This window comes from Pontibacter pamirensis (genome assembly GCF_010015475.1).
Lineage (GTDB): Bacteria > Bacteroidota > Bacteroidia > Cytophagales > Hymenobacteraceae > Pontibacter > Pontibacter pamirensis.
In genome coordinates this window covers 115,343-173,013 of record NZ_SSNI01000007.1, presented here as the reverse complement: position 1 = coordinate 173,013, position 57,671 = coordinate 115,343, and the positions used below count along the sequence as shown (strand labels likewise).

Here is a 57,671-nt window from a genome sequence, read left to right as displayed (position 1 = left end):
CCGGTGCTGAAAGCAAGAAAAACAACCTTGCTTATTGTTGCCTTTGTGGTGTTGCCAATCATGACGGCCAGGTATGCTACGGACATTTGGGTGGCTGTAGGTATCATAAGCCTTGCGGCGGCGGCACACCAAGCCTGGAGCACCAACATCTTTACTATCGTATCGGATATCGTACCTAAAAGAGCCGTCAGTTCTGTGGTAGGTATCGGGGGTATGTCCGGTTCAGTAGCCTCTACTTTCTTTCCTTTGTTCGTAGGGTGGCTCCTGAATTACTATGACTTGCTTGGGAACATTGGGGCAGGGTATAATATCCTGTTCATCATCTGTGGTTTCGCTTACCTGCTGGCCTGGCTAATTATACACCTGCTTACCAAGCGCATGAAACCAATGGTACTGTAGCAGTGCTCTGACAGCAAACTTAAAGGAGGTTGTTGTGTTTTTAACGAGTACTGGTGAATGCTTTACTGAATGCCATTTTTGCTTATATGCTGAAACTGGTGTCGCTTTACAAGCTAAACTGAATTTAATTATTCAAAAATGAAAAAAAATCTTTATTTGTTTCTTCTACTGGTCATGACGTGTTTTTTAATGTACTGCCAGAGCAGTAAAACAAAAAATACACAACAGGCTGTAGCTACTCCGGAGGAAGGAAGCAAACCTGAAGCTGCCATGTTTACGCTGGACTCATCTCCTGTTCTCTCTCCGGAAGCGTCGCTCAACCTGATGCAGGTGGCCGATGGCTTTGAAGTGAAAATAGTGGCCGCAGAGCCACTCGTTACTGCCCCCGTTGCTTTGACATTTGATAATGAGGGGCGCATCTGGGTAGTTGAAATGGAGGGCTACATGCCGGATACGGTAGGAACCGGAGAGGATATCCCGAGCGGTAAAATTGCTATTCTGGAAGATACGAACAAGGATGGCGTAGCAGATAAGCGGACAGTGTTTCTGGATTCGCTGGTGTTGCCGAGAGCCATCACTCTGATTGATGATGGCATACTGGTGGCTGAGCCGCCATACCTTTGGTATTACGAAATAAACAACGGCAAGCCAGGCAAAAAGACATTGGTAGATGATGCCTATGCGGTAGGAGGCAACGTGGAGCACCAGCCCAATGGGCTGTACCGGGCAATGGACAACTGGATCTACAATGCTAAATCAACAAAGCGCTACCGCAAAGTGGGGGATAAGTGGGTAATAGAACCAACACATTTCCGGGGCCAGTGGGGTATTACCCAGGATAATTACGGACGACTTTACTATAATACCAACCCCTCTAACGTGTTGGGAGACTACTTTGCGCCGGGTTTCGGGGCTGCAAATAAAAACCAGCGCAGAGTTGCCGGGTACAACGAAAGAATAGTGCCCAATAATAGAGTTTACCCCATCCGGCCGACTCCCGGTGTGAACCGGGGCTATATGGAAGGAGTTCTGGATGACAGCCTGCGCCTGGTCAACTTTACTGCTGCCAACGGACCTGTGGTGTATCGGGGAGATTTGTTCGGGGAAGCATATGATTGGAATGCCTTTGTGGCAGAACCAGCCGGAAACCTTATCAAACGCAATATCCTGAGCGAAAACGGGTATGTGACTGGCGGTGAGCAGGCGTATCAGGGGAAAGAATTTATCGCGAGTGTGGATGAGCGTTTCCGGCCAGTGAACCTGTACAACGGCCCGGATGGTGCACTATACATCGTTGACATGTATCGAGGTATCATTCAGCACAAAACCTACCTGACAACTTATCTTAAGAATGAAATTGGGCTCCGGAACCTGACACAGCCTTTAGGGTATGGGCGTATTTACAAGGTCGTGCCAAAAAACAAAACGGCACAAATGGTGACACTGCCGGATGCCCCGGAGCAACTGGTGAAAATGCTGGGCCATGCAAACGGCTGGGTGCGCGACAATGCACAGCAAAAGATCATAGACCGCAATTTTACCCAGGCTATTCCAGCTTTGCGGCAAGCGGTAAAAGAAACAGATAAACCTTTGCAGGTGATGCACGCGCTCTGGACACTGGAAGGATTGGGAGCCCTGAAAACAGAAGATGTTGTTGCTCTATTAAAGCAGCCCGCCTGGCCTGTCCGGATGCAGGCATTAAGTGTGATACCCTCTGTTCTGAACAAGGCAAACTATAAGCAGTATGTGCCGGTGCTGGAGCAATTGGTGGCCAGTAACGATACCCTGGCAGCGCCCTACGTGGCTTTTCTTGCCAATTCGATCCAGCCCCACGATGAGGTGGCGGCAAACAGTCTGTTACAGCAGCTGGTAAAAACCTATCCTACAAACGAGTATGTGGCAGACGCCGTAATAAGCAACCTGCAGGGGCGTGAAGAGGCTTTTCAGAAAGAAGTGCTGGCTTTTGCTCCTGACACTTCCTATGCCATCAACAAACAGCTGCAGCAGGTGGTCACCAACATGCGCAATGCCCAGGCAAGCCGGAACCCGGAAGCACTGGCAAAGGCGTTTCCGATAGGGGCGGCAATGTATGCCAGGTCCTGCCAGACGTGCCATGGTGCAGACGGCAATGGCGTAACAGCCTTAGCACCTCCTTTAAACAAGTCGGAGTGGGTAACAGGCGACAAAGACAAGCTTATATCTATTGTATTGTATGGCCTGACAGGCCCGGTAACAGTGAACGGTCACCTGTATAAAGCTCCTGAAATAAATGGCGATATGCCGGGTATCGGTTACGACAAGACCCTGCCCAACGAAGAGGTGGCGCAACTGCTTAGCTTCATCCGGAAGTCGTGGCAAAATGACGCGAGCGGGGTTACTGCCGGGGAGGTGACAAAAGTAAGGCAGCGTTTAAGTGACCGGCAAAAGGCTTTCACCGTAGAGGAATTAGATAAAATACAATAAGATTAGTATTTTAACTTTCCAAAGCCCTTTGGAGCATGAACTTGCTCTCAGATACCCGACACACGTTTGGCGGCAGTTCAGGAGCATAACCCTGAAATGCGTTGCGAGCGCCGTTTTGTCGGTGTCTTAGCTTTGCTTGAGTAAAGATAAGCATGATGCAACTCACCCGACTGTCGTTTCTACTAGTGCTGCTGTGCTCCTGCGCCACACAACGCGGGGCCGAGAAGTTTTTCGACAGAAACCCGGACAAGCTGGCTGAGTATGTGGAGGAGAATACAGAGTTCAGGAAGAATTACGGGGAAGCTTACGCTGCCAGGCATTTTCCGGCAAAGGTGTCGCCGCAGCTTGTTCCTCCTGCCATAGAAAGAGAGAGAACGATTGTGCCCGGCAGGCTAGTACCCTGGCCGATGCCTGAAAGCGAACTGGCTGTTTCGCAACCCGCACGCACTTTAAGTTGCCCAGAATGCAAACCCATTTACACCACTGATACCGTTTACCAGGAGGATACAGACAGGCTGGATGCGCTACTTGAAGAACTGAACAGTGAATTTGTAGCGCACAGCCAGACAAGGCAGCGGCTGACTACAACTGAGGCGGAGCGGGACTTCTGGCAGGAAAAGAACCGGAAGAAGTTCTGGACTTTGATAGCGATGGTCTTTTTCGCTGTGCTATATATGATTTTCAGGTTGCTGGCGTCCCGGGTTCGGGAGACGTAGCGTGTGTACATTGAGCTATATTTAAAACAAAAATGCAGCACCCATTCTGGATGGGTGCTGCATTTTTGTTTTAGCGGATTGTTTGCCAGGTAGCAGACACCAGTTGCATAAGTTAGAGGAGAGAATGTTGCTTAAATATACAATATAATATATATTTAAATAAAGTTTAACAATCTCTGCTTCACATGTCCCGGCTATGGCGATAGTTATTATTTTAATTGGTACAATACTGTTGTTAGGTGTTCTAATCGGCGGCCTTGCCCTGACAATGCGTTTTGAAGAAGAGCCGGAAAAGAAAGAAAACGAAGCAGTACAGCTTCAGCCTGTCCCTTGCAAATTCCCTGCTCCTGCCCTGGAAGCAGTGCCAGAAAATGATATGGTGATAGAACCCTTAGCCTATCCTCAACCGTCAGTGCCTGAACTGAACATTAATATTCAACGCTTCGGGCAAACATCATCAGCAGGTAGTGTATGACGAATATCAATATAGGAGATGATATTTTTGATTTACAACAAACAGTAAGTCATGTACTTTCGTTAATGTAATTAAACGATAAAAAATATTAACCTAATTGTTTTCACACTAAACCGATATAAATATGAATACGCTACTTGTTCCAGTTGATTTCTCTGAAAACTCTCTCCGTGCCCTGCATTATGCCGTTGACCTGGCTGCACAATCAGATACCGAGGTCGTGGTGATGCACAGTTTTGAAAAGAAATCAATAGTGCCCGGCTTTAACAGCGGCAAACCGCTTGAAAGCAAAACAGTGGCGCAACAGAAATTAGATTCACTTCTGGCAAACATGGATACCAGGCAGGTTCCTGTTCAGGCTATCATCAGAGAAGGAGACGCAGTAGGAGAGATCAATAACGCAATAGAAGAGTTTGCGGTGACACTGGTCGTAATGGGGACAGGTGGCGCCAAGAACTTCAAAGAGAAGGTTTTCGGCACTACCACAGAGGCTATCGCAAAACTTGGCCTGTGCCCGGTGCTGGCAATACCTGAGGGGGCCACTATAGGGGACATACAAAACATTGTGTACGCAGCAGACTTCGAGAATGGAGACCAGGTAACTGCCATGCAGCTGTTACAGCTGAAGGAACTGATGAATGCTTCGTTAACCTTCCTGCATGTTAAGAGCGAAAGTCAGCCAGATTATATAGACGATGAATACATCAAGGAAAGCCTGGTGAGGCAGTTTCCGGATGCTGAGCTTAACTTTGTGGAGCTCCAGAACAAAGATATAGCCGAAGGAATTACGAACTATGTACGGGAAAACAAGGCCAGCCTGCTTGCCTTTACTGTTCTGCACAGGGAGTTCTGGGATAAGCTGTTCCACAGCAGCGTTACTTCCAAGTTGCTCCAGAACCTGAAGCTCCCGATGCTGGCGCTGCCGGAAAACGGTAACCTGCTCAATCTGCGAAAGCAAACCAAGTCAGAAACAGGTAGAGCTTAACAAAACTGCCTGTGCAGGCATGAGCACTGGGCAATACATTATGAAAAAGCCCTGATCAGCATCGCTGGCCAGGGCTTTTTTTGTTGGGCTTAAGTGGTAAGCTGCGTGGAGGGGACAGGCATGAACTGCCAATTCTCACCAGCGCCGCTGCCTGCAGGAACAACTTTCATGTGTGGAGAAAATAATTGTAGTAAATTACCCGAATTATAAGAGCCCTTACACCAAAGCTAAACCCTCTCCCTTCCGTGCTGAAATACTTCGGGGCAAGTGCTCTAAGGGAGGCAAACAAATTTGTGTCTCAGCGGTTATAATCGTTGTCTTTTCTTTATACATGTCGCCATCAAAAAAACTTAAAAACGTAACGGTAGGCCAGGTTTTCAAAACCATTATATGGCCCAGGAGAAAGTATCTTTCCATCGGGCTGGTCCTGATCGTCATAAGCCGCCTGGCAGGCTTGGTTTTGCCGGGCGCCAGCAAGTACCTGATCGATGATGTTATCCCGAACGGAGACATGACCCTACTGAAGTGGTTGATACTGGCAGTGGCGGTAGCTATTGTTATTCAGTCCGTCACGTCCTTTGCCCTGACACAAATACTGAGCGTAGAAGCACAGCACCTTATCTCGCAGCTAAGGGCGAAGGTGCAGCGGCATATTATCCAGCTTCCTATCCGTTTCTTCGATAATTCAAAAACCGGGGAGCTGGTTTCACGGATTATGACGGATGTGGAAGGGGTGAGAAACCTCGTTGGGACAGGATTTGCTCAAATGATAGGCGGGGTGCTTACCTCTCTTATCTGCCTGGTCCTGCTCATCGTGATCAGTCCGCTGATGACGGGTTTTGTTTTGATTCCGGTCGCAGTTTTTGGTGTCATCTCCCTGAAAGCTTTCGGAAAAATAAGGCCGATTTTTAGAGATCGCGGTGTGATTAATGCCGAGGTAACGGGCAGACTGACTGAGACGTTGGGCGGCGTGCGGGTTATAAAAGGCTTTAATGCGGAGGCGCAGGAGATTAAAATATTTGAGGCTGGCGTCACCCGGCTTTTCCTGAATGTGAAGGAAAGCCTGGTTACCACCAGTTTTGTTACCAGTGCGGCTACTTTGTTGCTGGGTCTTGCTTCAGCAGGAATTATGGGGATAGGCGGTTACCTGATCATGAACGGGGATCTTACTTTCGGGGATTTTCTTGCCTTTACCCTTTACCTGGGCTTTATGATTGCGCCTATCGTGCAGATGAGCAACATCGGGAGCCAATTTACAGAAGCCTTTGCCGGGCTCGACCGTACCGAAGAAATTCTGAATACGCCGCTGGAAAGCGAGGACGGAAAAAGGACGCTGGAGCTGGAGCATATTCATGGCAATATCATTTTTGACAAAGTGTCTTTTGCCTATGAAACAGGGAAAGATGTGGTGAAAGGCATCAGCTTTAAAGCTCCTGCCGGTTCGGTCACCGCTTTGGTAGGTACATCCGGCTCAGGAAAAACCACCATTGCCGGACTGGCCGCCTCTTTCCTGAACCCGGATAGCGGCACCATTACAGTAGATGGCCACGATCTGCAAGCGATAAGCCTTCAGAGCTACAGAAGCCAGCTGGGGGTGGTGCTGCAGGACGACTTCCTGTTTGAAGGTACTATCAGAGACAACATCCTTTTCCCCCGCCCGCATGCCACAGAAGAGCAGCTGATGCAAGCCGTGAAAGCAGCCCATGTGCAGGAGTTCACAGACCGTTTTGAGGATGGGCTAAACACCTTGATTGGGGAGCGCGGAGTCAAGCTGTCGGGTGGCCAGAGGCAGCGCATCGCCATTGCCAGGGCCGTGCTGGCCGACCCGCGTGTGCTGATCTTGGATGAGGCGACCTCTAACCTGGATACGGAGAGCGAGAGCCTGATACAGGCCAGCCTGAAAACGCTGATGCAGGGGCGCACCACCTTCGTGATAGCCCACCGCCTCAGCACCATCCGCCAGGCCGACCAGATACTGGTGATAGAACAGGGACGCATAGCAGAGCAAGGCATGCACGAGGCGCTTCTGGAAAAGAAGGGCAGGTACTATGAGTTGTATACTTACCAGGCGCGAATTTAAATTTCTGGCCAGTTTTATATCAGTGCCAGCGGGGGAAGCTGGTTGTAAGTAGTAAAACCGGAAATGTGGGTAATCGTTTATATAGGAAAGCATTTTGTAACAAAACCGAATGAAAAACTATGGACAGACGAGACAGAAACCGCTATGATCGCGACGACTACGGACATGATTACAGCGGGTACAAAGACTACGACAGGAATGATGGACATTACCACAGCGCCAAGAACTTAACAGATACCTTCGAGCAGGATTATCAGCGCCATAGAGGCCGTCAGGGCGACAACGGGTACCGGATGGATCACACATACCACGAAGGCAATATGGGAGATTCCTACGAGAGACGCAGGGGACAAGGCCGCGGCTACGGAGACTATTCCGGTAGCCAGTGGAGTGACCAGGGCCGAAGCCGGAATGACATCGGTAATTTCAACCGCGACAGATACAGCAACAACCCGAATGATTTCAGAGAAGACCAGGACGGGTACAGGGGAGACCGGGACAGAAGCCGGGACTACAGCAACAGGCGCTCTGACCATTATGGCACGTACGATACGAGTGACTACGGAAGGGCAGGGAATGACCGGGACGATTATTTCGGGGCAGGAGACTACAACAGAAACTCCCGCTACGAAGGTCGAAACTTCGGTGGCGACAGCAATCAAACAGACGACGACGAAAGAAAGAGCAGGTTTGGCAGTGACCGGCGCAACTCCGGAGACAGCAGGCTCAATTCAAATAGAAGAAGCTATCTGCAGGATAGATACTATTAATACCTGATGGTTTAAATAAAACAGCCGTTGCCTTTAAGCAGCGGCTGTTTTATTTACCAGAAGAGTGTTTGTAAGCGCCTTCAACTCACGCTTAGCCGCGGCAACGATAGATAATATAGCGCTACGCCCTTCAATCATTCTTCAGCTGGAACATGATGTTTTGGTTTATTTTGATAATGCCTCTTTTGGGCCTGTCGAGGTCGATGATGATGAAGACCACCAGGCAAATCAGGAACGTCATCATCATGGCAGGGATAAAGGTTCTTCTTCTTCCCAGGCCGCTGCCATAGCCCATCAAGGCCCCGGACATGATAAAAACGATAAACAGCAGAAACAGAATCACCTCCGGCACATGCAACTGGAGCATGGCGTTACGCTCCCCCTGCGCATCAATCATGTTGTTCAGCGAGGTGATAAAAAAGCCTGTGGTCACGGGCCGCGGATCAATGCGCGCCGCCTTTACTGCGTTTATCCAGATGTCGCCTTGAAGTTTCTTTGTCTCATCATCCAGGTGTGGTTTCTCTATAACCGAGACATCATCTGTGTTGCTCACATCCAGGCGCAGGTTAATGTAGCGCTGTAGCAGGGCATGGGTCACGGTATCATAGGGCTGTGGCAGGAGCTGGGTTCTGAGCAGGGTAGTGCCGATGGCGTTTGCCTCGTGTATAACGGACTGGCTCCTGTTGTTGTAACGTTGCAGCGACATGTTAAAGGTAAAGCCAAGTATAAGCGCTAACAAACCCAGGGTACCCGCCTGTATGGTATTGGTCTGCGTTTTTACATCCCTATCCGTTTTGCTCTGGTAATAGTGGCCCAACCGGTAACCTGCTTCATGCGCCAGCAGGATCAGGAAAAACAGGATAGTGACAATAACAATACTGTTCTGGTTATACATGATTTCTTTTGGTGTATCCATGTTACATCATCCAGTCAAGATGTAATCCGTCACAGCTGTATCAGCTGCGGCTAAGCTGTATACGGATAATCCTACAGGGTGAAGCAGGTGTGGGAAATGCGCCTGAGGTAGTGCCGGCGGCTTCTGCCTGCCAGCCTCGTCTTTTAAGAATTTTCAAACCCGCGCAGGTTGAAAATCTACCTCCTTTGTGCTCCGGGTAAATAACCTGATGCGTGAGAACCGTGTGTCCGGGTAATAACCTTGGAGGGGGTGAGGGTAGGTACAGTCTGATTCAGTTCAATTAAGTGCAACTAATACTATTTGAATTAATTCTATGGTATTATTTATGTTAATATCTAATTCCATCGTATAAGGCTGTGTATCAATAGGAATCAAAGTGCTAACCTTAATCAAGTTTTCTATGGTTTTAAACATGTTTCACCTGCAAACGCTACGGTATTCCTTGTTTTCGCTGGTGCTGGGGGCGGCGCTTGCCTCCTGTAGCCAGGGAACAACCCCAACGGTATCCAACACCGATACTGCCACTGCTACTTCTGAAACGCCTGCGCCTGCTACAGCTTCAGATAATGCCGTTACGGGTTTTGAAGTGCCTGTAGAATACTACAAGCTGGACAATGGGTTAAAAGTAGTCTTGTCGCCTGACAAAACAGCGCCTATTGTAACGGTGGCTGTTTACTACAACATTGGCTTCCGGGTAGAGCCAAAGGACCGCACCGGCTTTGCTCACTTATTTGAGCACATGATGTTCCAGGGATCTGATAACCTGGGCAAGATGGAGTTTATACAGCTGGTGCAGAAAAACGGAGGTGTGCTGAATGGCAGCACCCGGTTTGACTTCACAAACTATTTTGAAATTGTGCCGGCGCATAAACTGGAGACCATGCTCTGGGCAGAAGCAGACCGGATGAGGGGACTCAATATCACGCAGGAGAACCTGGTCAACCAACAGGGCGTGGTGAAAAACGAGGTGAAGGTAAACGTGCTGAACCAACCTTACGGCGGCTTTCCCTGGCTCGATATGCCCCAGTACGCCAACAAGAACTGGTATAATGCCCACAACTTTTACGGCGACCTGGAAGACCTGGATGCAGCCAGTTTGGAGGATGTGAAATCCTTCTTCGACACGTATTATGCTCCTAATAATGCCGTAGTGGTAGTGGTAGGCGATTTTGATACGCAACAGGCGAAAAGCTGGGTTCAGCAGTATTTCGGAGATATAGAGTCGGCCGAGGTGCCCCCTATACCCAACCTGGAAGAGCCACGGCAGGAAGAAGAGCAGCGCTTTACAAAAGACGATAAGCTGGCGAACCGCCCGGCCCTGGCTTTTGCGTACCATATGCCGGAAAAGAACACGCCGGAGTATTATGCCATGGGCCTGCTGGATCAGATCCTGTTGCAGGGCAACGACAGCCGCCTGTACCAGGCGCTGGTGCAGGAGCGTGGCTACGCAGGCTCCGTAGATGGCGGCATCAATGCCTTTCTGGGGAACATGTTTAACTATAACGGACCGATGCTTTGGATGGGCAGCCTGATACATGATGAAAACGTGGCAGCAGACTCCATCGTCAGTGTGCTGGACCAGGAAATACAGCGGCTGCAGGAGAACGGCGTCAGCCAGGAGGAGCTGGATTTGGCTATCGTAAAAATGCGCTCCTCGCTCTATGACCAGATGGGCGGCATGTATGGTTTCGGGAAAGCGGACCTACTGGCAACTTTTGCGCTGTTCGATGATGATCCGGAACGCATAAACGAGCTGGAGGCGGAGTTCAGGAAGGTAACGCCGGAGATCATGCAGCGAACACTGCAGGAGTATCTCCGCCCAACCAACCGAACCGTTTTAATTGTTAATCCACAGGCACAGAGTTAAAGGTATCAGACTATGAATAAATTACTTTCTTTCGCTATAGCTGTGCTGGTGGCATGCAGTACCACCACTGCCACAGCACAAAAACAGACACCGCCGGAGGGAGGAGCTCCGCGCAACTTTACCTTGCCGGAAAAGCAGGAGTTCACCTTACCCAATGGCGTATCGGCTACGCTGGTTCCTTTTGGTGACATACCCAAGGTAACGGTAAATATGGTGGTAGAGGCAGGCAACGTACACGAAGATGAGAATGAAAACGGCCTTGCAGATATTGTAGGCAAGCTGATGGAGGAAGGGACCGCCACCCGCAACGGGAAGCAAATTGCCGAAGAGGTGGCCAGAATGGGAGGTGCCTTAAGTATCAGCATTGGGCCCAACCAGACTTTTATATATGGTGATGCGCTTTCAGAGTATGGGCCTGAACTGGTGCGGTTGATGGCAGACATCCTGCAGCAGCCTGCTTTCCCGGATTCGGAGCTGGAGCGTATAAAAAATGACTTTAAGCGGCAGATGAACCTGGCGCGTGCACAGCCGGGTACGCAAGCGCAGAGCAAGTTCAGGGGTGCGCTGTATCCTAACCATCCCTATGGCCGCGACCTGCCTACTGACGAAGAGATTGATGCCTTCACCCTGGAAGAGGTGCGCAATTTTTACAAGGAGCAGTTTGGGGCTGCACGCACAGATGTGTATGTGGCCGGAAAGTTTGATGCCGGTGCCATGCAGGAAGCTATTACCTCCTCACTCAGCCAGATGCAAAGAGGACCGGAACCCGAAATACCCGTTGCGGACCCGGTTGCAAAATCAGACATGATTGTGATTGACCGCCCCGATGCGCCGCAGTCCACTATTGTTTTAGGCTTGCCGGTCGTGGACCCTTCGCATCCTGATTATATCCCCCTTCGCATCACGAACTCCCTTTTGGGCGGCTCTTTTGGCTCGCGTATTACCCGCAACATCCGGGAAGACAAAGGCTACACGTACTCTCCTTCCAGTAGTATCGCGACACGTTACAAGGTGGGGGACTGGTCGCAGGTGGCCGATGTGACCACGGAGCATACCGGTAATTCCCTGAAGGAGATCATGTATGAAATCAACAGGCTCCGCAGAGAACCACCGTCAGAAGAAGAGCTGCAAGGCATTAAGAACTATGAAGCCGGCCTTTTTGTGCTGCGCAATTCCACACCAGGTGGCATTATCGGTCAGCTTAACTTCCTGGACCTGCACGACCTGCCTGACTCTTTCCTTACAAACCAGGTCGAGAATATACATGCCGTTACCCCACAGCAGGTGCAGGAAACCACCGCAAAATACATCCGGCCAAGCGACATGACGCTGGTGGTAGTAGGTGACAAAAAGCAGATAGACAAGCAACTGCAGAAGTTTCAGGAAGACTTAAAAAGCAACCCGGCGACGCAGTAGTTCGGATTTTTAAATTTGGCTAATACCTATATTTTGCCGTTGCTTGGCACAAGCTATAGCGTTTTGTTGTTGGTGAAACACCAACAACGGCTCCACATAAATCTTTCAACAGTTTTATAGCAACTGTACAACTGGAAGTGCAGATTAAAACAAAAACATCCCGCTGCCGGCGCAGGTCAGTTCCTGGTCAGCAGCGGGATGCTTTTATTAGAATATTCTTTTCAGATTAGCGCTTATCGAGTTGCTTTTTTAACTTCTCTTCCACGCTTTTCAGTAACTCATACCAGTTGTCACCTTTGTCTTCTGCAAAAACATCATTGCCGGGTATACCCACACGCATGCCTACTTTTCTGGAGTCAGTAGCGTGGTTTGTTTCTTCCTTTAAGTATACGTCCACCGAGTCTATTTTCGTGCCGTGGCGCTTTAGCTTAGAAATGGAATCGCGTATAAACTGTTGCACGTCATCTGATATAGATATGTCTACTGCCTGTACATCTACCTTAATACCTTCAAAATTCTCTGTATAATTCATAAATTCGTTTATTTTTAGGATTAACGGAGGGTGTAATGCTTTACACGGTCTCCTTTTTACTACAGCTTTATTAAACGGGGAGAACCCGCTGAAGTTAGCCAATTTGCTGGTGCGCGTTTGCAATTCGCGCCAGTTGGGGCAGAAGAAGGGCTAAAAAATGGAATAGCCTGTTAGCGTCGTCAGTCTTTCCAGGGCGGCCATACCCAGTTCGGAATTGCCTTTGGGATTTAGCGGCGGGCTCCACACAGCTACGGCATAATGGCCGGGGTGCACGGCTACAATACCGCCGCCAACGCCGCTTTTGCCGGGTAAACCTACCTCAAAACTGAACTCGCCTGCTTCATCGTAGAAGCCGCAGGTGAGCATGAGCGCGTTGATGCGTTTTACCTGTTGCCCGGTAAGAAACTGCCGGTCTGAATGCAGTAGCTTCCCCTTGTTGGCGAACACGATAAATGCCTGGGCCAGCTCCTTGCAGGACATGGCGATGGAGCACTGGTGAAAGTAAAAGTCCAATACTTCTTCTACATCGTTCTCTAAGTTTCCGAAAGACTTCAGGTAATTGGCCATGGCAAAATTTCGGTACCCTTCCGACTTTTCAGAGGCAGCCACTACCTCATCGTATGCAATGCTATCGTCGCCGGTTAATTCGTGCAGGAAGGTAAGAAAGGCCGTTTTCGGATTACTAAAGTTAGAAACCAGTACATCGGCCACCACCAGCGCTCCGGCGTTGATAAAAGGATTCCGGGGGATACCGAAATTATCTTCCAGCAGCGACAGCGAATTGAATTTAGCTCCGGATGGCTCCACCCCAACGCGCTTCCACAAATCATCGTCTATCGTTTTCATGGCCAGTGCCAGGGAGAGTACTTTGGAAATACTTTGAGTGGAAAAACGCGCATCACTGTCGCCAAAGCAAAAGCTTTCGCCCTCCAGGTTATACAGGTGCATCCCGAACCTATCTGCCGGCACCTTGGCCAGTTCAGGTATATAGGACGCTACCTTCCCGGTAACTTTTACTTCAGAGAGCTCGCTCTGAATCTGGTTCAGAATCTTTTGATAATCGGTTACGTCTACTTTCATTCCTAATCGGGAGATAGCTTTTCTGGCTTAAAGCTCCTGGTGTTTTTACTCCTTTCAGCGAAGTAGTGTTTTGGTTGATTGGATGAGACGCTGGAGGTCCAGAAACTGGAATGTCTTATTCTTATATTTATTCGTCGGCGCAAGCTTTTAAATGGTGCTGTTATTTACGCTAGAGTTGTGGCTGTGTAGAAGAAACGCAAGCTCGTGCCGGCGGGGCAATAAATAGATTCAACTGCCTTCATTGGGCGGTGTAGATTTGGAAAGCTCCTCAATTTTATCGTGAAGGCTTTCAATTCTACTAGGTAGTATGAAGAGGTACTCGATCAAGTAATCAAGTAAATCCACCATAAGTTGTGATATTTCTTCATTCGGCTCTTTTTCTAAATCGAAATGGGCTCCTAAGTTACCTCCTTTCCTTATTGCGTCAGCAAGGGTAAGTATAGGTTTGCTAAAATCCATATGATCTGGTAGAGCTTTTAACTGATTAGCTAGAGGTTTATTATTCTTATCATTTGGCAATTTGGATTTGGTTATGCCTTCCAAAACACGCCTACACAGGACTGAAGTTGCAGTCCATTCTTGAGCATTTAGAACATTAATGGTAGAAAAATATGCTCTTGCCAAACCATCTGTCATATAAGTATCAGCATCTTCAAGAGGGTGTCTTAGCTCTGCACCTGGATGTATATAAAGCTCCCCGCTAAGTATAGTAGTATCCGCAGCCTTGTCAATTATCTGTACAAATCTCACTTGCCCTTGGCAAGCTGGGCAATGAGAATTAGCATGATTAACTGCCGTATTTAATTGAGTATTCCATTCAATATGATAGTTGACTTTTCTTCTACAATGTGGACAAGTTGTATCAACAGAAGTAGGTAATTTAAAAGTGACTCTAGTCAGAGCTTTTTGAATGTTTGCGACAATGTACTGCTGTGGAATTTGTCTTATCATGGTTAGAATTTAATAATCAAGTTCTTCAGTACCTTCACATTGCAAAACAGGTGCTTTATAGAATTTTTCTTATTCTTTAAATAATTTTATTTATTGCTGTGGTGGTTTTCTATTTATCTATTAATATATACTTGCGGCCAATACCGTTACTTATGCGGAATATGAAGCTGTGCAATGGTACAAAAGGCACGAGCTCATAGCTCGTGCCAAATTGAATTAGCTGTTTAGAGGGTGTTTGCCTCCATATTTGCATTCCTCGACCTTTTTACCACATGTGGGACAGTATAAGCCGTCTTTTCTCAATTGAGCTAACTTAAAGTTTGTGTATTTGATTTTCATGAATTTTGTTTATAAATAGTTTGTGGTAAAAATACAAAAAAAAGCAACAGTATAATTATTTTTGATGCTAAAGCTGCATTATGTGAGGGCATGAGGTCTTGAACTGCTGCGGTATTGGTTGTAATCTATATTAGAGCTAAATTATACTTTTGTATTGATATATTAAATTGGATGTATAAAACCGATAGATTTCGTAGTAGAGAGGATGAGCTAGTTAAAGCCTTCGATAAAAAGGTAATGAAGGAACTCTGGAAGGGTTATATTAGGTATAATCTTAGAGATCAACCAATAAGGGACCTTCATGATAATTATGATTTCCATCTTAATATTGATAACAGAATAGATACGATTATCACTTCAGTGAGGCTGGGAATCTATCAGCCTACTAGATCATTAAGATTAAGAAGTGAAAAGAATTTAGGTGTTTCCAGACATTTAGTGTTTGTTAACCCTACTGATTCACTAGTTCTTGAAACTATTGGAACATATCTAGAGAAGGCGATCCGTAGTGCTCAGCCTAGCAGTAATGCGTTTTATAGCCGGAAACACTCCCAACCCAAATCGCCTACAGATGTAGATGAAACTTTTGGTTACGCGTGGTGGATTCTATGGCCTGAGTTCCAAAGGAGAATATTAGAGTTTTCACAAGAAAAACTATATACTGTTGTTACTGATGTTTCTTCTTATTATGATAATATTGATTTCTCACACTTAAGAAACTTTTTAGCAAGTATTGGCCATTTCTCTGAGATATTCTTAGACTTTCTTTTTTTTCTATTAGAACGTTTTGCTTGGCGACCCGATTATCTCCCATTCTTAGGCAAAGGACTTCCTCAGATAAACCTGAATACACCTAGACTTATTGCTCATGCTTTTCTATTTGAAATTGATGAATATTTAAAATTCGAAACAGGCAACAATTTTGTCAGATGGCTTGATGATATTGATTTTGGATGTGATAGTAAGGAAGAAGGGAAAAAATTATTAAGAAATATTGATGAGCTTTTACTTAGTAGAGGGTTGCATTTAAATAGCTCAAAAACTAAAATTTTAACTGCTAATCAAGCCTTTGAACATTTTCAATTGGGTGAAAATAGGTTCCTTACGATTTTAAGTAATGGTTTAAATTTTAAGATCAACAATAAAAGAGATTTTAGTCAAGATAAAAAGTTCCTTAAAAGACGATTTTACAAATTCAGGCAAAAAGAAATAAATGGGCAATGGTCAAAAGTAATAAAGAGATACTATACCCTTGCAATATTAATTAAAGATCCTTTTCTGGAGGGTTTGTCTTATAAAATATTTTATGATTGTCCAGAATTAAGAGCCTCTATATTACGATATTTTTTTAAACTAGGATGGTCAGTTAAAAGGGAGAACTTCCTGCATAAATATGCAGTTGAGGCCTTAGATGATGAAAGTTTTTTTGGTGTAGTAGAGGTGCTACTAAACTGGAAAGCAGATTCAACTATCAACTTTGTAATGCGTCAAAGGAGTCTTGCCTTTTCACTTGCCAAAGATGGTCCAATACGATTCATAGGTTCTCTTTGGCTTTTAGGTAAATATGGGTCTGCTAAATGTATCGATGAACTAATTTACAGTAACACTGATATTTGGAAAGCAGATGATTGGATAGGTAGGCAAGTTGCTGCATTATGGCCTAGGATGCTCGATGTGACCAAAAAAAGCGTTATCAATGTTGTGCATTCCTTTGGTCTAACATCTGCAAAATTAGTAATTGAAAATTATACATATATTTCGGAGAGCGCAGGTGCCCCTGCAAAAGTGGCTCCATATGTTACCGTTCCTGGTAAAGATAATGTTTTCCCCTTACCAAAAATATTGATAGGGATTGCGATACTTCAATCAAGCTCTACATTAATTAATAAAGTGAACCTCAAAAGAGACATACTAGCGAAACTTTATGATCCTGTTTACAGAAATCATATAAAAAATGCTTAAGTTCTCAAAAGGAAAGTATTTATACTCGTTTGAAATTTGTTATTCCCCCTAATTCGAGCTCTAACTACTGCATATTCAAGAGGAGAAGCTGCGTGAATAAGAAAAGAGTTTTAAGTTCACAATAGCGAGAGTAATCTCTTTTCAAACCGCTATACCAAGTTTATGTCTTTTTTCCAAACGGCATTGTCGGTAGCATTCTCTTCCCGCATATCCTCCAGATACAGCGCTAGCGCATCCTGTAGGTTCTCCTGTGCCTCCTCAATGCTGCGGCCTTGCGTTAGAACAGCAGGTATCTCCTGTATCTTGCCAATAAAGAACCCATTGGCACCCTCACTCACAACCATGGTAAGCTTCATCTTTCTTTCTCCTTTCTGTTAGAACTATAACGTTATCGCCCTTGGTTAGATTCAGCCCTTCGCTTGCCTGCCGCCGCCTCCGTTGTTCCAGGTATAACGAAGGGCGTACATTAAACTTATGGACTTATATACGATTTTCCAATAGCCGAATCCAGTTCATTGGCAAATGCCACAACTGTAAAATACCCCCCGCTGGTGCGCGCTTGCAGCTCTTACTGGGAGTATTGAGACGGTGACGAATAACATAAGCTGCAAGTACTGGCTGGCGGTGCCAAGCCATGGCAGTAGTATGAATTCGTTTTTCCGTTGTAATTATGCAGGCACACTAAATTAAAGATTTAAATTACAGCCGAATACTTAAACCTGATGCTTAAATTGCAGTCAAATCGTCAGTAATGAAACAGGAATTTAGAAATGCATTTGGGAAGGTGTTCCTTACTGTTACCGTAGACAAGGAGAACAGGTGGGTGCACACCAACTGGAACGGGTACCTGACAGAAGAGAATATAAGGGTAGGTGCACTGGCTTACACCGAGGCTGTGAAAGAAGCAGGGGTTAACTGTGTGCTAAACGACACCAGACAGATAATTGGTAGTTGGGATCATTCGCTTGACTGGGTGGTAAACCAGTGGGGGCCACAGGCTGCCAGAGCAGGTATAAAACACTTCGCCCTCATCACCAACCCGGCATCCTTTGCAGAAGTCACTGCCACCTCCTTCTACTCTAACCTGAAGGCGTTTGAAGTAAAGATTTTTGATGATAAAGCCGAGGCGGAGGCCTGGCTGCGTCAATTTACTTTAGCCGGGAAATAGCCTATTCGCTCCGTTCAGCGTATCTGCCATTAGAATTAAAGAAATTATCTTTAAATGGAAGAGCAGGTTACGTTGAAAAAAGTATTCGGGGATATGTTTTTTACCGCCGAAAGAATGGAAGGCAACGCCTTTATCTATTCCCAGTGGTATGGCGTGCAGTCGGTGGAGACGGTGAAGGAGGGTGGCTATAAACTACTGGAGATGCTAAAGGAACAGCCTTGCTCTAAACTGCTCAACAGTAACAAACAAGTAATTGGCTCCTGGGACATGGCGCTGGAATGGGCAGAAACTGAATGGGCTCCCCTAATGAGAGCCGCGGGCTTAAAGTACCTGGCGCAGGTAGTGCCCTCTAGTATCTACGCAACACTCACCATAGAAAAACTAATCCAACAGATAGACGACGAGTTCGAGATCAGGACGTTCCAGGAAGATGCTGACGCAGAAACCTGGCTCTTATCGCTGGTTAACTAACAAGGGTGTCCCTGGCTGTTGCCATCACTACGATTCATGACAGGTTGCTCTCTCAGAACAGCGTAAATACGGCAGGAGTAAATCCCGGGCCAGCGGTATCGTAGAGCTTTTCATCCAGCTTCACCTGGTTAAGAGCCATCCGTGGCTCAAGAGCGGGGCTGCCCCGCTCTTATGTTATATACTGGTGTTATATATTGGCCTTAAAGCTGCTGCGCCACGTTACCCAACCTTTAGGTTAGCATGTGGTTTGTCTGCTGCCTCTGCGGCTTCTAACTGCTGCCTTTCGTAATCGCCTTTGTACTTTTCGTGAAGCTTTTTATAAGAGCTGGCGGCGTGGTTGATGTACTCTTTGCCGTCTGCGTCTGCTTTGTTGGCCGCGTTGAGCAGTTTCTCGTAGCACTTCTGAAGGGCGTTTATGACCATTTCTGATTCAATGTCACTGGTGGAGTAGTTGTATACTTTCATTTGGCTAAGAGTTAAAACGGTTTTTAATTTATCAGTTATCAGCGTATGAACAGCAGGCATCAGGAACTCGGAACGCTTTAAGTTTAGCCGTGGTCAGTTTTATCAGCTTGCCACGCCTGTCTACATTCCCAAATTATTTTAGTATAGCAAAAGGTTGTTCTGGATTATAATTTATCATTGATATACTATGGGTTTAGCCTTTTATAGGGTTGTATCCTGACGTTTAACAATTCAGCTATACTGTATTTTAATCCTGTACAGCCCAATGTTATGTATTATATATGTAAATATAGGTATTAATATGTAAAAACAAAGAACTGTATATTATAAAGAAATCGCCCCGTATACTCTCACAGGTATAAATCTTCAATCTTATCGTGTTGTGTCATTTTCGGGTGCGAGAGCGGATGCCGGATACATGCCAGAAGAAGAAAAGTTTTAAAACAAGAGACACAACCGCTGCAGGCAGGGGCAACGAAGCACGAGTCACATTATCCACAAAAGCTCCGGGAAAAATAAATCCAGAAAAACCTCAACCAGCCAAAATGTTATACCTGTTTTTGCAGACCACCCGAAAGTACAAAAGCACGTATACAAATATAGGCGTATTTGATACCGGCAAAAGCACCCTTTATTGCTTTCCATAGAATCCCACTGGCGCAAATTTTCAGCGTAGCCACTTGTGCCTGCTTCTGCAGTAAATTTTCTAGCTTGATGTGTACCGCTTTCTCAAGGATCCCGGCAGGGGTATGTGTTGGGTATCAACCGCTGACAGCGGAAACAGGTGCTTTGCATGAACCAAGGAGAAGTGCAAATTTCTGCCTTCGGAAACGCTAAGGTGAGATATATAAGCATGGGAAACAGAAGATTACAAAAAGCATGTATCCGGATATAGATTTTTTCAGAACATTTCCCGCTGAACCCTGTTCACATTGCACAGGTGAACATACTAAGCCCGTTTCAAATCGCCTCTGTGCGTCCTAACTCACCTGAGCTTCTTGCTACCTTTTTGTTACACTAATACCTAACCGATGAAAAAAATCTACACATTTTTCCTTTTGTTCTTATGCAGTTACCCGCTTTTCGCCCAGTACGAGACAGTGGTCTTCAACTACGACAGAACCTACTTTAACGAAGGCCAGCCCCTGCCAGCCGAAAGCAATCTGATGCTGACCGGCGATGTGGGAAGCAATATTGGTATGGTAGAAGTCGCTATTTACGACTCTCCCGATACAAACAAAGATCCGCTCTACAAAAATGCCTGGAAGAAGGGTGCATCCAGCTCCGACAGCAGGTTTACACTGCCCGTTAATTACCCCTTGCGCGGAAATGAGGAGTATACGCTTGTCCTTAATTACTATGAGCCAGCTTCGGCCCAGCAGCAACGGCTACTTTTAAGCCAGCTTAGTTCAGCCCTGGATTCTTATATCGACCAATCGTTTGTAGTGAGTAAAAACAGCATAGAACTGCGGAAGCACCCCAAAAACATGCGCAGCGACATGAACGCTATCGTAAACCAGGGACTGCAACTCTACAAAAACCAGATCAACTACGAGTTTCAGGGCTTCTCTGATATCGTGCTTAACAAACTGGAGCAGATAAATGATCTGCGACTCAGAAAAGCCAGGCTGAACATTCTGGCACGGGAAGAAGACGACAAAAGGACTCTCCGTTTAAAATATGCGCAGGAGCAGATAGAGGCCCTTAAGGTGATGGTGAACCAGGAAGTGGCACAATACGCCAACACACAGCTGCTCGCTTTAACAGACAGTAAAAAAATAACTGATTACGCCACCGAGAAAACCAGGAACATCATCGCTATAAACTTAGGCTATGGCGGGGTATACTACTCCGGCGATTTTGATAACTTCGTTTCGGCCAGCGCACCCTATGCCGGTGTCTCTATTCCGTTTGGCAGGGCAGCCTTTTCCTCCGATTTCTGGTCTAAATCCAGTATCTCGGCAGGCGTGTTTTTGCAGAACCTGGAGTTCGGGGAAGACAATGTGGCCACCGGTCCCATTGTAAAGCGGCCTGTTTACGTAGCCTTGGGGTATAGAGCACTTCCTTTTGTACGCATCAATGCAGGAGCTACCGTGCTGCAAAGCGATCAGGGCGGCAATAGCATCTCCGACTTTAACGTGGACCGGGTGTATGTCAGGCCGTTTATAGGCTTAAGCCTGGAGCTGAATTTTTGGGCTGACCTAAACCGATAGCCATGAAAAATTTTCTAACGATTTGCCTGCTCCTGGTCAGTTGCCAGGTGGCAAGCGCACAGCATGGCCTGTACAAGTGGCAGCTAAGCGGCTATACTGGTATCGCCAACTATGCTAACGACGAGAACAGTTCCCCTGACTATTTCAAGATAAATAACAACCTGCTTCACAGGCTGGAACTAACCCGCAGCATCGGGAATACCTTCGGGCTGTCGCTGGGTTATTCTATGGGAGAGGTGCGGGGAAATAACCAGCAGCTGAACCCTTTTACCACGGACGTGCGCATGGCAGCCCTGCGCGCCTACTTCTACACCGATAACGGCTGGATGTTTAACACGTCTGCCCTGGTGTCGCCCTATTTTTTCGGTGGATACGGTCTCAGCACCCTGGAAACTACTAGTGGCACCATGACTGCGGAATCACGGCATGTGTCCGTTGTACCCTTCGGGATGGGACTGAAATTCAGAGTGTCAGAACGGTGGCAACTGGCTTTGCAAACAGAGGCGGTATACCTGGCAGAGTCGCATCTGCAGGGGGCGGCTCTCGAGCAGAACGACTTTAACAATGCTTACCTGCACACGGGTATAAGAATAGGTTACAGCTTCGGCTTCCGGAAATCGACTTTCAAAGCACCGCGTTTCTATTCCGGCGATGTAGCCTTGCTCCAGACAGTGCAGGGGTTAAACCAGCCGCGGCAGAATGAGCTGGAAATGATGTTGAAAATAGCACCCAAAAGGGTGCAGGTAATCACTGCGCCGGATGCTGCGAATGTGGAACAGCCGACTATTATCAGAAGAGTCATTGTTTCACCTGCAGATACTATCACAACCACAGGCACCATGCTGGATGCTGATACCAGCAGCTCGCTGGCGCAGATCAGAAGGCACCGCTTAGTTCCTGCCGAACCAACACAAATTACCGACACCACCACCACCAGCGAGATGCAGACAATTTCTTCAGCCCGCACCATTATACGCCTTGATTCAGTAGTAGGAGATAATACTATACAGCCTGCCCCTGTTGCACCGGAAAGAAGCGAAGCAGTTGAAGAGCCGGTGGTAGTACAAAGCCAACCTGCAGTAGTCACAGAGCAGCGGGTGCAAACGCAGGATTCTGTTATCACCACAACTACGATTACGACGATAGAAAGAGCTCCGGTTACAACCCAGGAAGCAGCCCCAGTCAGAACTGAACGCAGAGCTCCAGCCACGGGAGAACAAGCAGATCCAGTAATTAGCCGGGAAGAAGCCCCTGCCAGAACAGAGCAATCCTCGACAATCAGGACACAGGAGGCAGCACCTGTCAGAGCAGACCAGAGAGCCCCGGTCAGGACACAGGAAGCAGCGCCTGTCAGAGCAGACCAGAGAGCCCCGGTCAGGACACAGGAAGCAGCGCCTGTCAGAGCAGACCAGAGAGCCCCGGTCAGGACACAGGAGGCAGCGCCTGTCAGAGCAGATCAGAGAGCTCCGGTCAGGACACAGGAGGCAGCGCCTGTCCGGGCAAAGGAAACAGCGCGTGTAATAGAGCGGAATGTATACGTTCCATCAGCGACTAGGTCTGCAACCGTACAGAACGCGGAAGCGGCGCAGCTTCGTGAGGAGCGAATCCGGTTAACGACTGTAAATGCTGAGAACAGGAGGCTTCAGGGCAGGATAGATTCGATGCAGGCAGTGCCCCAAACCACCGGAGACTCCTTAGTAACAGTACCAGCGGCTGCCATAGACACCAGCATGGTGCAGTACCTGCAGCAGCAAGCAGCGCTCAACGACAGTATGTTGCAGCGCCTGAACCAGTATGAAAAAGAGCTGGCCCTGCTGAAGAATGCAAGTGCTGCTCCTGCACCAGCCCCTGCTCCGGTTATTGCGCCGGCCGAAGTAGCGCCAGAAGTAGCGCTTGTAGACTATACCACCACAGTTTTTTATCCTATTAACGCACACAGTGTGCCTCCTGCAAGCCTTCGGGATTTAAATCAGGCTTTAAAAACGCTGCAGGAAAACCCGGACACGGAAGTGAAGCTCACCGGCTATACCTCCCGGTCCGGGAACGCCGCCTATAACCTGGCGCTAAGCCGCAAGCGGGTGCAGGGGCTGGTCGATTTTCTGACGGACCAGGGAATAGCAGAAGATCGTATCCGTACTGAATACAGAGGGGATGAAGAATCTTCTCAAAAGGAAAATCCGTTAGACCGAAAAGTAGAAGTTCAGATAATCGAATAATAACGCTAACGAATTCTAAAAATTAGATCAACTATGGATAATGACAACAACCCTCCGAAGCGAGCACCTGAAAACACCTACAGAAACTCAGGCGAGAATAAGTTTGTAGAACAGTTAAAGAAACCTGTTGTTTTTGTTTCGCTTATTTTGCTGCTGCTCCTATTAGGGTTGTACCTGTACAAGGAGTCTCAGCTGAACGATGTGCGGGAGCAGGCAGCGATGGAGCGGGAGCAGGCAGCGATGGAGCGGGCGGCTGTCATCGAAAGAGCCAACCAGCAGATATCGGAGAACAACAGGTACCTTCTCGAGACACTGATGAAGCCTTTTTCCTGGGCCTTAAGAACAGCCCTGCTGTCAGGCAACACCGAGCAGGTTGATCAGTATCTGTTTCAGTTTGTGCAGGAAGACAGGTTCGCCTTACTGGTAGTAGCAGATGCAGACGGTACCATCATCAGCTCCACCGACCAGAATTTTACCGGAGCCGCCTTCTCTGATCATTTTAACCCGGAGTATCTAGCTATTGATTCTACTGTTGTAGATGACTCAAATCAGGAGCGGGTGGTTGTCGTTTCGCCCCTCATGGGGCTGAACTCGAAGGTTGGCACACTGCTGGCCGTTTACAGACCTGCCCCGCCAATACAGCAACAGTCTGTGGAAGAGGAGGTGGAGGAGTAGTGATTACTTTCACCGCGAAGGGTGCAAAATTTTTACGTTGCATTCTTTGCGAAATTGAGGTTTCCGCGAGAAGTATATAGTGAAGTATCGCTTGACGCAGGTGCCTTGCTTGTCAAAGCTATTAAAAAGAAAACCTCCAGCACAAAAGCGCTGGAGGTTTTCTTTTTAATATAAGAGGCTAAACTCGTTTATTTTACGCGAAAGCCTAACATGATTTCATGCGAGCCGGAGCTGTGGTGCCTCATCGGAGACACTGTGAGGTCGTAAGAGTAGCTTAGCTCATACTGATCCATAAACTCAAACCCCAGGAGCCCTACAACGGCGTCTTCGGTGCGATACGAAAGGCCCACCCATGCTTTGTCGCTTTGGCCTATGCGCCTGTTCCTGAAATCATAGATACCTTTCACGTTAAGGTCAGCCTGCAGCGGAGCAGGGCTTACGTACTTCAGCAACACAGAGGGTGCCAGCGTGATGTTCCGATTTATTTCAAAGTTATACCCACCGGAAACAAACAGGTGGCGGGCCAGGCGGCTGGGTGTCTGTGAATTCTCGAACTCAAAAATCTTATTACCAAGCACCTGGAAAAGCGATACTCCTACAAAGAACTCTTTTGAGTGTAAAAAAGTACCTACGCTCAGGTCGGGCATAAAAGCCGTTTCGTTGCCGCCTCTTGTTACCGGGTCCCGGTCGTTAGAGCCATCAGCCAGCTGAATTTTATCTGCATGAAAGCTGTACTGCTGCACCCCCGCAAACACACCCGACGACAGGTATATGTCTCTGGTTAGCGGTACATGGTAAGCATAGGAAGCAAGTACTCCTGTACGGCTTGTGGGGCCGGTGATGTCCTTGTAGATATACCCTCCGGCACCATGGTATGGCTTGCCTCTTCTGCGTTTCCTGCGCCTGTCCTGGAACACTTCCGCTTCCCCGCTCACGTAAAACGTCGAGGGCGCACCCTCAAAACCCGTCCACTGGTTGCGGTAGCCTGCTTTGAAGTTTATGTCTCTGCTATACCCGGCAACAGCCGGGTTTAGCAGGAAATAATTGGTCATATACTGGCTGTACAAAGCTTTCTGCTGGGCAACTGCAGCCGAGGCAAACAGCAGAAAGAGGAAAATTATACTATATTTTTTCATAACGATTCAATAATAAGTTTGAGGTTAGCGCATGATGGTCAAAGACTTCTTCATAGGGGCCCGGCCGTCGCCAAATTCTATGATGCTGTAGTAGGTGCCATCCGGCAACTTTTTGCCGTTGAAGGTGCCGTCCCACTCTTTGTTGTAGCCTATGGATTCAAACACCAGGCTACCCCAGCGGTTGTACACGGTTACTCTGCAGCGCGGGTAAAGGGTAGAGAGGTTCTTGATTGCCCATTTGTCATTCAGGCCATCTCCGTTTGGCGTAAAGCCGTTCGGGAATTCGATATCATCAAGCGCTTCAATGGTGAAGGTTACTTCTGTGGTACAGCCATTCGCATCTTTCACCACCAGGGTGTGCGTGCCGCTGCTCAGGTTGTTAAACTCTGTAGCTGTGGTAAAGCCGCCGTTGTCTACTTTATAAGAATAAGGTTTTGCGCCTCCTTCTACCTTCGTAATAGCAGCGCTGCCTGTGTTCTCTAAACCAAGCGACTTCGTCAGTGGTGTTACCGAGGCAATTATTTCCGCTGGTCCTGTTACCTCTACTGTTTCGATGGTGATGGAGCAGGTGGCAGAGAACCTGGTGATGACCTGGTAAACTCCTCTCGGCAGGTTAGCGAACACTGCTTCTTTCTGGTAGCTGGCGCCGTTGTCGATGCTGTATTCGGTCTCGTCTGTTGCGCCGGTCACCGCGATGGCAATCTCGCCGTCAGCTGCTCCAAAGCAAGTCTCGTCCTTTACATGCGCCAGCGTGCTGCTTACCGTTCCTACCTCCACTGTAGTTGTGATGCTGCAGTTGGTGGCGTCTTTTACCGTCAGCTCATACTGGCCAGCGGCCACACCCGTGAAGGTGGCAGAAGCCTGGAAGTTTATACCATCCAGCGAGTAGGTATAAGGAGCCGTGCCACCTGTAAGGCCTGATACAAGCACCTGCCCGCTATTCTGGTCACAGCCAACTGGCGTTACGTTTACCTGCAGGTTGGCCAGTTCGTCATTGCTGTCGATAGTGGTTGTCTGCTCGTATATACATCCTTCCGCATCTTTCACAAAAATCTGGTAGTTACCTGCGGTAAGGTTTGTAAACACTGCCTGCTCCTGGAAAATGGTTTCTTCTGAGCTGAAAGTGTAAGGGCTTTTGCCTACGCTGTAGGTGTAAGGACTTCTTCCACCGCTCACGTTGCTGATGGTGATGCTTCCGTCCGCGCTGCCACAACTGGAGTTTGTGGTGGTGGCTGTCAGGGAAGTTGCTCCTCCCGTGCTCACAACATCCTGGGTGCGGCTAAGCGTACAGCCTGCTGCATCTTTCACTGTGATAGTGTAAGAGCCAACTGCCAGGTTTTCGAACAGAGCCGATGCCTGGAAAGTACCTCCGTTTATGCTGTAAGCGTAAGGCGCTGTTCCGCCTGTCACTGCCGTTACTGTTACCGTGCCGGTGCTTGTCGCACAGCCCGTTGGAGTGGCAGCAAATGTTGCCTCCTGCAGTACCTGAGAGCTAACAGCAACCGTAATAGATGTGCTGCAGTCGTTGGCATCTTTTACATACACCTGGTACTCCTGTGGAGCCAGAGCGGCAAAAGTAGTAGCAGACTGGTAGCTTATGCCATCCAGTGAGTAAGCATAAGGAGCAGTTCCACCTGTTACCTCACCTACCGTAATGCTGCCGTCGTTACCGGCGCAGGTAGTAGGCTGTGATGTAGCCGCCAGAGCAGAAGGCCCTGCTATGTTTGTGATGATAAAGACCTTGCTGAATGTACAGCCGTTAGCATCCTTCACAATGACAGTATGGTCGCCCGCTGCTAAGCCTGTCAGGGTAGTGGAGGTCTGGAAAGTAGCGCCGTCCTTGCTGTAAGTATAAGGGGCAACTCCGCCTGTCACCTCACCAACTGTTACCTCTCCGTTCGGGTTACCGCAGAAAGAAGAAGCGGTGCTGGCGGTAAAGTCTGTTGGTCCGTTCACATTCTCAACTACTGTTATTTTTTGAATGGTACAGCCGTTGGCGTCTTTCACGGTTACAGTGTATTCTCCCGCTGCCAGTGCCTCGAATGTTGCTGCTGCCTGGAAGTCGGTGCCGTTGATGGAGTAGCTGTAAGGTGCCGTACCGTCGGTTACTGCACTGGCTGTAATGCTGCCGGTGCTGTTGCCGCAGGTAGAGGCAGTTGCCAGAAGTTCAAACTCACTTGGTCCGGTGATGTCTTCTACTTCTACAGACTGCACAGTGCTGCAGCCGTTCGCGTCTTGGGTTGTAATGTGGTACGTTCCGGCTGCGAGGTTGCTGAAAGTGGCAGCGGCCTGGAAGGTCTCGCCATCTATACTATACATATACGGTGCTGTTCCTCCGGTTACCCCACTTGCTGATACGCGCCCGTTGTTGTTGCCACAGGTAGCGGCTTGTGCCGTTGCCGTGAAGGCAGGCCCACCTACATTGTTGAGCTGTACTTCGTCTGTAAACACACAGCCCTTGGCGTCTTTCACCGTCACCTCATACACTCCGGCAGCCAGTGCCGTGAAAGTAGCGGTGTTCTGGAAAGTGCTGCCGTCAGTGCTGTAGGTATAAGGAGCCGTTCCGCCTGTTACGCCTGTTATGGTAAACTGCCCGTTGCTTTCGTTGCAGGTAGAGGCGGTGGTTGTGCTGGTAAAGCTGGTCGGGATGTTCTGGCCTACTGTTACCTCAGTGCTCACGGTACATCCCTTGTCGTCTTTAACAGTCAGCGTATAGGTTCCGGAAGCTACTCCTGCGAAAGCTGTCTCAGACTGGAAGTTGCTGCCGTTGATTGAGTAGGTGTAAGGAGCCGTTCCGCCTGTTACAGCGCCTGCTGTAATGGTACCGTCATTGTCGGCACAGGTGGCAGGTAGTGAAGTGGCTGCTACAGCTGTCGGTCCTGCGATGTTGGTAATGGTGAAAGACCTGACGAACGTACATCCGTTGGCGTCTTTCACCGTAATCGCGTGCTGGCCTGCTGCCAGTGCCGTGAAGGTGGCAGAAGACTGGAAGTTCACACCGTCTTTGCTGTAGGTATAATCTCCTGTTCCTCCGGTTACGCCTGTTACAATCAGTTCTCCGTTGCTGTCGCCGCAGGTGCTTGCGGTTAGGCTGGCGGAAAGATTGGTTGGCCCGGCGATATCACTTACACTTACACTTTTGCTGATGATACAGCCGTTGGCATCTTTCACTGTTAGCGTATAGTTACCTGCCCGTACGGTTTCAAAAGCTGCTGCATTCTGGAAGTTGGTTCCGTCTATGGAATAACTGTAAGGAGCTGTTCCGCCCATAACGGCACTGGCTGTAATGCTGCCATTGCTTCTGCCGCAGGTAGAGGAGGTGGAGACCAAGGTGAAGTCTGTCGGGCCTGGGATGTTTTCCAACTCTATAGCGACAGTGCCCTGGCAGCCGTTGGCATCTTCTACCGTAATGTTATAAGTGCCGGCAGCTAATCCGCTGAAAGTATTACCTGTCTGGAAGTTTACGCCATTCTTGCTGAACGAGAACGGAGCCGTTCCGCTTGTAATGTCGCTGATGGTGATGCTGCCGTTGCTGTTGCCGCAGGTAGAAGCCTGTGCCGTTGCTGTAAAGGCTGGAGCAGCGATGTCTGTTACCACTACTTCTTCTGTATACATACAGCCACTGGCATCTTTTACACTTACCTGGTACGCACCGGCTGCCAGCGCAGCAAAGGAGGCCGCACTCTGGAAGTTTACACCATCCAGAGAATAAGTATAAGAAGGATTTCCTCCGCTAACAGACGTGATGTTTATTGTGCCGTTAGGGGCTCCGCAAGTGGTGGCTCTAACAAAAGCTACAAGGTCAGATGGGCCAGACAGGTTGTTTACCTGCACCTGGTTTGTATAGGTACAGCCGTTGGCGTCTTTCACCGTAATGGCATGAGCGCCGGCTGCCAGGGCTGTAAATGTAGCAGCATCCTGGAAGTTGGTGCCATCTATGCTATAGGTATAAGGAGCGCGCCCACCGGTAACACCCGTTATAGTTAACTGGCCGTCGCTGCCGCCGCAGGTAGAGGCGGTGGTTGTGCTTGTAAAGCTGGTCGGAACATTTTTGCCTACCGTTACCTGTGTGCTCACGGTACATCCCTTGTTGTCTTTAACAGTAAGGGTGTAGGTGCCGGAAGCTACACCGGCAAAAGCTGTCTCAGACTGGAAACTGCTGCCGTTGATAGCGTAAGAGTAAGGAGCCGTTCCGCCTGTTACCGTGCCTGCTGTGATGGTACCGTCGTTGTCGGCACAGGTGGCAGGTAGTGAGGTGGCCGTTATGGCCGTTGGGCCGGCGATGTTGGAGATGGTGAAGCGTTTGGCATGCGTACAGCCGTTGTCGTCTTTTACCGTAACGGTGTACTGTCCGGCTGCTAAACCTGCAAAGGTAGTAGCAGACTGGAACGAGCTGCCATTCAGGCTGAACGTATATGGTGCTGTTCCGCCAGTTACGCCTGTTACCTCCAGCGTTCCGTTGAGGTTGCCGCAGGTAGAGGAAGTGTTGCTTACTGCAAAATCAGCAGGACCTGGCACGTTCTCTATTGTTACCTCCCTGGCTACAGTACAGCCATTAGCGTCTTTTACCGTGATGGTATAATCGCCCGCCGCCACTGCTGTAAAGGTAGCAGTGCTTTGGAAGGCGGCAGCGCCAATGGCATAGGTATAAGGAGCCGTTCCACCATTTACCGCACCTACTGTTATACTTCCATTGCTGTTACCGCAGGTTGTGGCAGCAGTCGTCAACTCGAAAGTGTCCGGACCGGCAATGTCCTCTACCTCCACGACAGTAGAGCTGAAGCAGCCATTGTTGTCTTTGGTAACAATCGTGTATTCGCCTGCCAGCAGCCCATCAAATGTAGTAGAAGCCTGGAAGTTTGTGCCATCCTTGCTGTAGGTATAAGGAGTAGTGCCACCTGTTACGTTACTGATGGTGATGCTGCCGTTGCTGTTGCCACAGGTAGTAGCCTGCGCCGAAGCTGTGAAAGCAGGGCCTGCGATGTTGCTTACCTGAACTGTTCCAGTGTAGGTGCAGCCTTTTGCGTCTTTTACCCTTACCTGGTACGCTCCTGCTGCCAAGGCAGTGAAGGTAGCGTTAGTTTGGAAAGTGGTGCCGTCGGTGCTGTAAGTATAAGGGGCCGTTCCGCCTGTTACACCCGTAATGCTAAACTGCCCGTTGCTGTTGCCGCATGTAGAGGCGGTGCTGGTGCTGGTAAAGCTGGTCGGAACATTAGTGCCTACTGTTACCTGCCTGGTCACTGTACAGCCGTTGTCATCTTTGGCTACAAGCGTATAGGTTCCTGCAGCAACTGCAGAGAACGTCGCGCCTGTTTGGAAGTTGCTGCCGTTGATAGCGTACGTATAAGGAGCTTTTCCGCCTGTTACCGTGCCAGCTGTTATGGTTCCGTCGTTATTCTGGCAGCTTGCAGGTTGTGATGTTGCTGCCACTGCTGTCGGTCCTGCGATGTTGGTGATGGTAAATGATTTCACAAACGTACATCCGTTGGCGTCTTTCACCGTAATCGCGTGCTGACCCGCTGCCAGTGCCGTGAAGGTGGCAGAAGCCTGGAAGTTCACCCCGTCTTTGCTGTAGGTGTAATCTTCTGTTCCTCCCGTTACGCTTGTTACAATCAGCTCCCCGTTGCTGTTTCCGCAAGTGCTTGCGGTGAGGCTGGCGGCAAGATTGGTTGGCCCGGCCACATTATTGATGGTGGCACTTTTGCTGACGGTACAGCCGTTGGCGTCTTTCACCGTTACAGTGTAATTGCCCGCCGGTAATGTTCCAAAGGTGCTTGCGCTTCGGAAGCTGCCGCCGTTGATGGAATAGGTGTAATTTTCTGTTCCTCCGGTTACGCCCGTTACTTCCAGTTTGCCATTATTGCCGCCGCAGGTAGCGGAGGTGTTGGCAAGTGTAAAGTCTGTTGGTCCGGCAATGTTACTAATCGTTACCGTCTTTTCAGAAAAGCAGCCGTTGGCATCTTTCACCGTGATGATGTAGTCACCTGCCGCCAGAGCGGAGAAGGTAGTGCCTTCCTGGAAATTTGTGCCATCCTTGCTGTAAGCATAAGGAGCTGTGCCGCCCGTTACACCGCTGATGGTGATGCGGCCGTTGCTGTTGCCGCAGGTAGAGGCTTGTGCCGCTGCAGTAAACTCAGGTCCTGCGATGTTTGTTACCACCACTTCCTCTGTGTACACGCAGCCTTTATCGTCTTTCACGGAGATGGCATACGTGCCAGCCAGCAGGTTAGCGAATGTGCCTGAGCCCTGGTAGGCTGCTTCGTTGATGCGATAAGTGTAAGGAGCCGTTCCGCCTGTAACAGCGCTCACCACTATCTGGCCGTTGCGGTTGCCGCAGGTAGAGGCCTGGGCAGCAGCCGTTAAACCAGTAGGACCCGTCATATTGTTCACCTGCACCTGCTTTGCATACGTACAGCCCTTGTCGTCTTTTACCGTGATGGTGTATGCGCCAGCCAGCAAGCCTGTGAAGCTGGAAGCATCCTGGAAGCTTGCTCCATCTTTGCTGTATTTATAAGGAGCCGTTCCGCCTGTTACACCCGTTACAGTTATTTGGCCGTTGCTGTTGCCGCAGGTGGAGGAAGTGGTAGTGAAGGTGAAGTTAGTAGGCTGTGTTTTCGTTACACTGACCTGCCTGGTGACTATACAGCCCTTGGCGTCTTTTGCAGTAAGCGAATAGGTGCCGGATGCTACACCTGCAAAGGCTGTCTCCGACTGAAAGTTACTGCCGTCGATGGAATACGTGTAAGGTGCTGTTCCGCCTGTTACTGTGCCTGCCGTGATGGTACCGTCGTTGTTGGCGCAGGAGGCAGGGATTGAAGTAGCTGCCACAGCCGTAGGGCCGGCAATATCAGTCAGATCAAACTCCTCCTCGAGTATACAGCCTGATTTGTCTCTTAGTGTGATAATGTGCGTGCCTGCTGCCAAACCGATGAAAACATTGCTGCTTTGGTAAGTAGTGCCACCATCTCTGCTATACCTATATGGAGCGGAACCACCTATCACTTCGGTTATGGTTATCTCACCGTTGCTCTGGCCGCAGGTAGAAGGCTTTACTATACCGGCAAAATCACTGGGTCCGGGTAGGTCCAGTATAGTGAGGCTTTCGGTGTATGTGCAAAGTTTCGCATCTCTGACAGTTATAGTGTATTCTCCAGGTGCGAGTGAACCAAAGGTGTTATAGTCCTGGAAGGGTACGCCATTTCTGGCATACATATAAGGGCCGGTGCCGCCGGTTACGCCAATTACACGGAAATAACCGTTGTTGTTGCCGCAGGTAGCAGCATAAACTTCCAGTTCTAAACCGGATGGTCCGGCAATGTCTTCCACTGTTACTGTAATGGCACCAACGCAATCATTGGCATCCTTCACGTAAATCGTATAGGTATCGGCTTCCAGGTTAGTGAAAGTGGTACCCGTCTGATAATTTACACCGTCTCTGCTATAGGTGTAAGGACCAACGCCGCCTGTTACATTACTGATGCTGATGCTGCCGTTGCTGTTGCCGCAGGTAGAAGCCTGTGCTGTTGCACTAAAGGTCGGACCAGCAATGTTGCCCACGGCTACGTCTTCGCTATAGGTACAGCCTCTCTCGTCTTTCACCGTGATGGTATGGGCGCCAATCGCCAGACCAGAGAAGACAGTGGAAGACTGAAAATTGATGCCGTTTTTGCTGTAAGTATAAGAGCCGGTGCCGCCGGTAACCCCTGTTACCGTTATCTCGCCGTTGCTGCTACCGCAGGTAGCTGCCTGAATGGAAGCAGTCAGGTCGGTTGGTCCGGGAACATTGCCTACCTGCACCTGCTTGGAGATGATGCAGCCCTTGTCGTCTTTTACAGTGATGGTGTGGGGCCCTGGCAACAGGTTCTGTAAAGTTGCCGAGTTCTGGAAGGTTGTTCCTCCATCCTTGCTGTAGGTATAAGGAGCGATGCCGCCTGTTACGCCGGTAACGGTTACTTCTCCACTGTTGCTGCCGCACGTGGCAGCGGTAGAGGTGCTGGTAAAGTTGGTCGGTATACTGGTCGTAACGGTAACGGAAGTAGTCTTGGAACATCCGTTTACGTCTTTAGCCGTCACGATGTAAGTTCCTGCGGCAAGGCCAGTAAAGGCAGTAGAGGTCTGGAAGTTGCTGTTGCCTACCGCATAAGAATAAGGAGCCGTGCCGCCTGTTACAGTGCCTACGTTAATGCTGCCGTCGTTATTCTGGCAGCTCGCTGGCAGGAAGGTTGCCGCTACAGCCGTAGGTCCTGCACTGTTCGTTAAAGTAAATGATTGAACAAACGTACACTGGTTTCTATCTTTCACCGTGATGGTATAGTTTCCAGCTGCCAGGCCCGTGAAAGTGGGTGCGCTCTGGAAAGTAGTGCCGTTTCTACTATAAGTATAGTCTGGGGTGCCGCCTGTTACGCCCGTTATACTTATTTCGCCGTTGCTGTTGCCACAGGTGGAAGCTTTCAAAGAAGCTGCCAGCGCTGTTGGGCCGGTCGCCTGTGTTATTGTAATCGATTTCTCGATGGCACAGCTGTTTCCGTCTCGTACCATTACGGTATAAGTGCCGGCTGGCTTGTTATTGATAGCTGCAGTAGTTTCACCTGTGTTCCAGCGGTAGGAAACGGTACCTTGTGCGCCGGTTACGTTTGCTGTAATGGTTGCCAGGTTTCCGTCACAAATAAGATTTAGATTTGGGCCTGTAAGGCTCACATTCATATTATAGAATCTGATGAGCACCTCATCTGTTACAGCGGTACAGGAACCGTTGCCTGTTGAAGTTAAGGTCAACCTCACAGAACCTGCACTTATGTCTGCTGCGGAAGGTGTGTAAACCGCGTTCAAAGCAGTTCTATCCGAGAATGTTCCGCTTCCGCCGCTCCAGATACCGCCTGTTGCCGCCGTTACCGTGCCTGCCAGCTGAACCGGATTTTGTGAGCAGACGAGTTGCTCTGGCCCGGCGTTCACCATAAGGTTGGTCACTACGTTAACAGAAGCAGAAAATTTCTGGCAGTTCGGGTAATTTTTGTTTCTTACCTCCAGGGTATAAGTTCCAATGGCAGAAGCAGTATAGTTCAGCGCATTCCCTACGACATTGTCAGCACCGTCAGTCCAGATGTATTCAAACTCACCATCACCACCCGTTACATTACCCAAGAGCTCAACACTGCTGCCGCCAGGGCAGATAATAGCCGGATTCGGTCCGATGGTAACTACCGGAGGTGGAAAGAAAAATACCCTTACCACATCGCAGTAGGGCAGGGTCGCGCATTCTGAGGTTTGGGAAGTACCGCATACTTCATAGTCCACATATTCAGGTGCAGTGGCATCGGGTCTAACAACCGGGTTCGCTTTACCATTCGGGAAGCTCAAGAACTTTTCATATCCCCGTCCTGATACATCTCTCCAGGTGATTGTCTCTTCCCGAAAGGCAGTGGGCGCCCGAAGCACAGCAGAGCAGCCCGTTGTTACCGAAATGTCACCTACCGGGTTAAACGCAGGAACAGAGCGGATTTCGAATATACCTTTGGCATTACCAGGCATACAAAGCGTCAGTATGTGTGGCCCCGGACCACTGACGCATATTGGCTGCCCCACCGGAACCTGAGGGCCACAGTCTATCTGGTAGCCCATAGAGCCTGATGGTACAGGTCCACTTAAAATAAGGAACTGCAGGCCGCCGGAATTACTGTTCAGGGTAATGTTGAACTGAACGCAATTCTCATTGTTGGCTGCACCGCATAACTGCCCATTTCTGGTCACATTTTCTGAGGTCCAGACGCCGTTCGGGTCTGCGGTCAGATCCACGTTAAAAGTGGGAGTAGCGTTATTGCCTTGTGCATACAGGTTCTGTATACTCACCAGCTGAAGAAACCATAACAGTGCCATGGATAAAATCAGGCGAAGGGGGGGAGGTAAAGTTGCTGTCATACGTTAAAAGTGCTATTTGGAAATAAGTTTTGTTTTGTATTATATTTCGAAAATAATTCAACATGTTTTAGTGAAATTCCTGTTGCGGATGAATAACCACCTATCAGGTTGGTATTTCGATATTTAAATATAGGTGAAGTATATATTAAAACTTAATATGTAGGTATAAAAATAAATAATTTAATAATAGGTGCCGTGTTATTATTATATAGGGTGATATAGTGTAATTATTTAAATATAACCGGGCTGTAATAATGCCTCAAAGGAAAACTTAAATAAGCAAATGAGTTATAATTTTCTTTTATAGTAGCAGCTGTTGTGTCAAACTAAAAATTGTATTGTAGCTTTTATGAGATAGGACTAGTGATGTGAAGGAATGGAGTAGTAAAGCTGAAGTAATTCTTTTTATTATTTAATTAATACAAAATAATCGAGGTTTTGCTCCGCCTTCTGCCGTTGTCGTATTCGGAGTGGAGGCACCTGCCGTGAAAGTGTGGGTGAGGAGAGGACAAAAGAAAGAGGCTGTCCGAAAAGTCGGAACAGCCTCTTTTTGTTTCAAATGTATCTATACCCCCTACGGGGCAATTTCAAATATTCAGCTCTCAGGAGGTGTTGTTTACCTTTTTGGATATTCCCTCCCTTTAAAGGAAAGCTATATATTATCAGCTATCATTACTCTTTAAGGGGTTTCAGAATCAGGCAACAATGCTGTTGTTGCTGAAGATAAACCTGAGTAGCGAATGCTTATTTCAGGCTTTCTTTAGGTTTTACGCTCGGATAGCTCTCCGGTGCCACATCCTCATCCTCCTCCAGAGACCAGCCTGTCTTCAAGCCGATTACAAACCAGGCTAAGGCTACAACTCCACCCGCGAAAATGGTGTCCCCAATCACGCGCATCCAGCGCAGGGTTTCCATGGTGTCGGTTTGCATGAACTCCATAGAGCGGGCATACCACAGGCCATACTCCACACTTGCCCAAGTCTGCATCAATCCGATGGGCAGCACACTGATAGTCACCATCAGCATCAGGCCGATGTTAATGGACCAGAACGCGAAGCTGATCACACCGTCTTTCCAGCGCCTGCGAGCAGACAGGCCTTTGAGCACGAACAGCATCAAGCCAATACCCAGCACGCCATATACTCCGAACAGAGCCGTATGTGCGTGAACCGGCGTGGTGTTAAGCCCCTGCATATAATAGAGTGCAATGGGAGGGTTAATCACGAAACCGAATACACCAGCGCCCACCAGGTTCCAGAAAGCAACGGCAATAAAGCAGTAGATGGGCCATTTATATGCTTTGATCCATTGGGTAGAGCGGCTGATCTCCAGGTTATGGTAGGCCTCAAAACCGATGAGCACCAGTGGCACTACTTCCAAGGCACTAAAGGTAGCGCCCAGCGCCATCACCGAAGTAGGCGTGCCGCTAAAGTACAGGTGATGGAACGTACCGATGATGCCGCCAAACAAAAAGATGATAGTGGAGAACAGCACCGTGGCAGTAGCCATTTGCGTTTTCAGCAAGCCCATGCGCACGAACAGGAACGCAATCACTACGGTGGCAAACACTTCAAAGAAGCCTTCTACCCACAGGTGCACCACCCACCAGCGCCAGTACTCGGCTATTGCCAGGTTGGTGTGCTGTCCCCACATCAGCCCGGAGGCGTAGAAGATAGCAATAGCAGCCGACGAAATCAGGAACATGCCCAGCAAATGGCGGCCCTCCACATCGTTTCGGAAGGCAGGCATGATAGCGCGTATCATCAAACCCAGCCACAGGAAGAGCCCCACCAGCAGGAATATCTGCCAGAAGCGGCCCAGGTCCACATATTCATAGCCTTGGTGGCCGAACCAGAAGTTCTCGGTGTAGCCCAGCTTCTGCATCACACCGTACCACTGCCCGGCAAGAGAACCCGCCACAATCACAAGCAGGCAGATGAACAGGAAGTTAACCCCCAGCTTCTGGAACTTCGGCTCGTGACCCGATACGGCAGGGGCGATGTATAGACCGGTGGCCAGCCAGGAAGTGGCAATCCAAAAGATAGCTAGCTGCACGTGCCAGGTTCTTGTGATAGAGTAAGGCATATAATCAGCGAGTGGGAAGCCATACAGTGCCTGGCCTTCTACGCCATAGTGCGCTGTGACTACTCCTAGCGTTACCTGCACCACAATCAGGGCCGTTACAATCCAGAAGTACTTCAGCGTGGCCTTCATAGAGGGTGTTGCTTTGAGGCCCAGCAGCGGGTTCTGCTTCGGTAAATTGGATTTATCCACGCCTTCCTCCCGGTTGGAGGCATAGTAGTAAGCCAGCATACCGACACCGGCTATGAGTATAATCACACTGAAGCCTGTCCAGATGATAAGGTCGCTGCTTGGCTCGTTGGCCACCAGCTTTTCGGCGGGCCAGTTGTTGGTGTACGTGATGGCCTTGCCGGGACGCTCGGTTACACAGGCCCAGGAAGTCCAGAAGAAGAAGGCATTCAGTTTGCGCATGCGCTCCGGATCCTTCACTGTATTGTCAGCCATGGCGTAGGCATCGCGGTATTCAGCCAGCGCCGGGTCATCCATAAAGAGCGCGGTGTAGTGCCGGCTTACGTCGGCGATGGCTTGTGCACGAAGGTCGGAGATGGTCAGCACCCCTGTCTCCGGGTTATAGGTGTTGGCGCGGATCTGCTTCTGCAGGCGGGCCTGCAGCATGGCCTGCAGCTCTTCGTCCAGTTCATCATGCGTCACGCCTTTTTCCTGCTGTGCCCAGCTATCCAGGAAGAAAACTGCTTCCTTGTGCAGCCACTCAGCACTCCAGTCGGGCGCAACGTAGGCACCGTGGCCCCAGATAGAGCCTAATTCCTGCCCACCAATGGATTGCCATACATTCTGGCCGTCCTGGATGTCCTCTTGTATAAACAGCACTTTACCGGAGGTGGTCACGACTTGCTTGGGGATTGGAGGGGCCTCCCGGTAGATTTCAGACCTGTAGTACCCGAGTACGGCGAAGGAGCCGATAATAACAGCTAGAAATCCCAGCCAGAGTTTTCTGTATTGCATGGTAACATCGTTTATGGTTGATAATAGAATTGCATGAGAGGGTTAAAACATGTAAGTGAGGTTTACCATGGCGCGTGTGTTGCCTTTGGTGACATGGTGGCTGTCGGTGCTGCTGACTTCGGGAGTCTGTGGGGCGTAGGTTTGTCTTTTTTGTTGCTGCTGGCCTGGGTGTTATTACCCGTACTGGGCGCCAGAAGAATTTTCTCAAGGAGAGATCTTTAGTATTAAATGTGCTGCTTTGGCAGGTAATAAAGAGGTTTGGTTTGTTTAAAGAGCGCAGGACTTATGTCCTGCGCTCTTTTTTTTAATGGATACTTACTTCCTGAATAGGCCTGATTTTGCTCATATGGCAGTATGGTGCTCCAGTTTAGAGGCTATCAGCTGGTCTTCTGCCTCCAATAGCTCATCCATGAACATCACCTCTTTCTCCAGGTCTCCGATAAATATAATCGGGGCCAGTTGCTTATAATAGCTTATACCTTTCCGCAGTTCCAGCCAAAAGCTCTGCAGGTATTTTTGCTGTTTTGGGGTGAGCGTATCCAGTTGCTCCGCCTTTTTGTTTTGCCAGTATTCCACATACATCTTCAGTTCGTTGATGAACATGTGCGGGCGGTATGTCTGGTTCAGGGCGTTGAAGCGGCCGTAGATATGGTCTACCATCTGCTGCAGTGTAAAAACACCGGAAAAGAACGCCAGGTTAGGGCCTGGGCAAATTGCTACGGCTTTGCTACTGGCTTTTTTATTGATGCCGGCTACCAGCAAAGCTGTATTTGCCAGGCCCTCGCAGAGGCACTCTTTTACCAGTACCCTTGCTTCCTCCGCCTTGTAGTCGTCCTGCGACAGGCCCTGGGCTGCTAACTCCTCCAACTTCCGGCGCTGGTACTGGCGGGATGCCGTGCAGAGCGGTTCCTTTGTATAATCGCTGTTCGACACCAGGTGTTTCTTTGCACACGGACTACCGGGCTTGCCCTTTTCAATGCGAAGGTTCTTTAGTTCTTCGCTGCTGGTGCCACGCAATGAATTAAAAGGCACGCCCAGGGGAGAAATCGGGCTGAGAAACAGATCGCCGGCTCCCGCTTTTGAAAGTTTCTGCAGTGTGTCCTCATCTACGGTAGTGGCTTCGGGCACTAAAAGGAAGGGGGTGCCCCATCCGGTAGCATGCACATCATAGTGCTTCATCAAAAACTCATGCTCTTCTCCGGTGCCAATGCCGCCCTGTACGGTAATGCGAATGGTTGGCACTGTGCGGGGTACGTGTGTGCCTTTGCTGGCGAGTGCGGAGCAGAACAGACTATACAGTTCTACCTGCAAAGCCTCCCGGTTTTGCTTGAACTCCTCCAGAATCGGACCCAGTAGGAAACCATCGGTCGCAAACGCATGGCCGCCGCAGTTCAGGCCAGACTCTATCCGGAACTCAGAAACCCAAAGCCCTTTTTTCGCCATGATTTTTCCCTGCACAAGGGCAGAGCGGTAGTCACTTACCTTGATGATGATTTTCTTGCTTATGTTGCCGTCGTTGTCCGGAATAAATTCGGGGAACTGTTCGATGTAGCTGAAGAGGCGCATGTTCATGCCCGCAGAAAATACCACCGCCGACTGCACCGTACTCCTGGCAAAGCCACGGAAAGCGGACAGCGCATCAGAGAACTCCTGCGGCAGCGGCTCTCCATTGGTGCCGTAGTTTATCCTGTCCAGTTTGGTCATGATGTTCACATCGATGCCTCCCGGCACAATAGCATCGCGGAGCGTACGTTGCAGTTCCTGCTTTAGCGCCGGGTCCTCTTCTTCCAGCATCTGCAGGTACAGCCCTCTTACCGGGGAACTGTCCGGCAGGAGTGTGAAGTATTTGGTGAGCTTGGTGCCTGGCTCAAACTGCTCCTCTTTTATTTGGGCAATCTGCTCTTTTACCACTGCATCCAGCAGGTCCAGGTAAGCAGTTACGCGACTGGCGCGGTAGTCTTCTTCCTTGGGTGAGATAGGCACAAAAGGCTTTTGATAGATGCCGCTATAATATTCCCGCATCTGCTCCAGCAGGGCATCATCACTGAGCGACAACACTGAAGAAATACCGTATTGCGCCACTTTAAGGGGTGAATCAATAGAAAATGCCAGCCCCATAACTGGCAAATGGAAGGTGTGTAATGTGGTCTGTTGCATTACGTTAATAGTATGATTGGAAAATTTATTTGTGGTGCTGCTGTGTCTTTTTAAGTAGCCCGGGTTGTTGGTAAAGCGAAAGAACCCACTCCTGCCCCTCCGAGAAGGGGAGTTCCTGCAAGAGTAAATTTTCCCTTTTCGGAGGGGAAGGTTTGTTACTTCACCCAATACCTGATGTAATTCCTGGGTTTGTTTTGTATGACATGTCAGCTTTGTTTATGATGTAAGTTCTATGCCGTTTCAAGTATGTTGTTTTGCTTAGTTGGGCATAAAGCAGGTTTAGTAGCATGTGTTTCAGCCACCAAGGTAGGAGACACTTCGCATCATTAGAATGAGTACTGTCAACCCTAAAAATGATAAAAATCATTAGTTAATTTGTCGTATGCTGGCGCTGGCGCAATTTCCCTGCAACTCCTTCATAGCATGTAGCGGGGTGATAATTATCATTTTATGCGGCAGAGCGTTCGCGTATTTTTGTGTAGTGCCGGGTAATGTTCAGCCAGGTATAGAATGGCTGCTTGAAGCGACAGAGGGCACCGCAAAAAAGGAGACGATGCTGTTACAGGAAGAAGAGACAAAGGTAAGCCGGCATTTTACAGTGGCAAAAATCAGGGCCAACGTAGCCCTGGGCTATTTTGCGCTGGTTGCTGCCATGGGGCTGTTGCTCCGTTGGCTGATAGTGAATCCTATAGTTGGCGTCAACTATAAATATGTGTTGCATGGGCACTCGCATGTGGCGCTGCTGGGCTGGCTCTACTGTGCTTTTTTCGCGGTGCTGCTCTATATGTTTCCGCCCCAAACAGACAAAGATCGGAAGTCTTTCAAACGGCAGTTCTTCCTGACGCAAGTGTCGGTGGTGGGGATGATGCTAAGCTTTCCGGTACAAGGGTACGCGCTGCTTTCTATTGTCTTTTCTACTACACACATCCTGCTGAGCTACTGGTTTGCCTATACCTTCTGGAAGCAGGCAAACCAGCAGAAAGCGTTGCAGCAGAAGCACCGCACCGCCTTGCAATACCTTGGTGCCAGTCTGCTGTTCCTGGTGCTCTCTTCTATAGGCCCCTGGGCTATAGGACCTATTATGGCGGCGGGTAATTCCGGTGGCGTCGCGTATTATTCAGCCATCTACTTTTACCTCCATTTCCAGTACAATGGCTGGTTTACGTTTGCCGTGCTGGGTATGCTGTTCTGGTTCCTGGAGCATCATCACATTGCTTACTCAAAGAAACTAGCCATAAACGCCTTCTGGCTTTTAGCCGTGGCCTGCGTGCCTGCCGTGGCGTTGTCCGTGCTCTGGGCGAAGCCTGCAACTGTGGTGTACTGGATAGGAGGGGCTGCCGGACTGATGCAGCTCATGGCGCTGTACCTGTTGCTGAAGCTGCTCTGGCAGGTGCGCCAGCAGGTAATGGCCCTGCTGAAGCCGTGGGTACAGTTGCTGGTGGGGCTGGCCATGTTCTTTTTCGTAGTGAAGCTGGCGTTGCAGGCTGTTTCTGCCTTGCCTGCTTTGGCAGACTTGGCGTACCGTGTGCGCTATTTTATCATTGGGTACCTGCACCTGTCGCTCATTGGCTTTGTATCGCTCTTCCTGCTTGGTACAATGCTGCAGCTGGGGATTTACCGCCTGGGCAAATACGGGAAATTTGGCTTGGTATTGCTGCTGCTTGGCTTTTTCAGCACTGAACTGCTGATGTTCCTGCAAGGTACGCTCCTGTGGCTGAGGCTTCCTTTTATACCCTCTTTCAACCTGCTGATGCTCCTCTTCAGCATTCCGATGCCCATCGGTTTAGGCTTGCTTTTTATGAGTCAGTTAAAGTCTGGAAAGGAACCTGCAGCCGAGGAAGGCAAGCCTTTGATAAAACAACAGGCAATTCATCTGGTATCAGCAGCAAAGTAAAAGCACCCTAATGAGAGGCTGTGTTTTCATATATAGCTGTTAAACAAATCCAAGTAAAACAAAATCACCTCTGGCTCTCTGTTTTAAGTAGGGCTGTGTCAATGTATATCTCTGTCGCGATATGGTTAGCACCATGAAAGAATGACGAGGATTATTTTAATAGAAGACTTTATACTCTTTTATTCTGGTGTCAATTTTTTACCTTTATAGTGTTGATTCATTCCTGACACATAAAAACTTATACACATGGAAGCCACAGAAAACATAGAAATCCTGGACGTAACTATCATTGAGCCACGTCTGAAGCACCCCACCATCTTCGAGCGGTTTGACAACCTGAAGGGCGGCGAAGCTTTTATCATTCACAACGACCACGACCCGAAACCGCTCTACTACCAGCTGCTGGGCGAGCGCGGCAACATCTTTAAATGGGAGTACCTGGAGCAGGGGCCTGCCGTGTGGGAAGTGAAAATCTCCAAACTGACACAGGAAGAAGGCGAGACGGTAGGCGAACTAGTGGCCAAAGATTTTAGGAAGGCGCAGGTGTTCAAGAAGTATGGCATCGATTTCTGCTGCGGCGGTAAAAAGTCGGTGGCTCAGGCCTGCGAGGAAAAAGGCATAGACCAGGAGACACTGGAAAAAGAACTGAATGCCTCCACGGCAGCGGAGACCCGCGAAACAGACTACGGTAGCTGGGAGCTTCCCTTCCTGGCAGACTACATCGTGAACATGCACCACAAGTATGTGCGCGAGGCCATTCCGGCGCTCTATGAGTATACCACCAAAATTGCCCGCGTGCACGGCAAGCAGCATCCGGAGCTGCTGGAGGTGGCGAAGCACTTCGTGAACGTGGCAAACGAACTGGAGGCGCACATGCCGAAGGAGGAGCGGGTGCTGTTTCCTTTCATCAAACAACTGGATGAGGCGAAGAAGCAGGGTATACAGCTGGACAGACCACCCTTTGGCACTATCCAGAACCCGATCAACATGATGGAAACGGAGCACGAAGCGGCCGGCGGCGAGTTGGAAGCTATCCGTGAATTGACCAACAATTATACACTGCCAGCGGATGCCTGTGCAACCTACACAGTTGCTTTTAAAAAGCTGCAGGAATTTGAGGCAGACCTGCACCGCCACATCCACCTGGAGAATAACCTCCTGTTCCCGAAAGCGCTGGAGCTGGAGAAAGAAGTATTGAAGTAAAATACGTCTGAATCAGAAAATGCAGGATGATTAAGATGAACAGGATTTGATGAAAGCATGACCAGTCAATTGTCCCTTAAGGCTATGCTCGTTAGCTTAAAACTCTTGTTTCGGCTAATGTAAGGAGGGGAGTTTTTAAAGTATCATGTTCTCCTTCACATCATCCTGCCAATCTTAAAAATTCAGCAAATCCTGATTCAGACAAAAACCATTAAAGCCATGAAAAAGACCACCACACCCCAAAAAAGAGATAAGAGCCTGGTGCCGCTGTCGAGGGAGCACCACTTCGGGTTACAGTTCTGCTGGAAATTGCGGCAAGGGCTCCGAAACGGTACTGACCTGGAATTGATGCGCGCATACGTGCACTATTTCTGGGAAAACATCCTGAAGCCTCACTGCGAAGAGGAGGAATGGGTGCTGCGCAGGCTGCTGCCGGAAGATAGCACAGAGCGGATGCGGCTGGAAGAGGAGCACAGGCTGCTGCAGGCCCTAATAGCACTGGTAGAAGAAGGAAGCCCGATGAACAAAGACTTGTTTAAAGTGCTGGAAAAGGACCTGGTAGATCACATCCGCTGGGAAGAGCGCGAGCTGTTTCCGTACCTGCAGGCGGTGGTGCATGCTGACGACCTGGAGATAACAGGCAAGCTGCTTGAGCACCGGCACACGGTGAAGCCCGATACCTTCACCCCTGAATTCTGGACCTCAAAACCCAAAGCCGGGTAACCATGGACATAGCAGCCAACACCAAAATATCGGCTTTAATAAAAGCCAACCCGAATGCCGTGGAAGCCATTGCTTCCATAAACCGACACTTCGAGAAGTTGCGCAACCCGCTGCTTCAAAAGCTACTGGCCTCGCGGGTAACCATCGCCGACGCCGCCCGCATTGGCGGGTGCACAGAAGAGAATTTTTATAAAAGACTGGCACCGCTTGGCTTTACGCATATCAGTTCCGGGCATGCGTACGTAAGCCCGGCAGAAGCAGCAGCCGCGTCCAAGCCTGCTTTCCTGGCGCAACTGTCGCCGGCAAATATCCTGACGCTGGATGTGCGCGATGATATCTCTTCGGGCCATGTCCCTTCCTGAAGATTATGTGCACGGTGGAAGAGCTGGACGGCACAAATGTGTTGCTGCTGGTGAACACCTTCGAACCAACGCCCCTTATTTCTATTCTGGCCCGGAGAGGGTATGCCTGTTACTCGGAAGTGAGAGGACCGGACCTGGTGCATTCCTACTTCTGGCCAAAAGGAGAAGAAAGGGAGGCAAAGGCAGAAACTGCCATCAGGGAAAGTGTAGCCACGGAGAAAACTTTTGAGGAGCTACTGACACAGTTTGATGTTGTGCTGAAGCACGTAGATGTGCGCCATCTGGAGATGCCCCAGCCAATGGTCACCATTCTGAATGAGCTGGAGCAATTGCCATCCGGCGAAGTCCTTTACGTGACGCACAGGCGGGTACCGCAGTTTCTGTTACCAAGACTGGAGGAGCGTGGCTTTGTACTTGCCAGCAAGGCGATTGCTCCTGAAGAGGTGCACCTGATTATCTATAAACAAACATAGCCATGAACGCTGCCACCACCTCCAACTCACCGGGCAAATGGGTCGTGCTGCCGCATTATGCTTTTGCTGCCCTGGCTTTTATAGCGCTGAGCGTGCTGCTACTCTTCTCCACCGATGCCTTTAGTGGACACTATTTCCATCCTAAACTGCTAACGCTAACGCATGTGGCAGTGTTGGGTTGGGCCACCATGATCATCTTCGGAGCGCTGTACCAACTGCTGCCCGTGGTGCTGGAGGGGCGGTTGTATTCTGAGCGGCTCGCCCTTTATACATTTGGACTGTTGGGCACTGGCACTATTCTGCTGGCCTACGCTTTTTGGAATTTTGAAGTGGGCTGGGTGATGCATTTGGCGGCCTGTTGCCTATTTGTTTCTTTCCTGTTGTTTAATATGAATGTGATCCAGACCGCCAGAAAAGCACCGAGGTGGACAATAGAGGCTGATTTTATTGTGACTTCCGCTATCTGGCTCCTGATAACAGGCTTGGTAGGCCTGCTGATGGCTGTTAACTTCTCCATGCCTTTTCTGCCCGAGGATCATATGCATTACCTGAAGCTGCACGCGCACATGGGCATGGCTGGCTGGTTCCTGCTGCTCATTATCGGCGTGGGGGCCAAACTGATTCCGATGTTCCTGCTGGCGCATGTGCACAGCACTAAAAAGCTCAACTGGTCCTATAACCTGATCAACGGCGGGCTGGTGCTGTTCGTGTTCGACCATATGGTTTTGCGGCTGGGGCTGCTGACACTCTGTGCTGCGCTGGTGGCAGGAGGTGTAGTGCTCTTCCTGCTGTATGTGCAGGAGGCGAAGCAGACGATGCTGCGAAAGGATGTGGACCTGGGCATGAAGCAGACATTTGTAGCCTTAGGGCTGCTTGCATTGCCTCTGGTGCTGGTGCTCGTGGTGAGCGCTAACCTGGACCTGCCACAAGCTCTTATGTCGTCCGTCTACCTGGTGTATGGCATTACAGTTTTCCTGGGCTTCATTACCGCGCTTATACTGGGGCAAACTTATAAGACCCTGCCATTCATCGTCTGGATGCATGCTTATGAAGACCACGTGGGGCGCTTTAAGACTCCGCTCCCGAAAGACCTTTACAGCCAGAATTTGCTGCGCTGGCAGAACATCAGTTATCTGCTTGGCCTCGCGCTGCTGATGGGTGGCGTATTACTGCAACAGCAGGAAATTATATTGGCGGGGGCAATTGGTTTCACCGTTACAGCTACCCTGTACATGATAAATGTGTTCCAGCTGCTCCTGCACAAAGCACATAACTTAAAACCCTTTACCTATGGAAACGCAAGCACCTGACCTTGGCCAGGAGGTATTCGAAACGTTGAAGTATATTATTGACCCTGAAGTTGGAATAAACATTGTGGACCTCGGGCTTGTTTATAGTGTAAGCCTGGAGGAGGACCAGCTCACAGTGGAGCTTACCCTGACCACGTCTGGCTGCCCGATGGGTAGCACTATTGTAACAGCCACAGAACAGATTCTGCTCAAACGCTTCCCGAACCTGGAGGTGAAGGTGGAACTGGTTTGGTCGCCCATGTGGTCGCCGGATATGATCACAGAAGAAGGTTTACAACAACTGAATAAGAAGTAATACCTTTGTATCAGTATTAAATGAAAAGAAGCACCTACCATGTTATCGAAAACAGCCGAATATGCCCTGCGCGCCATCGTGTACATTGGTATGAACGATGCGGCGGGTCATAAAGTAGGAATAAAAGAAATAGCCAGAGAATTGGAGCTGCCTGCTCATTTTATGGGCAAGATACTGCAGGACCTGGTGCGTAAGGGCGTAATTGCTTCCATGAAGGGCCCTGGAGGGGGCTTCTTCTTACACAGACCAGCTCGTGAGATCAGCATTCTGGAAGTAGTGCGCACCATCGACGGCCTGGAGGCCTTCAAGAAGTGCGGCATGGGCATGAAGCAGTGCTCTGACAACCACCCCTGCCCCCTGCACAACGACATAAAAGCTTACCGCGACCACCTGCTGAAGGTGTTTCAGTCAAAATCCGTTCATGACCTGGTAGCAGGCATCAACTCCGGGAAGTACTTTATAACCAACGTGCATGAAGTAGAACCATAATTTCTTTCTCCGTACTGCTTACATTCAAAGGGGCCGTCCAGCATATCTGGACAGCCCCTTCGTTTATAGACAAAAGTTTGAAGACCTGCGCTGTTGCATTGGAGAATGGCCGTCTTGGCTGCTATACTTGGAACTTCCCCTATAAAACACGACCTCTTATTCTTTCTCGCTTAAGCTCAATACCCTAACTGGCCGGTCAGTCACTTCCACTATTCCTTTTCTGACAACAAAGTCACCGAAATGTTCTTCCTTCTCTCTTTCCTGCGCATAGGCCAAAAAGAGCGGGTCGAGGACTTCTATGATAGCCTCTTCGGAAAGCATTTCTTTGTACAAGGTATTTAGCCTGTCTCCGTTATGGCTGGCGCCCAGGTAAAGGTTATACCTGCCGATGGCACGGCCTACTAACCCAATTTCACCCAAAGGCGAACGGCCACAGCCATTCGGGCACCCCGTCATCCGGATAGTAATTTCATCTGTTTCAAGGCCATGCCGTGTCAACAAAACATCTAGTTTATCGATGAGGGAAGGCAAGTAGCGTTCTGATTCCGCGAAGGCGAGGCTGCAGGTGTTCAGAGCAACGCAGGCCATAGAACTTAGCCGTAGACCTGTTAGCTTCGGGTTGTTCAGTACACCATGCTGCGCTAGGATAACTTCAATCGCGTCCTTGTCCTTTTCTTCTACATTCCCGATAATCAGGTTCTGGTTTCCAGTAAGGCGCATGTCTCCCTCCAGGATGAGGGCCACTTCCCGCAATGCTTTTTTGAGCTCGTAGCCTTTCTCATCTTTCACTCTTCCGTTTTCCACGAACAGGGTATAGAACCATTTGCCGTTGGTTCCTTTCTGCCAGCCGTATTTGTCTCCGTTTGCTTCGAAGTGGTAGGGCCGTGGGCTCTCAATTTCCCAGCCCAAACGGGAATTCAGCTCCTCTGCAAACCACTCCAGGCCTCTCTTGTCGATAGTGTACTTTAGCCTGGAGTTCCTCCTGTTTGCGCGGTTGCCGTAGTCACGCTGTATAGCGATAACGGTTTCTGCTACTTCAACTATCTTATCTTTCGGCACATATCCTATCACATCTGCCAAACGCGCATAGGTAGTTAGGTCTCCAAACGTGCTGCCCAGGCCACCGCCCACACAGACATTGAAACCCAGTAGCTCGTTGTTCTCCTCGATAGCGATCAGGCCCAAATCATTGGCAAAAGTATCAATGTCGTTTCTTGGGGGAATGGCTATGGCAATCTTGAATTTGCGGGGCAGGTATGTTTCGCCGTATAAAGGCTCTCTGTCCGGAGTTCCGCTTATCTTTTCCTGGTCCAGCCATATTTCATGGTAGGCAGTTGTTTTGGGCGTAAAGTATTCGCTTATGTGTGCAGCAATACGATACACCTCCTCGTGTATTTGCGACTGGTACGGGTTAGGATTGCACATCACATTCCTGTTGACGTCTCCGCAGGTTGCTATGGTGCTTAGCAGGGTGTCGTTTATCGCCTTGATACCCGGCTTCAGGTTGCGTTTTAATATACCGTGAAACTGGAAGGACTGCCTGGTGGTCAGCTTCATGGTGCCATCGCCATACGTGTTGGAAAGCGCATCCAGCGCAACCCACTGCTCCGGTGTGGTAATACCTCCCGGCACTCTCACCCTGACCATGAACTGGTATAAAGGCTCCAGTTTTTGCCTTTTCCGCTCACTGTCCAAGTCCCGGTCATACTGCTGGTAAGAACCATGGTACTTGATCAGCTTTACATCATCAGGATCCAGCGCCCCCGTCAGCGGGTTGCTCAAACTCTCTCTGATGGTTCCCCGCAGGAAATCACTTTTCTCTTTTATATATTCATCAGCAGATAGTTTCTGCTTTTCCTCTTGCTCTTCCATGGTATTTTTCTTCTAATAGGGCCACCTCTGCTTTTCCATCCTGGCTCATGTTGTCGTTAGTGTTCACAACATCTAATCTTTCAACTCTACAATGAGTGAGAGCCTCTTCTGATGATGGCTTACAGCGTTTTGGTTGACCTGAATTTGCGGCTAATAAATGTCGGTCTGGTAGCGGTTTGCTATCTGAAGGTGCTTGATGTATTCCTCTGCTTTTTCAGGGGTAACACCGCCGTGCTGTTCAATGATTTCCTTTAGCGTATGATGCACATCTTTCGCCATTCGCTTTGCCTCACCGCATACATAAAAATGCGCGCCGCTTTCCAGCCAGTTATACAGCTCTTTCCCATTTTCGAGCATTCTGTGCTGCACATAGTGCTTTTGCTCCTGGTCTCTGGAGAAAGCCACATCCGCTTTTGTCAGGACACCTTCTTTCAAGTACTGCTGCCACTCGGTCTGGTAAAGAAAGTCAGTTGTGAAATTGCGGTCGCCGAAGAAAAGCCAGGACTTGCCGGTATGCTCTTCCACCTCACGGTGCTGCATAAAAGCTCTGAAAGGAGCTACTCCCGTGCCGGGGCCCACCATGATAACAGGGGTGGCCGCGTCTTTTGGAAGTTTAAAGCGGGTGTTTTTATCTACAAAAACCTTTACTTTATCATCTACTTTAAACCGATCGGCCAGTGTGGCAGAACAAAGCCCTTCTTTGTTCCTGCCATACGCCTGGTACCGGACAACAGATACCAGCAGGTGCACTTCATCTTCTACCGCAGCCTGTGCCGAGGCAATGGAATACATCCGTGGCATATTTTTCCGCAACACCGACAGCATGTCGCTTGGCTTCAGAGTATAGGGTTCCTCATTCAGTAAGTCCAATATATCCCGCCCGTGTAGGTACTCCAGCATCTTGTCATTGTCTGCCAATATGCCCTTTAACTTGATGCTTTCTGTTAGCTCCGCATAACTGGTTAAGGTAACCCTGGAAAGCGGGCTTAGCTCATAGTCGTAAGTCAGTGCTTCAGCCAGTGTTTTTTCGCCGTTGTGGCCCTGCACCACTTCATCACCTGAAAGATTGGTTGCCTGCAGCACACCTTCTATCAAAGACGGCGAATTGGTGCCATATACACCAAGGGCGTCGCCGGGCTCATACTGCAAGCCGGAACCTTCCAGGCTCAGTTCAAGGTGTATGGTTTCCTTGGATGATCCTTTCCCGTTCAGGTTAATTTTTTCCAAGATGGTCGCTTCAAAAGGGTTTTTCCTGGAGTATGCGGTTTGTACTGCCTCAGCTGCGTTATCGCTGCTTGCTTCGGCCGCAGGTGCTACACTGGAGGTTTGTGATATTTTCTGGAGAAAAGAGTCTTGCCATGCCTCTGCCAAATCCTCAAAATCCACATCACAGTCTACCCGTGGGCTGATGCGCTGGGCTCCCAGTTTCTCAAACGCTGCATCAAAGGCTTTTCCTGTCTGGCAGAAGTCCACATAACTGCTGTCGCCGAGGGCAAGCACAGAGAAGTTGACATGCGAGAGGTCCGGCGCTTTCTTGCTGTGCAGGAAATTGTAGAAATCCTCGGCTTGCACAGGAGGCTCGCCTATACCGTGCGTGCTGACCAGCACCGCTAGATTGGTGAGCTTCTTCAAGTCGCGGGTTTTGAAGGTAGCCATATCCGACACCTCCGTTTCAACGCCTTGTGCTTTCGCCCGCTTTGCCAAGTTGTTTGCCAGCGCTTCGCTGTTGCCGGTATGGCTGCCATACAGAATCTGTAACTTCGGCGTTTCTGCTACAGCTGCCACAGCAGGCACAGTTGTACCGTCATCTGCCGCTGCAGGCGCTGCCTGCGACACACCTGTAACATAGCCGCACAGCCACTGAAGCTGTCCGGAATCTAATCCGGACAGTGCCTCATTTAGTTGTGCTGCTTGCTTATCAGAAAACGGCCCTCTTGCCAGTCCCTTCATTAAATCCATCAAAGCTTATTTGTTTGGCTGTGGTGTGTACCGCAGGTATGGCTTTACTATTTTGTGTCCTTTCGGAAATTTTTCTTCCACGTCTTCCTGTTTGATAGAAGGCGAAATGATGACATCCTGGCCTTCCTTCCAATCTGCCGGAGTGGCTACGCTGTAGTTGGCAGTCAGCTGAAGCGAGTCGATTACTCTTAGTATCTCCTGGAAGTTTCTTCCTGTAGAAGCCGGGTAGGTAATATTCGCTTTGACTTTCTTATCAGGGCCAATAAAATAGACGGATCGCACAGTCGCACTGGTAGAAGCGTTCGGGTGGATCATGTTATATAAAGTGGCCACATTTTTATCTACATCGGCGATGATGGGAAATTCGACATTTGTGTTCTGTGTTTCATTGATGTCTTTTACCCATTCATGATGCGAGTCCAATTCATCCACACTAACAGCGATTACTTTTGTGCCTCTTTTAGCGAACTCATCTTTCAACTGGGCGGTACGGCCAAGCTCTGTTGTGCAAACCGGAGTAAAATCCGCAGGGTGAGAATATAGAATTCCCCAGCTGTCTCCCAGCCATTGGTGGTAATCTATATCGCCTTCTGTAGTTTGTGCTGAAAAATTTGGTGCGTCATCTCCGATTCTTAGACTCATAGTGTTATTAATTTATAGGTTGAATATTTATTAGTATTATACTTCAAAGACCTTCTTACAGGTTTTTCATTTTGTACAGACATAAAAGCCATACTTGCCTGCTTCTATTTTCTATGTACATACCCAAAAGTACGGCAGAACAGCAGGCAAGGCCAATCGTAAAAAATGATTTAAGATAACCTGAGGTTATAGTGATAAGAGAAGTAACTGAGAAGAGAACTATAAACTGCTACGCCAGCGAGGATAGCAGGAGGGTGGTAGAAACAAACCAACATATTATCCAGACGCTTGCTAAAGCAACATGAGAGAATACTTCTTCTCTATGTCTACTGCTGTATAGTTGGTAGATTTGGTATAGCAAATAATATATGTAGCTGCTTCTGCCAATAATCAAATATTATGGTTTCGAGCTAGAAAGCGGATCAAAAGAGAAACCAAACCGCTTTCCGGGCCCTGCGGCGTAATAAAGTAAAAATGACGGTGGATCGGCAGCTTTTTGATCTCAATGACTTTGAGCGCTCCGCTTTCCAGCTCTTTCAGAATGGCGTGTATAGATAAAAAAGCGGCGCAGTCGGAGTGCTGCAGGTAAGACTTAATCGCTTCAGTGCTCCCCAATTGCATTTCAATATTCAAATCAGCAAGGCGAATTCCTTTTTGCTTTAGGGCATCCGCAATTACTTCCAACGTGCCGGAGCCTGGCTCTCTGAGTAAAAGGGGGATTTTCCGGAGGTCTTCCGGTTTTACTTCTTCTTTCTTTGCCAGCGGGTTTTTGCTGCTGCACACCAGAACAATTTCATCTTTCAGAAAGGGGGTGTAGTGGATTTCCCTTCGTTTGGATTTTCCCTCCACAACGCCCACTTCTATTTTTTTATCCAGCAGTGCCTGCTCAATCTGCTCGGTATTGCCACTAAGCAGTTCCACTTTCACTTCCTGGTGCATGCTATGAAAACGGGCCAGCATAGGGGGCAATATATATTGGGTGATGGACGTGCTAGATCCCACGTGCAGCACACCCTTCAAAGTGTGGTTCAGTTGGTTTAAATCAAACTCCACCTGCCGGTATATTTCCTGCATGGCTTCTGTATGTTTCAACAGGATCTCTCCGGCAGGAGACAGCAGCACCTTGTTTCCTCTTCTGTCAAAGAGTGCCAGGTTAAACTGGCTTTCCAGCTCCTTGATATGCTTCGTGACGGCAGGCTGGGATATGAGCAGCTCTTCAGCAGCCTTAGTGAAGTTGAGCCTCCTGGCCACTGTATAAAAGACTTTCAGACGGAAATCAAACATGTGCAAGTATAACCATAATCACAGAATCGGTAGCGAAGGCTTGCCAAACTTGTTCGTTCAGCACTTCATGCCCAGGGGATTTGGGAAGGCATCCGATTCATCTTCACGTGGTCTCTCCTGCAGGCATTTAAAGTCTTTCTCTATCAGGATGTACAGGTGCCTTCCTTCTCCAAGCGGCATCTGATCTTCCAGACCAACCCGATCAGTCTGTGCCCACTCTTCGCTTAGCTTTGCCGGGACACGCACCTCAATGTCATTAGAGATAAAAGTGGCTGTCACTACTTCTGCTCCCTCGTCTTTTGTCAAAGAGTAGCGGAGAATTTGCGACGGCGACGGACCTAACTGCGTTGCGGTCATTACCTTGCCTTCCCTGTTAAACTGCTCTACCTCCTGCTGCATGAGCCGCAATCTGAGGGAGTTATCGCTCATTCTAATCTTCATTGTTAGATAACTTTAGACGGAAAGGTACAAAAAAGTTAACACCTAATATGTCATGGAAACCTGTATCATCTTTCAGATAAAGCAGATTTAGTATAAGATTATCCTAAAAAATGTATAGCTTTAGTTACAGTTCATACTGTGGCATTTCTAAATCGGGTCCCACTATAAAACAATTGACTATATGAGAGCTATTTTTTATGTTTTATTTCTATCCCTTTGCGCCTTGCCAGTGTTCAACGCTGAAGCGCAGGAGATTCCAAAGCTGGGCATGATGGCCTCCCTTGACAAGGATAGCCTGCTGTATGCATCTGGTTTCGAAATGCAGGGTGAGTCTGTAGGAAGAATGCTGGGACCTTCCTTAACTGAAGCTGAATTCCAGTCGAACGTGCAGAAAATAAAAGATGCAAAAACAAAATTGTACGTGTGTAATGTCTTTTTCCCCTCCGACCTGAAAATAGCAGGGCCTGAGGTGGATGAGAAAAAGGTGTTGGCCTATGCGGACCAGGTGTTTCAAAGGGCAAAAAAGGCAGGAGTACCCGTGATTGTTTTAGGGAGCGGAGGCGCCAGAAAACTGCCGGAGAACTATGACTACCAAAAAGCGACAAAAGACTTCACTCAACTGGCCCGTAAGATAGGGCAGGTGGCTCAGAAACATGGTATCACGGTCGCTTTGGAAAATTTGAACAGCACAGAAACCAACTTCCTGACCACGCTCGAGGAAGCTGCCGGCGTGGTAAAAGGAGCCAATCACCCGAACTTCAGGCTGAATGCCGACATTTACCACATGATGAAAGAAAATGAGCCACCGCAGCATATCGTAGATGCAGGCAATGTGATTGTGTATGTGGAGATAGCGGAAGAGGAAAACCGAACGCTGCCCGGCGTGGTGGGTGAAGACTTCAGACCTTACTTCCAGGCTTTAAAATCAATTGGGTACAGTGGCCCCTTATTTATTGAGGGGCGCGTGAATAACCCTGAAGTAGAAATCCCCAATGCACATAAGTTCCTGACGCAGCAACTGCAGGAGGTATATGCAGAAAACAAATAGCTGCCAACATAAACCTCAAAACAGGGAAGCAGCAACAGCGTGTATTTCAGTGAATCAAAAAGATTTCTGAGAGATTATTTTTTAACTGAGACACAGCTGTCATAAATACTTACACTGATTCAATATTTAACTCCACGCCATGCCTTTTACCATACCCAGAACTTTACTCATGCTGCTTTGCATTAGTCTCTGCTGGATAGGTTTTTCTGGAACTTCTTTTGCTGCCGAAGTGGACACACTGGAAATCTCCAGTGCGTCGATGCAGAAGAAAGTTAAAGCTGCCGTAGTGGTTCCTGCCGGGTATAAAAAGTCAAAAAAGGCGTACCCGGTGCTTTACCTGCTGCATGGTGGTACTGGCAGTTACCGCGACTGGTTAAGTAAAACGCCGGACAAAATGCTGCTCCACCGTCTGGCTGATGAATATAAACTACTTATCGTTACTCCGGATGCGGGACCTACCAGTTATTACTTCGACAGCCCTTTAGATGCAAGCAGCCAGTACGAAACCTTTATTTCGAAGGAGCTGGTAGAAAAAATAGATAAAACTTACCGCACGGTTCAGGACCGTAAGGGCAGGGTGATAGCCGGCCTTTCCATGGGCGGCCATGGCGCTGTTTATATCTCTGCCAAACATCCGGATATTTTCTGTGCGGCAGGAAGCATGAGTGGGGTTATGGACATTAATACGGCAACCTGGAAAGTGCCCGCTGAGTTTGCAGAACTTCGTGCTTTGAATTTTGCGCGGTTATTAGGACCTCCACAGGGTCAGCCTCATCCATACCCGGCTTACACGGCAGTAGGCCTGACAGACCAGATAAAAGCAAATGATGTGAAGCTGATGATTGACTGTGGCGTGGATGATTTCCTGATAGAAACAAACCGGGAGTTGCACCGCCTTTTACTGGCCAATGAAACGCCTCACGTTTATATAGAAAGACCCGGCGCACATACCTGGGAGTACTGGGGAAATGCGCTGCCCTACCATGTGTTATTCCTGCATAATGTTTTACAGGATAACGGTGTTGCCATTCCTTAATTAGCTCAGGTTAAGTACTGCCAAAACAGGTCGATTTAAATATGGGTAACCCACCCCAGGCAAATCCTCTTAACCTGGAGAGTGCAAAGCTACTTAATGCAGCTGCAGGCTTCATACCATCGGATAAGCAATTCACAATGGTGGCTTAGGCAGAGTTGTATTGCATAAGGTGCTCTTGCGTCTGCACTGTCAGAGGTTAAAGGTTTTCTCGACAGATTCAGAATGACCTCAAAAGATTTCAGGATGTTCATGTGACAGAAAATAATTGCCAGTCTTTCATTGCGTTATTTTGACATAATGAAAAAGATGGTTATTATTAAGTCAGGATAAGGCAAAAGAGCATTTATCTTAAAGCAGAATCATATGAAAAATAAGCTGTTACTCTTCTCTTGTTTTCTATTGCTAGGACCCATGGCGGTAATGGGGCAAAAGAAAGCTGATGCCGTTACACCCATCATAGCCAGCGCCAACCAGGCCATTGCAAACACAGCATATGGGAAAGTGCGCGGCTACATACATCATGGTATTTTCACATATAAAGGGATTCCGTATGCCAGGGCAGAACGGTTTCAGGCTGCTCAGAAGCCAGCATCCTGGGAAGGTGTCCGCAGTTCCATGTCCTACGGTCCTGTTTGCCCTACTGATCCCACTACTACTGTTAATGATGTGTTTGAATTCCCTTTTCAACATAACTGGGGCTACACCAATGAGCATTGCCAGAGCCTGAACGTATGGACACCCCAAATAAATGATGGAAAAAAGCGCCCCGTTATGGTATGGCTGCATGGAGGTGGTTTCACCGCCGGTTCGTCTATAGAACTCCCTTCATATGACGGCAAAAGCCTGGCAACGAAAGGAGATGTGGTGGTGGTAACGGTAAATCACCGCTTGAATGTGCTGGGCTTTCTGGATCTGTCTGCCTACGGTGACAAATACAAAGGTTCGGCTAATGCCGGTTTAACTGACCTGGCCATGGCCCTGCAGTGGGTAAAACAAAATATTGCTGAATTTGGCGGCGACCCGAATAACGTCACCATCTTCGGTCAGTCCGGAGGAGGCGGTAAAGTCACCTCCCTGATGAATGCCCCCCCCGCGAAAGGCTTGTTTCATAAAGCCATTGTGCAAAGCGGCAGCTACATCACAAAATTCACAGATGCCGCCCTGGCCAAACGCGTGAGTGCCGCCCTGTTGGAAGAACTAAAACTACAGCCTAGCCAGGTCGATTCCCTGCAGCATTTACCGTATGATCAGTTGAGCGCTGCCAGCAAAAAAGCCATCGCCAAAGTACAGAGCGACTTGAAAGCTGAAGGAAAGCCTGCCGTTAATATAGGCTGGGGGCCTGTGCTGGATGGTGAATTCCTACCCTACCAGCCAACTGAACCGGCGGCTATTGCGCTTTCTAAAGACATTCCTTTACTAGTAGGCACCACTAAATCTGAATTTGCTCCTTTTAACCCGGGCAACCATGGGTTAAGTATGGAAGTTGCAAAAGCTAACCTGCAGAAAACATACGGCGATAAAACAGAGGCTTATATGGCGGCCGTAAAAAAAGCATATCCTGAAACAGCCAAACCTTCTGATTATGTACTCTTCGATTTCAACTTCCGCTCCTTGGCCATTGAGCAGGCGAGCCAGAAGGCGAAGCATGGCACGGCCCCGGTTTACATGTACCTGTTTACATGGCAGTCACCAGTGTTGGATGGCACCTATAGTTCCATGCACTGCATGGAACTTCCTTTTGTGTTTGATAACATTAGCCGTTGCGAAGAAATGACCGGTGGCGGGAAAGAGGCGCACGCACTGGCGGATAAAATGAGCCGGGCCTGGATAAACTTTGCCAAGTCCGGGAACCCGAACCACAAAGGCCTGCCGAAATGGCCTGAGTACACTGCCGAAAACGGAGCTACTATGCTATTTGATAATGCCAGTGTGGTAAAAAACCACCACGACAAAGAGTTGATACAGGTAGCCACTGCAAAATAGATTCCAATGCAAAGGAGCCTTCACATAATACCCATCGTATTAGCTGTATGTGCTTTCGCCCTGGCCGCTTTTACTTCTTTTATGCCGGTGCCCGAGGTCATAAAAACACAGGCAGGCCAGGTGAGCGGAGTCAGGAACCAGTCCGGCGATGTTGTCAGCTTCAAGGGCATTCCTTTCGCGGCACCACCGGTAGGCGACCTGCGCTGGAAAGCTCCTCAACCTGTAAAACCCTGGGCAGGCGTACG

43 protein-coding genes (2 of these 43 running past the window's edge) are annotated in these 57,671 nt (G+C 48.9%); 28 read left to right on the top strand and 15 right to left on the bottom strand.

What is annotated here, in order from left to right; all coding sequences use genetic code 11:
* The 7 genes from E1919_RS08675 to E1919_RS08645 all read left to right on the top strand — a co-directional run.
* Positions 1–399, top strand: the 3' end of a protein-coding gene (locus E1919_RS08675) for an MFS transporter (RefSeq protein ID WP_162052957.1). 927 nt of this gene lie to the left of the window's left edge; only the last 399 of its 1,326 coding nucleotides appear in the window; its start codon lies beyond the left edge, outside the window; it ends in the stop codon at positions 397–399.
* 138 nt (positions 400–537) lie between these two features.
* Positions 538–2,862: a DUF7133 domain-containing protein gene (locus E1919_RS08670; RefSeq protein ID WP_162052956.1), complete on the top strand. Its 2,325-nt coding sequence runs from the start codon at positions 538–540 to the stop codon at positions 2,860–2,862.
* Positions 2,863–3,014: 152 nt separating this feature from the next.
* The gene (locus tag E1919_RS08665; RefSeq protein WP_162052955.1) at positions 3,015–3,578 is read left to right on the top strand and encodes a hypothetical protein; all 564 of its coding nucleotides are present in this window, start codon (positions 3,015–3,017) and stop codon (positions 3,576–3,578) included.
* A gap of 196 nt (positions 3,579–3,774) precedes the next feature.
* Positions 3,775–4,053 carry a hypothetical protein gene (locus E1919_RS08660; protein WP_162052954.1) on the top strand — a complete coding sequence of 93 codons (279 nt, stop codon included), beginning with the start codon at positions 3,775–3,777 and terminating at the stop codon, positions 4,051–4,053.
* A 124-nt stretch (positions 4,054–4,177) separates the two neighbouring features.
* On the top strand, positions 4,178–5,038 hold the full coding sequence (locus tag E1919_RS08655) for a universal stress protein (protein ID WP_162052953.1): 861 nt from the start codon (positions 4,178–4,180) through the stop codon (positions 5,036–5,038).
* A 331-nt stretch (positions 5,039–5,369) separates the two neighbouring features.
* Positions 5,370–7,118: an ABC transporter ATP-binding protein gene (locus tag E1919_RS08650; protein ID WP_162052952.1), complete on the top strand. Its 1,749-nt coding sequence runs from the start codon at positions 5,370–5,372 to the stop codon at positions 7,116–7,118.
* 119 nt (positions 7,119–7,237) lie between these two features.
* On the top strand, positions 7,238–7,888 hold the full coding sequence (locus E1919_RS08645) for a hypothetical protein (RefSeq protein ID WP_162052951.1): 651 nt from the start codon (positions 7,238–7,240) through the stop codon (positions 7,886–7,888).
* 130 nt (positions 7,889–8,018) lie between these two features.
* On the opposite strand, the gene E1919_RS08640 is transcribed toward E1919_RS08645, so the two are convergent.
* Positions 8,019–8,804, bottom strand: a complete 786-nt coding sequence (locus E1919_RS08640; protein WP_237144176.1) for a bestrophin-like domain — start codon at positions 8,802–8,804, stop codon at positions 8,019–8,021.
* Positions 8,805–9,216: 412 nt separating this feature from the next.
* Here E1919_RS08640 and E1919_RS08635 point away from each other — a divergent pair, with 412 nt between their 5' ends.
* The gene (locus tag E1919_RS08635; protein ID WP_162052950.1) at positions 9,217–10,671 is read left to right on the top strand and encodes a M16 family metallopeptidase; all 1,455 of its coding nucleotides are present in this window, start codon (positions 9,217–9,219) and stop codon (positions 10,669–10,671) included.
* Positions 10,672–10,683: 12 nt separating this feature from the next.
* Positions 10,684–12,087 (top strand): M16 family metallopeptidase, encoded by a 1,404-nt coding sequence (locus E1919_RS08630; RefSeq protein ID WP_162052949.1) that lies wholly within the window; start codon positions 10,684–10,686, stop codon positions 12,085–12,087.
* 226 nt (positions 12,088–12,313) lie between these two features.
* Here the strand turns inward: E1919_RS08630 and hpf are convergent, their stop codons facing one another.
* The 3 genes from hpf to E1919_RS08615 form a co-directional block, all read right to left on the bottom strand.
* Positions 12,314–12,619: a ribosome hibernation-promoting factor, HPF/YfiA family gene (gene hpf / locus E1919_RS08625; protein ID WP_162052948.1), complete on the bottom strand. Its 306-nt coding sequence runs from the start codon at positions 12,617–12,619 to the stop codon at positions 12,314–12,316.
* Positions 12,620–12,769: 150 nt separating this feature from the next.
* Positions 12,770–13,699 (bottom strand): glutaminase, encoded by a 930-nt coding sequence (locus tag E1919_RS08620; protein ID WP_162052947.1) that lies wholly within the window; start codon positions 13,697–13,699, stop codon positions 12,770–12,772.
* A gap of 228 nt (positions 13,700–13,927) precedes the next feature.
* Entirely contained in the window at positions 13,928–14,650 is a 723-nt protein-coding gene (locus tag E1919_RS08615) for a DUF4145 domain-containing protein (protein ID WP_162052946.1), read from the bottom strand.
* Between the two features lie 510 nt (positions 14,651–15,160).
* On the opposite strand from E1919_RS08615, the gene E1919_RS08610 reads away from it, so the two are divergent.
* Positions 15,161–16,951: an RNA-directed DNA polymerase gene (locus E1919_RS08610; RefSeq protein ID WP_162052945.1), complete on the top strand. Its 1,791-nt coding sequence runs from the start codon at positions 15,161–15,163 to the stop codon at positions 16,949–16,951.
* A 149-nt stretch (positions 16,952–17,100) separates the two neighbouring features.
* Here E1919_RS08610 and E1919_RS08605 read toward each other — a convergent pair whose 3' ends face one another.
* Positions 17,101–17,307 carry a type II toxin-antitoxin system HicB family antitoxin gene (locus tag E1919_RS08605; RefSeq protein ID WP_162052944.1) on the bottom strand — a complete coding sequence of 69 codons (207 nt, stop codon included), beginning with the start codon at positions 17,305–17,307 and terminating at the stop codon, positions 17,101–17,103.
* 395 nt (positions 17,308–17,702) lie between these two features.
* Here E1919_RS08605 and E1919_RS08600 point away from each other — a divergent pair, with 395 nt between their 5' ends.
* A complete protein-coding gene (locus E1919_RS08600) occupies positions 17,703–18,119 on the top strand; it encodes an STAS/SEC14 domain-containing protein (RefSeq protein ID WP_162052943.1) in 417 nt (138 codons plus the stop codon).
* Positions 18,120–18,173: 54 nt separating this feature from the next.
* Positions 18,174–18,590, top strand: coding sequence for a hypothetical protein (locus E1919_RS08595; RefSeq protein ID WP_162052942.1), 417 nt, complete (start codon positions 18,174–18,176; stop codon positions 18,588–18,590).
* A 219-nt stretch (positions 18,591–18,809) separates the two neighbouring features.
* Here the strand turns inward: E1919_RS08595 and E1919_RS08590 are convergent, their stop codons facing one another.
* The gene (locus E1919_RS08590; RefSeq protein ID WP_162052941.1) at positions 18,810–19,055 is read right to left on the bottom strand and encodes a hypothetical protein; all 246 of its coding nucleotides are present in this window, start codon (positions 19,053–19,055) and stop codon (positions 18,810–18,812) included.
* A gap of 1,031 nt (positions 19,056–20,086) precedes the next feature.
* Here E1919_RS08590 and E1919_RS08585 point away from each other — a divergent pair.
* Genes E1919_RS08585 through E1919_RS08575 form a run of 3 tightly spaced genes read left to right on the top strand, consistent with a single transcriptional unit; the run spans position 20,087 to position 24,159 of the window.
* Positions 20,087–21,268, top strand: coding sequence for a hypothetical protein (locus E1919_RS08585; RefSeq protein WP_162052940.1), 1,182 nt, complete (start codon positions 20,087–20,089; stop codon positions 21,266–21,268).
* A 2-nt stretch (positions 21,269–21,270) separates the two neighbouring features.
* Positions 21,271–23,484 carry an OmpA family protein gene (locus tag E1919_RS08580; protein WP_162052939.1) on the top strand — a complete coding sequence of 738 codons (2,214 nt, stop codon included), beginning with the start codon at positions 21,271–21,273 and terminating at the stop codon, positions 23,482–23,484.
* Between the two features lie 33 nt (positions 23,485–23,517).
* Positions 23,518–24,159 carry a PDC sensor domain-containing protein gene (locus tag E1919_RS08575; RefSeq protein WP_162052938.1) on the top strand — a complete coding sequence of 214 codons (642 nt, stop codon included), beginning with the start codon at positions 23,518–23,520 and terminating at the stop codon, positions 24,157–24,159.
* Positions 24,160–24,347: 188 nt separating this feature from the next.
* Here E1919_RS08575 and E1919_RS08570 read toward each other — a convergent pair whose 3' ends face one another.
* The 3 genes from E1919_RS08570 to E1919_RS08560 all read right to left on the bottom strand — a co-directional run bounded on the left by E1919_RS08570 (position 24,348) and on the right by E1919_RS08560 (position 38,255).
* Complete coding sequence (locus E1919_RS08570) at positions 24,348–25,295, bottom strand: PorP/SprF family type IX secretion system membrane protein (protein ID WP_162052937.1); 948 nt, start codon at positions 25,293–25,295, stop codon at positions 24,348–24,350.
* A 24-nt stretch (positions 25,296–25,319) separates the two neighbouring features.
* Positions 25,320–35,210: a T9SS type B sorting domain-containing protein gene (locus E1919_RS08565; RefSeq protein ID WP_162052936.1), complete on the bottom strand. Its 9,891-nt coding sequence runs from the start codon at positions 35,208–35,210 to the stop codon at positions 25,320–25,322.
* Positions 35,211–35,954: 744 nt separating this feature from the next.
* Complete coding sequence (locus tag E1919_RS08560; protein WP_162052935.1) at positions 35,955–38,255, bottom strand: nitric-oxide reductase large subunit; 2,301 nt, start codon at positions 38,253–38,255, stop codon at positions 35,955–35,957.
* Positions 38,256–38,288: 33 nt separating this feature from the next.
* On the opposite strand from E1919_RS08560, the gene E1919_RS27330 reads away from it, so the two are divergent.
* On the top strand, positions 38,289–38,477 hold the full coding sequence (locus tag E1919_RS27330; protein WP_202915880.1) for a hypothetical protein: 189 nt from the start codon (positions 38,289–38,291) through the stop codon (positions 38,475–38,477).
* A 120-nt stretch (positions 38,478–38,597) separates the two neighbouring features.
* On the opposite strand, the gene E1919_RS08550 is transcribed toward E1919_RS27330, so the two are convergent.
* Complete coding sequence (locus E1919_RS08550; RefSeq protein WP_162052934.1) at positions 38,598–40,412, bottom strand: hypothetical protein; 1,815 nt, start codon at positions 40,410–40,412, stop codon at positions 38,598–38,600.
* Positions 40,413–40,845: 433 nt separating this feature from the next.
* On the opposite strand from E1919_RS08550, the gene E1919_RS08545 reads away from it, so the two are divergent.
* From E1919_RS08545 to E1919_RS08515, 8 genes are all read left to right on the top strand, one after another.
* A complete protein-coding gene (locus E1919_RS08545) occupies positions 40,846–42,306 on the top strand; it encodes a hypothetical protein (protein WP_162052933.1) in 1,461 nt (486 codons plus the stop codon).
* 246 nt (positions 42,307–42,552) lie between these two features.
* Complete coding sequence (gene ric / locus E1919_RS08540; RefSeq protein ID WP_162052932.1) at positions 42,553–43,509, top strand: iron-sulfur cluster repair di-iron protein; 957 nt, start codon at positions 42,553–42,555, stop codon at positions 43,507–43,509.
* A gap of 219 nt (positions 43,510–43,728) precedes the next feature.
* On the top strand, positions 43,729–44,232 hold the full coding sequence (locus tag E1919_RS08535; RefSeq protein ID WP_162052931.1) for a hemerythrin domain-containing protein: 504 nt from the start codon (positions 43,729–43,731) through the stop codon (positions 44,230–44,232).
* A 2-nt stretch (positions 44,233–44,234) separates the two neighbouring features.
* Positions 44,235–44,594, top strand: coding sequence for a DUF1858 domain-containing protein (locus tag E1919_RS27560; RefSeq protein ID WP_237144174.1), 360 nt, complete (start codon positions 44,235–44,237; stop codon positions 44,592–44,594).
* A gap of 5 nt (positions 44,595–44,599) precedes the next feature.
* Complete coding sequence (locus E1919_RS27555; protein ID WP_237144172.1) at positions 44,600–45,067, top strand: DUF2249 domain-containing protein; 468 nt, start codon at positions 44,600–44,602, stop codon at positions 45,065–45,067.
* A 2-nt stretch (positions 45,068–45,069) separates the two neighbouring features.
* On the top strand, positions 45,070–46,377 hold the full coding sequence (locus tag E1919_RS08525; RefSeq protein ID WP_162052930.1) for a hypothetical protein: 1,308 nt from the start codon (positions 45,070–45,072) through the stop codon (positions 46,375–46,377).
* Complete coding sequence (locus tag E1919_RS08520) at positions 46,358–46,672, top strand: metal-sulfur cluster assembly factor (protein WP_162052929.1); 315 nt, start codon at positions 46,358–46,360, stop codon at positions 46,670–46,672. The genes E1919_RS08525 and E1919_RS08520 overlap by 20 nt, the downstream gene beginning before the upstream one ends.
* A gap of 39 nt (positions 46,673–46,711) precedes the next feature.
* Positions 46,712–47,161, top strand: a complete 450-nt coding sequence (locus E1919_RS08515) for an RrF2 family transcriptional regulator (RefSeq protein WP_162052928.1) — start codon at positions 46,712–46,714, stop codon at positions 47,159–47,161.
* Between the two features lie 156 nt (positions 47,162–47,317).
* Here E1919_RS08515 and E1919_RS08510 read toward each other — a convergent pair whose 3' ends face one another.
* The 5 genes from E1919_RS08510 to E1919_RS08490 all read right to left on the bottom strand — a co-directional run bounded on the left by E1919_RS08510 (position 47,318) and on the right by E1919_RS08490 (position 53,359).
* Positions 47,318–49,033, bottom strand: coding sequence for an NADPH-dependent assimilatory sulfite reductase hemoprotein subunit (locus tag E1919_RS08510; protein ID WP_162052927.1), 1,716 nt, complete (start codon positions 49,031–49,033; stop codon positions 47,318–47,320).
* 150 nt (positions 49,034–49,183) lie between these two features.
* Positions 49,184–50,992 carry an assimilatory sulfite reductase (NADPH) flavoprotein subunit gene (locus tag E1919_RS08505; protein WP_162052926.1) on the bottom strand — a complete coding sequence of 603 codons (1,809 nt, stop codon included), beginning with the start codon at positions 50,990–50,992 and terminating at the stop codon, positions 49,184–49,186.
* A gap of 6 nt (positions 50,993–50,998) precedes the next feature.
* On the bottom strand, positions 50,999–51,634 hold the full coding sequence (locus E1919_RS08500; RefSeq protein ID WP_162052925.1) for a peroxiredoxin: 636 nt from the start codon (positions 51,632–51,634) through the stop codon (positions 50,999–51,001).
* A 390-nt stretch (positions 51,635–52,024) separates the two neighbouring features.
* Complete coding sequence (locus tag E1919_RS08495; protein ID WP_162052924.1) at positions 52,025–52,918, bottom strand: LysR family transcriptional regulator; 894 nt, start codon at positions 52,916–52,918, stop codon at positions 52,025–52,027.
* Positions 52,919–52,975: 57 nt separating this feature from the next.
* Positions 52,976–53,359, bottom strand: coding sequence for a DUF7009 family protein (locus tag E1919_RS08490; RefSeq protein ID WP_162052923.1), 384 nt, complete (start codon positions 53,357–53,359; stop codon positions 52,976–52,978).
* 181 nt (positions 53,360–53,540) lie between these two features.
* Between E1919_RS08490 and E1919_RS08485 the strand changes: the two genes are divergently transcribed.
* The 4 genes from E1919_RS08485 to E1919_RS08470 form a co-directional block, all read left to right on the top strand.
* Complete coding sequence (locus E1919_RS08485) at positions 53,541–54,407, top strand: sugar phosphate isomerase/epimerase family protein (RefSeq protein WP_162052922.1); 867 nt, start codon at positions 53,541–53,543, stop codon at positions 54,405–54,407.
* Between the two features lie 139 nt (positions 54,408–54,546).
* Positions 54,547–55,443, top strand: coding sequence for an alpha/beta hydrolase (locus E1919_RS08480; RefSeq protein WP_394351751.1), 897 nt, complete (start codon positions 54,547–54,549; stop codon positions 55,441–55,443).
* Between the two features lie 363 nt (positions 55,444–55,806).
* Entirely contained in the window at positions 55,807–57,426 is a 1,620-nt protein-coding gene (locus tag E1919_RS08475) for a carboxylesterase/lipase family protein (protein WP_162052921.1), read from the top strand.
* 6 nt (positions 57,427–57,432) lie between these two features.
* Positions 57,433–57,671: the start of a carboxylesterase/lipase family protein gene (locus E1919_RS08470; protein WP_162052920.1), read on the top strand. It continues 1,315 nt past the right edge of the window; the window shows 239 of its 1,554 coding nt (coding positions 1–239); it begins with the start codon at positions 57,433–57,435; its stop codon lies off the right edge, out of view.

What these genes read in the sequence shown, in the direction of transcription:
- E1919_RS08670 (WP_162052956.1), top strand. Translation starts at nt 538, where the DNA reads ATGAAAAAAAATCTTTATTTGTTTCTTCTACTGGTCATGACGTGTTTT.
- E1919_RS08665 (WP_162052955.1), top strand. Translation starts at nt 3,015, where the DNA reads ATGATGCAACTCACCCGACTGTCGTTTCTACTAGTGCTGCTGTGCTCC.
- E1919_RS08660 (WP_162052954.1), top strand. Translation starts at nt 3,775, where the DNA reads ATGGCGATAGTTATTATTTTAATTGGTACAATACTGTTGTTAGGTGTT.
- E1919_RS08655 (WP_162052953.1), top strand. Translation starts at nt 4,178, where the DNA reads ATGAATACGCTACTTGTTCCAGTTGATTTCTCTGAAAACTCTCTCCGT.
- E1919_RS08650 (WP_162052952.1), top strand. Translation starts at nt 5,370, where the DNA reads ATGTCGCCATCAAAAAAACTTAAAAACGTAACGGTAGGCCAGGTTTTC.
- E1919_RS08645 (WP_162052951.1), top strand. Translation starts at nt 7,238, where the DNA reads ATGGACAGACGAGACAGAAACCGCTATGATCGCGACGACTACGGACAT.
- E1919_RS08640 (WP_237144176.1), bottom strand. Translation starts at nt 8,804, where the DNA reads ATGGATACACCAAAAGAAATCATGTATAACCAGAACAGTATTGTTATT.
- E1919_RS08635 (WP_162052950.1), top strand. Translation starts at nt 9,217, where the DNA reads ATGTTTCACCTGCAAACGCTACGGTATTCCTTGTTTTCGCTGGTGCTG.
- E1919_RS08630 (WP_162052949.1), top strand. Translation starts at nt 10,684, where the DNA reads ATGAATAAATTACTTTCTTTCGCTATAGCTGTGCTGGTGGCATGCAGT.
- hpf (WP_162052948.1), bottom strand. Translation starts at nt 12,619, where the DNA reads ATGAATTATACAGAGAATTTTGAAGGTATTAAGGTAGATGTACAGGCA.
- E1919_RS08620 (WP_162052947.1), bottom strand. Translation starts at nt 13,699, where the DNA reads ATGAAAGTAGACGTAACCGATTATCAAAAGATTCTGAACCAGATTCAG.
- E1919_RS08615 (WP_162052946.1), bottom strand. Translation starts at nt 14,650, where the DNA reads ATGATAAGACAAATTCCACAGCAGTACATTGTCGCAAACATTCAAAAA.
- E1919_RS08610 (WP_162052945.1), top strand. Translation starts at nt 15,161, where the DNA reads ATGTATAAAACCGATAGATTTCGTAGTAGAGAGGATGAGCTAGTTAAA.
- E1919_RS08605 (WP_162052944.1), bottom strand. Translation starts at nt 17,307, where the DNA reads ATGAAGCTTACCATGGTTGTGAGTGAGGGTGCCAATGGGTTCTTTATT.
- E1919_RS08600 (WP_162052943.1), top strand. Translation starts at nt 17,703, where the DNA reads ATGAAACAGGAATTTAGAAATGCATTTGGGAAGGTGTTCCTTACTGTT.
- E1919_RS08595 (WP_162052942.1), top strand. Translation starts at nt 18,174, where the DNA reads ATGGAAGAGCAGGTTACGTTGAAAAAAGTATTCGGGGATATGTTTTTT.
- E1919_RS08590 (WP_162052941.1), bottom strand. Translation starts at nt 19,055, where the DNA reads ATGAAAGTATACAACTACTCCACCAGTGACATTGAATCAGAAATGGTC.
- E1919_RS08585 (WP_162052940.1), top strand. Translation starts at nt 20,087, where the DNA reads ATGAAAAAAATCTACACATTTTTCCTTTTGTTCTTATGCAGTTACCCG.
- E1919_RS08580 (WP_162052939.1), top strand. Translation starts at nt 21,271, where the DNA reads ATGAAAAATTTTCTAACGATTTGCCTGCTCCTGGTCAGTTGCCAGGTG.
- E1919_RS08575 (WP_162052938.1), top strand. Translation starts at nt 23,518, where the DNA reads ATGGATAATGACAACAACCCTCCGAAGCGAGCACCTGAAAACACCTAC.
- E1919_RS08570 (WP_162052937.1), bottom strand. Translation starts at nt 25,295, where the DNA reads ATGAAAAAATATAGTATAATTTTCCTCTTTCTGCTGTTTGCCTCGGCT.
- E1919_RS08565 (WP_162052936.1), bottom strand. Translation starts at nt 35,210, where the DNA reads ATGACAGCAACTTTACCTCCCCCCCTTCGCCTGATTTTATCCATGGCA.
- E1919_RS08560 (WP_162052935.1), bottom strand. Translation starts at nt 38,255, where the DNA reads ATGCAATACAGAAAACTCTGGCTGGGATTTCTAGCTGTTATTATCGGC.
- E1919_RS27330 (WP_202915880.1), top strand. Translation starts at nt 38,289, where the DNA reads ATGAGAGGGTTAAAACATGTAAGTGAGGTTTACCATGGCGCGTGTGTT.
- E1919_RS08550 (WP_162052934.1), bottom strand. Translation starts at nt 40,412, where the DNA reads ATGCAACAGACCACATTACACACCTTCCATTTGCCAGTTATGGGGCTG.
- ric (WP_162052932.1), top strand. Translation starts at nt 42,553, where the DNA reads ATGGAAGCCACAGAAAACATAGAAATCCTGGACGTAACTATCATTGAG.
- E1919_RS08535 (WP_162052931.1), top strand. Translation starts at nt 43,729, where the DNA reads ATGAAAAAGACCACCACACCCCAAAAAAGAGATAAGAGCCTGGTGCCG.
- E1919_RS27560 (WP_237144174.1), top strand. Translation starts at nt 44,235, where the DNA reads ATGGACATAGCAGCCAACACCAAAATATCGGCTTTAATAAAAGCCAAC.
- E1919_RS27555 (WP_237144172.1), top strand. Translation starts at nt 44,600, where the DNA reads ATGTGCACGGTGGAAGAGCTGGACGGCACAAATGTGTTGCTGCTGGTG.
- E1919_RS08525 (WP_162052930.1), top strand. Translation starts at nt 45,070, where the DNA reads ATGAACGCTGCCACCACCTCCAACTCACCGGGCAAATGGGTCGTGCTG.
- E1919_RS08520 (WP_162052929.1), top strand. Translation starts at nt 46,358, where the DNA reads ATGGAAACGCAAGCACCTGACCTTGGCCAGGAGGTATTCGAAACGTTG.
- E1919_RS08515 (WP_162052928.1), top strand. Translation starts at nt 46,712, where the DNA reads ATGTTATCGAAAACAGCCGAATATGCCCTGCGCGCCATCGTGTACATT.
- E1919_RS08510 (WP_162052927.1), bottom strand. Translation starts at nt 49,033, where the DNA reads ATGGAAGAGCAAGAGGAAAAGCAGAAACTATCTGCTGATGAATATATA.
- E1919_RS08505 (WP_162052926.1), bottom strand. Translation starts at nt 50,992, where the DNA reads ATGGATTTAATGAAGGGACTGGCAAGAGGGCCGTTTTCTGATAAGCAA.
- E1919_RS08500 (WP_162052925.1), bottom strand. Translation starts at nt 51,634, where the DNA reads ATGAGTCTAAGAATCGGAGATGACGCACCAAATTTTTCAGCACAAACT.
- E1919_RS08495 (WP_162052924.1), bottom strand. Translation starts at nt 52,918, where the DNA reads ATGTTTGATTTCCGTCTGAAAGTCTTTTATACAGTGGCCAGGAGGCTC.
- E1919_RS08490 (WP_162052923.1), bottom strand. Translation starts at nt 53,359, where the DNA reads ATGAAGATTAGAATGAGCGATAACTCCCTCAGATTGCGGCTCATGCAG.
- E1919_RS08485 (WP_162052922.1), top strand. Translation starts at nt 53,541, where the DNA reads ATGAGAGCTATTTTTTATGTTTTATTTCTATCCCTTTGCGCCTTGCCA.
- E1919_RS08480 (WP_394351751.1), top strand. Translation starts at nt 54,547, where the DNA reads ATGCCTTTTACCATACCCAGAACTTTACTCATGCTGCTTTGCATTAGT.
- E1919_RS08475 (WP_162052921.1), top strand. Translation starts at nt 55,807, where the DNA reads ATGAAAAATAAGCTGTTACTCTTCTCTTGTTTTCTATTGCTAGGACCC.